This window comes from Paenibacillus paludis, assembly GCF_042610515.1.
Classification (GTDB): domain Bacteria; phylum Bacillota; class Bacilli; order Paenibacillales; family Paenibacillaceae; genus Paenibacillus_AQ.
The window spans coordinates 115,344-173,014 of sequence record NZ_JBGJZP010000012.1 but is presented as its reverse complement, the minus strand read 5'-3'; the positions used below and the strand labels follow the sequence as shown (position 1 = coordinate 173,014).

At 52.1% G+C, this 57,671-nt stretch carries 55 protein-coding genes and 1 riboswitch (2 of these 56 cut by a window edge); of the genes, 9 read left to right on the top strand and 46 right to left on the bottom strand.

Features of this window, described 5'->3' with window-relative positions; all coding sequences use genetic code 11:
* From ACAN56_RS22370 to fni, 39 genes are all read right to left on the bottom strand, one after another.
* Positions 1–158, bottom strand: the beginning of a protein-coding gene (locus ACAN56_RS22370; protein WP_038597378.1) for a DUF5693 family protein. 1,879 nt of this gene lie to the left of the window's left edge; 158 of the gene's 2,037 nt are visible here — the first part of the coding sequence; its start codon is at positions 156–158; its stop codon lies beyond the left edge, outside the window.
* A 161-nt stretch (positions 159–319) separates the two neighbouring features.
* On the bottom strand, positions 320–2,038 hold the full coding sequence (locus ACAN56_RS22365; RefSeq protein ID WP_379145782.1) for a phospho-sugar mutase: 1,719 nt from the start codon (positions 2,036–2,038) through the stop codon (positions 320–322).
* Positions 2,039–2,086: 48 nt separating this feature from the next.
* Complete coding sequence (gene fabZ / locus ACAN56_RS22360; protein WP_038597382.1) at positions 2,087–2,509, bottom strand: 3-hydroxyacyl-ACP dehydratase FabZ; 423 nt, start codon at positions 2,507–2,509, stop codon at positions 2,087–2,089.
* A gap of 293 nt (positions 2,510–2,802) precedes the next feature.
* A complete protein-coding gene (locus ACAN56_RS22355; RefSeq protein WP_038597385.1) occupies positions 2,803–3,033 on the bottom strand; it encodes a DNA-directed RNA polymerase subunit beta in 231 nt (76 codons plus the stop codon).
* An 8-nt stretch (positions 3,034–3,041) separates the two neighbouring features.
* Positions 3,042–3,863 carry a flagellar hook-basal body protein gene (locus ACAN56_RS22350; RefSeq protein ID WP_038597387.1) on the bottom strand — a complete coding sequence of 274 codons (822 nt, stop codon included), beginning with the start codon at positions 3,861–3,863 and terminating at the stop codon, positions 3,042–3,044.
* 14 nt (positions 3,864–3,877) lie between these two features.
* Positions 3,878–4,753, bottom strand: coding sequence for a flagellar hook-basal body protein (locus ACAN56_RS22345; protein ID WP_038597390.1), 876 nt, complete (start codon positions 4,751–4,753; stop codon positions 3,878–3,880).
* 50 nt (positions 4,754–4,803) lie between these two features.
* Complete coding sequence (locus ACAN56_RS22340; protein WP_038597393.1) at positions 4,804–5,802, bottom strand: rod shape-determining protein; 999 nt, start codon at positions 5,800–5,802, stop codon at positions 4,804–4,806.
* 128 nt (positions 5,803–5,930) lie between these two features.
* Positions 5,931–6,218, bottom strand: a complete 288-nt coding sequence (spoIIID, locus tag ACAN56_RS22335; RefSeq protein WP_038597396.1) for a sporulation transcriptional regulator SpoIIID — start codon at positions 6,216–6,218, stop codon at positions 5,931–5,933.
* Between the two features lie 225 nt (positions 6,219–6,443).
* On the bottom strand, positions 6,444–7,184 hold the full coding sequence (gene spoIIQ, locus ACAN56_RS22330) for a stage II sporulation protein SpoIIQ (RefSeq protein ID WP_038597399.1): 741 nt from the start codon (positions 7,182–7,184) through the stop codon (positions 6,444–6,446).
* Positions 7,185–7,245: 61 nt separating this feature from the next.
* On the bottom strand, positions 7,246–8,067 hold the full coding sequence (gene spoIID / locus ACAN56_RS22325; protein WP_379145781.1) for a stage II sporulation protein D: 822 nt from the start codon (positions 8,065–8,067) through the stop codon (positions 7,246–7,248).
* The gene (locus tag ACAN56_RS22320; RefSeq protein ID WP_379145779.1) at positions 7,992–8,510 is read right to left on the bottom strand and encodes a SpoIID/LytB domain-containing protein; all 519 of its coding nucleotides are present in this window, start codon (positions 8,508–8,510) and stop codon (positions 7,992–7,994) included. The genes spoIID and ACAN56_RS22320 overlap by 76 nt, the downstream gene beginning before the upstream one ends.
* Positions 8,511–8,692: 182 nt before the next feature.
* On the bottom strand, positions 8,693–10,069 hold the full coding sequence (murA, locus tag ACAN56_RS22315) for a UDP-N-acetylglucosamine 1-carboxyvinyltransferase (RefSeq protein ID WP_038597404.1): 1,377 nt from the start codon (positions 10,067–10,069) through the stop codon (positions 8,693–8,695).
* 196 nt (positions 10,070–10,265) lie between these two features.
* On the bottom strand, positions 10,266–10,523 hold the full coding sequence (locus ACAN56_RS22310) for a DUF1146 family protein (protein ID WP_038597407.1): 258 nt from the start codon (positions 10,521–10,523) through the stop codon (positions 10,266–10,268).
* Between the two features lie 194 nt (positions 10,524–10,717).
* Complete coding sequence (locus ACAN56_RS22305; protein ID WP_038597409.1) at positions 10,718–11,134, bottom strand: F0F1 ATP synthase subunit epsilon; 417 nt, start codon at positions 11,132–11,134, stop codon at positions 10,718–10,720.
* A 65-nt stretch (positions 11,135–11,199) separates the two neighbouring features.
* Positions 11,200–12,597, bottom strand: coding sequence for a F0F1 ATP synthase subunit beta (gene atpD, locus ACAN56_RS22300; protein WP_038597411.1), 1,398 nt, complete (start codon positions 12,595–12,597; stop codon positions 11,200–11,202).
* 120 nt (positions 12,598–12,717) lie between these two features.
* Positions 12,718–13,584: an ATP synthase F1 subunit gamma gene (gene atpG, locus ACAN56_RS22295; protein ID WP_038597413.1), complete on the bottom strand. Its 867-nt coding sequence runs from the start codon at positions 13,582–13,584 to the stop codon at positions 12,718–12,720.
* Between the two features lie 153 nt (positions 13,585–13,737).
* Positions 13,738–15,249 (bottom strand): F0F1 ATP synthase subunit alpha, encoded by a 1,512-nt coding sequence (atpA, locus tag ACAN56_RS22290; RefSeq protein ID WP_038597416.1) that lies wholly within the window; start codon positions 15,247–15,249, stop codon positions 13,738–13,740.
* A gap of 11 nt (positions 15,250–15,260) precedes the next feature.
* Positions 15,261–15,812, bottom strand: coding sequence for a F0F1 ATP synthase subunit delta (locus ACAN56_RS22285; protein WP_038597419.1), 552 nt, complete (start codon positions 15,810–15,812; stop codon positions 15,261–15,263).
* Positions 15,809–16,297, bottom strand: a complete 489-nt coding sequence (gene atpF, locus ACAN56_RS22280; protein WP_038597421.1) for a F0F1 ATP synthase subunit B — start codon at positions 16,295–16,297, stop codon at positions 15,809–15,811. The genes ACAN56_RS22285 and atpF overlap by 4 nt, the downstream gene beginning before the upstream one ends.
* A gap of 97 nt (positions 16,298–16,394) precedes the next feature.
* Positions 16,395–16,607 carry a F0F1 ATP synthase subunit C gene (gene atpE, locus ACAN56_RS22275; RefSeq protein ID WP_036699216.1) on the bottom strand — a complete coding sequence of 71 codons (213 nt, stop codon included), beginning with the start codon at positions 16,605–16,607 and terminating at the stop codon, positions 16,395–16,397.
* 107 nt (positions 16,608–16,714) lie between these two features.
* Positions 16,715–17,482: a F0F1 ATP synthase subunit A gene (gene atpB, locus ACAN56_RS22270; RefSeq protein ID WP_038597425.1), complete on the bottom strand. Its 768-nt coding sequence runs from the start codon at positions 17,480–17,482 to the stop codon at positions 16,715–16,717.
* Between the two features lie 29 nt (positions 17,483–17,511).
* A complete protein-coding gene (locus ACAN56_RS22265; protein ID WP_038597428.1) occupies positions 17,512–17,889 on the bottom strand; it encodes an ATP synthase subunit I in 378 nt (125 codons plus the stop codon).
* Positions 17,882–18,115 (bottom strand): AtpZ/AtpI family protein, encoded by a 234-nt coding sequence (locus tag ACAN56_RS22260; protein ID WP_052092354.1) that lies wholly within the window; start codon positions 18,113–18,115, stop codon positions 17,882–17,884. The genes ACAN56_RS22265 and ACAN56_RS22260 overlap by 8 nt, the downstream gene beginning before the upstream one ends.
* Before the next feature lie 179 nt (positions 18,116–18,294).
* Positions 18,295–19,455 (bottom strand): non-hydrolyzing UDP-N-acetylglucosamine 2-epimerase, encoded by a 1,161-nt coding sequence (gene wecB / locus ACAN56_RS22255; RefSeq protein ID WP_038597431.1) that lies wholly within the window; start codon positions 19,453–19,455, stop codon positions 18,295–18,297.
* Positions 19,456–19,521: 66 nt separating this feature from the next.
* Positions 19,522–20,151: a uracil phosphoribosyltransferase gene (upp, locus tag ACAN56_RS22250; protein WP_038597434.1), complete on the bottom strand. Its 630-nt coding sequence runs from the start codon at positions 20,149–20,151 to the stop codon at positions 19,522–19,524.
* Positions 20,152–20,611: 460 nt separating this feature from the next.
* On the bottom strand, positions 20,612–21,862 hold the full coding sequence (glyA, locus tag ACAN56_RS22245) for a serine hydroxymethyltransferase (protein ID WP_038597437.1): 1,251 nt from the start codon (positions 21,860–21,862) through the stop codon (positions 20,612–20,614).
* A gap of 87 nt (positions 21,863–21,949) precedes the next feature.
* Positions 21,950–22,603 carry a TIGR01440 family protein gene (locus ACAN56_RS22240; RefSeq protein ID WP_081966020.1) on the bottom strand — a complete coding sequence of 218 codons (654 nt, stop codon included), beginning with the start codon at positions 22,601–22,603 and terminating at the stop codon, positions 21,950–21,952.
* A gap of 171 nt (positions 22,604–22,774) precedes the next feature.
* Positions 22,775–22,857, bottom strand: a riboswitch (ZMP/ZTP riboswitch).
* 50 nt (positions 22,858–22,907) lie between these two features.
* The gene (locus ACAN56_RS22235; protein WP_038597440.1) at positions 22,908–23,495 is read right to left on the bottom strand and encodes a low molecular weight protein arginine phosphatase; all 588 of its coding nucleotides are present in this window, start codon (positions 23,493–23,495) and stop codon (positions 22,908–22,910) included.
* Between the two features lie 52 nt (positions 23,496–23,547).
* The gene (locus ACAN56_RS22230) at positions 23,548–24,120 is read right to left on the bottom strand and encodes a manganese efflux pump MntP (protein ID WP_038597443.1); all 573 of its coding nucleotides are present in this window, start codon (positions 24,118–24,120) and stop codon (positions 23,548–23,550) included.
* Between the two features lie 217 nt (positions 24,121–24,337).
* Positions 24,338–25,615 carry an L-threonylcarbamoyladenylate synthase gene (locus ACAN56_RS22225; RefSeq protein ID WP_379145777.1) on the bottom strand — a complete coding sequence of 426 codons (1,278 nt, stop codon included), beginning with the start codon at positions 25,613–25,615 and terminating at the stop codon, positions 24,338–24,340.
* 130 nt (positions 25,616–25,745) lie between these two features.
* A complete protein-coding gene (gene spoIIR, locus ACAN56_RS22220) occupies positions 25,746–26,495 on the bottom strand; it encodes a stage II sporulation protein R (RefSeq protein WP_379145776.1) in 750 nt (249 codons plus the stop codon).
* 317 nt (positions 26,496–26,812) lie between these two features.
* Positions 26,813–28,024, bottom strand: coding sequence for an FtsW/RodA/SpoVE family cell cycle protein (locus tag ACAN56_RS22215; RefSeq protein ID WP_379145774.1), 1,212 nt, complete (start codon positions 28,022–28,024; stop codon positions 26,813–26,815).
* A gap of 233 nt (positions 28,025–28,257) precedes the next feature.
* Positions 28,258–29,442 carry an FtsW/RodA/SpoVE family cell cycle protein gene (locus ACAN56_RS22210; protein WP_038597451.1) on the bottom strand — a complete coding sequence of 395 codons (1,185 nt, stop codon included), beginning with the start codon at positions 29,440–29,442 and terminating at the stop codon, positions 28,258–28,260.
* Between the two features lie 129 nt (positions 29,443–29,571).
* A complete protein-coding gene (locus ACAN56_RS22205; protein ID WP_379145793.1) occupies positions 29,572–30,591 on the bottom strand; it encodes a N5-glutamine methyltransferase family protein in 1,020 nt (339 codons plus the stop codon).
* A gap of 25 nt (positions 30,592–30,616) precedes the next feature.
* Positions 30,617–31,684 (bottom strand): peptide chain release factor 1, encoded by a 1,068-nt coding sequence (gene prfA, locus ACAN56_RS22200; protein ID WP_076109669.1) that lies wholly within the window; start codon positions 31,682–31,684, stop codon positions 30,617–30,619.
* A gap of 352 nt (positions 31,685–32,036) precedes the next feature.
* On the bottom strand, positions 32,037–33,137 hold the full coding sequence (gene ychF / locus ACAN56_RS22195) for a redox-regulated ATPase YchF (protein WP_038597457.1): 1,101 nt from the start codon (positions 33,135–33,137) through the stop codon (positions 32,037–32,039).
* Between the two features lie 145 nt (positions 33,138–33,282).
* Positions 33,283–34,623, bottom strand: a complete 1,341-nt coding sequence (locus ACAN56_RS22190) for a S41 family peptidase (RefSeq protein ID WP_379145773.1) — start codon at positions 34,621–34,623, stop codon at positions 33,283–33,285.
* 149 nt (positions 34,624–34,772) lie between these two features.
* Positions 34,773–35,243, bottom strand: coding sequence for a GNAT family N-acetyltransferase (locus tag ACAN56_RS22185; RefSeq protein WP_038597459.1), 471 nt, complete (start codon positions 35,241–35,243; stop codon positions 34,773–34,775).
* 40 nt (positions 35,244–35,283) lie between these two features.
* Positions 35,284–36,414, bottom strand: coding sequence for a type 2 isopentenyl-diphosphate Delta-isomerase (fni, locus tag ACAN56_RS22180; RefSeq protein WP_379145792.1), 1,131 nt, complete (start codon positions 36,412–36,414; stop codon positions 35,284–35,286).
* 258 nt (positions 36,415–36,672) lie between these two features.
* Between fni and ACAN56_RS22175 the strand changes: the two genes are divergently transcribed.
* Entirely contained in the window at positions 36,673–38,205 is a 1,533-nt protein-coding gene (locus ACAN56_RS22175) for a phospholipase D family protein (protein ID WP_379145772.1), read from the top strand.
* Between the two features lie 110 nt (positions 38,206–38,315).
* Here ACAN56_RS22175 and cls read toward each other — a convergent pair whose 3' ends face one another.
* Complete coding sequence (gene cls / locus ACAN56_RS22170) at positions 38,316–39,824, bottom strand: cardiolipin synthase (protein ID WP_038597465.1); 1,509 nt, start codon at positions 39,822–39,824, stop codon at positions 38,316–38,318.
* 227 nt (positions 39,825–40,051) lie between these two features.
* On the opposite strand from cls, the gene ACAN56_RS22165 reads away from it, so the two are divergent.
* Together ACAN56_RS22165 and ACAN56_RS22160 are read left to right on the top strand one after the other, a co-directional pair.
* Complete coding sequence (locus ACAN56_RS22165; RefSeq protein ID WP_379145771.1) at positions 40,052–40,966, top strand: TetR/AcrR family transcriptional regulator; 915 nt, start codon at positions 40,052–40,054, stop codon at positions 40,964–40,966.
* Positions 40,967–41,080: 114 nt separating this feature from the next.
* Positions 41,081–44,281 carry an efflux RND transporter permease subunit gene (locus tag ACAN56_RS22160; protein WP_379145769.1) on the top strand — a complete coding sequence of 1,067 codons (3,201 nt, stop codon included), beginning with the start codon at positions 41,081–41,083 and terminating at the stop codon, positions 44,279–44,281.
* Between the two features lie 133 nt (positions 44,282–44,414).
* On the opposite strand, the gene ACAN56_RS22155 is transcribed toward ACAN56_RS22160, so the two are convergent.
* Positions 44,415–45,092, bottom strand: a complete 678-nt coding sequence (locus ACAN56_RS22155; protein ID WP_038597471.1) for a TorD/DmsD family molecular chaperone — start codon at positions 45,090–45,092, stop codon at positions 44,415–44,417.
* 386 nt (positions 45,093–45,478) lie between these two features.
* On the opposite strand from ACAN56_RS22155, the gene moaA reads away from it, so the two are divergent.
* Positions 45,479–46,480 carry a GTP 3',8-cyclase MoaA gene (gene moaA, locus ACAN56_RS22150; protein ID WP_038597474.1) on the top strand — a complete coding sequence of 334 codons (1,002 nt, stop codon included), beginning with the start codon at positions 45,479–45,481 and terminating at the stop codon, positions 46,478–46,480.
* An 89-nt stretch (positions 46,481–46,569) separates the two neighbouring features.
* On the opposite strand, the gene ACAN56_RS22145 is transcribed toward moaA, so the two are convergent.
* Positions 46,570–47,181 (bottom strand): LysE/ArgO family amino acid transporter, encoded by a 612-nt coding sequence (locus ACAN56_RS22145; RefSeq protein WP_038597477.1) that lies wholly within the window; start codon positions 47,179–47,181, stop codon positions 46,570–46,572.
* Between the two features lie 228 nt (positions 47,182–47,409).
* On the opposite strand from ACAN56_RS22145, the gene ACAN56_RS22140 reads away from it, so the two are divergent.
* The 3 genes from ACAN56_RS22140 (at position 47,410) to ACAN56_RS22130 (ending at position 50,575) form a co-directional block, all read left to right on the top strand.
* The gene (locus ACAN56_RS22140; protein WP_379145768.1) at positions 47,410–48,990 is read left to right on the top strand and encodes an aminotransferase-like domain-containing protein; all 1,581 of its coding nucleotides are present in this window, start codon (positions 47,410–47,412) and stop codon (positions 48,988–48,990) included.
* A gap of 63 nt (positions 48,991–49,053) precedes the next feature.
* Positions 49,054–49,662 (top strand): TetR/AcrR family transcriptional regulator, encoded by a 609-nt coding sequence (locus ACAN56_RS22135; RefSeq protein WP_379145767.1) that lies wholly within the window; start codon positions 49,054–49,056, stop codon positions 49,660–49,662.
* A 169-nt stretch (positions 49,663–49,831) separates the two neighbouring features.
* Entirely contained in the window at positions 49,832–50,575 is a 744-nt protein-coding gene (locus tag ACAN56_RS22130) for an SDR family oxidoreductase (protein ID WP_038597483.1), read from the top strand.
* On the opposite strand, the gene ACAN56_RS22125 is transcribed toward ACAN56_RS22130, so the two are convergent.
* The 4 genes from ACAN56_RS22125 to mobA all read right to left on the bottom strand — a co-directional run bounded on the left by ACAN56_RS22125 (position 50,568) and on the right by mobA (position 54,868).
* Entirely contained in the window at positions 50,568–51,626 is a 1,059-nt protein-coding gene (locus tag ACAN56_RS22125; RefSeq protein WP_076109677.1) for a sensor histidine kinase, read from the bottom strand. The genes ACAN56_RS22130 and ACAN56_RS22125 overlap by 8 nt on opposite strands.
* Positions 51,623–52,303: a response regulator transcription factor gene (locus tag ACAN56_RS22120; protein WP_379145766.1), complete on the bottom strand. Its 681-nt coding sequence runs from the start codon at positions 52,301–52,303 to the stop codon at positions 51,623–51,625. The genes ACAN56_RS22125 and ACAN56_RS22120 overlap by 4 nt, the downstream gene beginning before the upstream one ends.
* A complete protein-coding gene (locus tag ACAN56_RS22115; RefSeq protein WP_038597492.1) occupies positions 52,233–54,098 on the bottom strand; it encodes an ABC transporter ATP-binding protein in 1,866 nt (621 codons plus the stop codon). Before ACAN56_RS22115 ends, ACAN56_RS22120 begins: the two co-directional genes overlap by 71 nt.
* Positions 54,099–54,214: 116 nt before the next feature.
* On the bottom strand, positions 54,215–54,868 hold the full coding sequence (gene mobA, locus ACAN56_RS22110; protein WP_052092357.1) for a molybdenum cofactor guanylyltransferase: 654 nt from the start codon (positions 54,866–54,868) through the stop codon (positions 54,215–54,217).
* 317 nt (positions 54,869–55,185) lie between these two features.
* Here mobA and ACAN56_RS22105 point away from each other — a divergent pair, with 317 nt between their 5' ends.
* Together ACAN56_RS22105 and ACAN56_RS22100 are read left to right on the top strand one after the other, a co-directional pair.
* Positions 55,186–56,982: a sensor histidine kinase gene (locus tag ACAN56_RS22105; protein ID WP_379145765.1), complete on the top strand. Its 1,797-nt coding sequence runs from the start codon at positions 55,186–55,188 to the stop codon at positions 56,980–56,982.
* A protein-coding gene (locus ACAN56_RS22100; protein ID WP_038597498.1) for a response regulator crosses the window boundary here: on the top strand, positions 56,982–57,671 show its 5' portion. 576 nt of this gene lie beyond the right edge of the window; only the first 690 of its 1,266 coding nucleotides appear in the window; it begins with the start codon at positions 56,982–56,984; its stop codon lies beyond the right edge, outside the window. Before ACAN56_RS22105 ends, ACAN56_RS22100 begins: the two co-directional genes overlap by 1 nt.

Genomic DNA, 57,671 nt, shown 5'->3' with positions numbered 1-57,671 from the left:
AGATCGCGGTAATCAAATACAAATTCAACCGTTTTGGATGATTTCTCCGTCTGCAGCCGGTCATAAACAACCGGGAGCGCAGCCAAGACACCAATTATTACGATAATCCACAACCACTTTCGCGAAGCTATATTCCATCGTTGCCATTTCTGCTGCACCAAAAGTACCTCCTCTTTCACTTTGAAGCCTAGTACCGTTTATAAAACAGTCTTCACTGCCAAGCTACATATTAATTAAAATCGCTCTAAACTCAAGCAGAAACGGATGTGCATCCGGTTAGGAGCAGTATCCGTTTCTGCAGGAAGTTAGCTATCTCGTATTATTTCCCGTCAACGCGGGCCATAACCTGCTGCGTAAGTGCAGCAACCTTATCCTTGGCATTCTGGAGCGATTCACCGCGAACCGCAAAGTACACCTTGATCTTCGGCTCTGTACCGGAAGGCCGCAGGCAGAACCATGAGCCGTCGGATAACAGATACTTCAGCACATTTTCCTTAGGCAGGCCATTCAGCCCCAGAGAGTAATCCAGAACCTCGCTTACAGAAGCACCTGCGATTTCCTGCGGGGGATTGCTGCGCCAGTCATTCATGATTGCCTGAATCTGGGCTACACCGTCTTTACCCTTCAACGTCCGTGATTCCAGACTTTCCAGGAAGAACCCAAACTTGCTGTACAGCTCCTGAAGCACATCATAAAGCGTCTTGCCTTGAGCTTTGTAATACGCCCCAGCTTCTGCAATCAGCATGGAAGCCAGAACGGCATCCTTGTCCCGGGCATAATTGCCGGCAAGATAACCATAACTCTCTTCGTAACCGAAGAGGTACGTGTATTCCCCGGACTGTTCGAACTGGGTCATTTTCTCCCCGATATATTTGAAGCCGGTCAGCGTATTGAATACAGTAGCGCCATAATGCTCGGCAACCGCTGCGCCCATTTCACTCGTCACGATGGTCTTGACAACAGCACCGTTCTTCGGCAGCTTGCCTTGTTCCTGCAAACGGCTCAGGTAGTAATGGATCATCAGGGCCCCGGACTGGTTACCAGATAAAACAACGAAGTTCCCTTCATTGTCCCGTACGACGGCCCCCATCCGGTCTGCATCAGGGTCGGTACCGATCAGCAGGTCGGCATTCAATTCTTCGCCAAGTTTTATAGCCAGGGTAAAGGCTTCCCGCTCCTCGGGATTCGGTGATTTCACCGTCGAGAACTCAGAATCCGGCTGCTCCTGCTCCGGCACCACATGGACCTGCGTAAAGCCGATCTTCTTCAGTACACTGCGGACCGGCAAATTGCCCGTTCCATGCAGCGGAGTGTACACAATCTTGAAATCTTTGCCAAGAGTAGAAGCGATCTCTTCACGGGCAACACTCACAGCAGCTACTGTATCTGTAAAAGCTTCGTCTTCTTTCTCTCCCAGCCAATGCAGCAAGCCTTGACTTTCTGCATCTTCACGGGAAATCCGCTTTACACCATTGAAGGAATCAACCTCCAATATGTAGGAAATGACTTTCTCCGCCTCGTCCGGCACCAGCTGTCCACCTTCAGCATTATAAACTTTATAGCCGTTGTATTCCGGCGGGTTATGGCTTGCTGTGATAACAACGCCACCTGACGCCTTCAAATGACGGACAGTAAAGGAAAGCTGCGGCGTCGAACGCAGGGATGGAAACAGATGCGCCTCAATACCGTTGCCGGCCAGCACAAGAGCTGCCTCCAGCGTAAATTCGGGTGAGAAGCGGCGGGAGTCATGCGCGATGACTACGGAAGGTCTGCCTTCTCCAGTATGCTGCTCCAGTATATAATTAGCGAAACCTTGAGTGGCCCGGCCTACTGTATATCGGTTGATCCGGTTGCTGCCTGCGCCGATAACCCCGCGCAATCCGCCTGTGCCGAACTCCAAATCTCTATAAAAGCGTTCTTCCAGTTCCTGTTTTTCATTCGCAAGAAGGTTAAGTTCTGCCTTCGTTTTCTCATCCACAGAAGGGTCCTGCAGCCAACGTGTCAATGTTTCTAGCGCTTTCGGGCTTAATTCAGTCATATGAATCTCTCCTTATCCATATTATGATATATGATTGTATAACAGGTGCTAGCTGAGCGCGAACATAATTTCGCCAGAGGCTACAATCTTGCCCTCCACCTTCGCGGTGGCTTGGCCTTTTCCGATGCTGCCTTTAAGCCGGGTAATCTCCACCTCAAGCGTTAGCGTATCTCCCGGTACTACCTGGCCACGGAAACGGAAACCGTCCAGTCCGGCCAGAAAACCGATTTTGCCCCGGTTGGCTTCAAGTCCCAGAATAGCTACGGCGCCTACCTGTGCAAGAGCTTCTGTAATCAGAACGCCGGGCATTACCGGATAACCCGGAAAGTGACCGGTGAAGAACGGTTCATTTACCGTCACATTTTTGATGCCGACAGCCCGTTTGCCCATTTCTATTTCTGTAATTTTGTCCACCAGCAGAAATGGAGGCCGATGGGGTATTATTTCTTGAATTTGATTGATATCCAGCATTGTCGCAAAGCTCCTTTCGGATGTAACCGCGTGTTTAAACAATCCGCTGGGCAGTACTTTGATTTTATTCTTTTACAAAGTCTGCATAAATATTGGCGGCTTCGGTAAAAACTATAATTATCCTTCACCACCTGCAGCAGTGGAGGTTAAGATAAGGGGCTTTCTCCACCGCACGCGGCAGCATGGCGGAGAGGGCCCTTTTTGGCGTTCCTTGGTCCCCAATCATTATACATTTTCCAGTATAAAAAAGAAAACTCCCTTAGACAACCAGGGAGCTTTAAAACACCTCATATTTAAGGTGCGAACACCAAATCATATACATGCTTCCAGGTACTCCACAGAAGCACATCACTGAATTCCTTTTTGCCTAGAACGACGTAACCGACCACAAGACCACTCGCAAGCGCAGCTACAAGCAGCAAGGGAATCATAATCCACTGGATAATGGCCCATATGGATACTCCACGCTTCTTCACCGGCTGCCGTTGATCTTCTTCCGGTTTCTTATTGTCCTGACGACTCATTCCTTCACCTACCCACGCATAGAATTGGCCAGGCCAAGCATCTGGTCACTGGAGGAAAGTGCCCGTGAGACAAGCTGATAGGTGCGCTGAATCTGCATCATTTCCGTTATTTCCTTGCTGAGGTCAACGTTGGACTGTTCCAGATATCCGGAACGCACTCCTACTGCTGAGGCTTCACCCGGTGCTCTTTGGAGGAAGGCTTGCTGCGCTGTGACTCCGTCAGCAAGCACGTAAAAATTACCGTCGACTGCCTGCATCGCACTCTTGCTTAGCGGTTCTACAATCATAATTGTACCCGCTACCCGGGCCGGCGCATTCTCGCTGGTCTTCGTGAGCACCCGGCCGCTCTCATCAATAGCGGCACTTACATTCGCAGGTACTGTTAAAGGGTTGCCGTCTGTATTCAATACAGGATTGCCTGTATTATCTACCAACATCATATTATCGGGGTTGGACACATCCGGTGTAAAATGAAAATCCCCTTGCCGTGTATAAGCGGTAGCTCCATTCACCTGAACCCCAAATAACCCGTTACCTTGCAGCGCCAGATCCGTCGGATTCCCTGTTTCTTGAAGCGGACCCTCTTCCCAGTTGGTCTTAACCCCAGGCACACGGACCCCAAAGCCGATATTGAAGCCAAGCGGCATGCTGCGGCCGGGCTGATCGTAGTCTTTGGACTGCTGCTGAACACGGGTCAGAACGTCCTCAAACGAACCTTCTTTGCTCTTATAGCCATTGGTACTCATATTAGCAAAGTTATCCGCGATAATATCCAGACGCTGCTGAAGGCTGGACATTGAGACAGAAGCGCTGATTGCCGAATTGTTCATGGATTAATCCCCCTCTATACTCTACCGACTTCATTGACGGTCTTCTGCAGACTGGTGTCGTAGAATTGAATGACCTTCTGGTTCGCCTCATACGCCCGGTATGCAGCATTCATATCCACGGTTACCTGGGTAGGGTCCACATTGGAATTCTCCAAATATCCCTGGCGCACCTGCAGGTTATCTCCTGCGTTAGCATAGCGGATTTCCGCAGCCTCAATATCATCGGCATGGAAGACACCGTTACCGTCGCGCACTAGTTCCTGCGGTCTCGTGATTACACTGACACCAATTTTGGTTCCGGAAGGAAGCCCTGTAGCCGTATTGATCAGATTGCCCTGCCCGTCCACTTTAAGATTATCCTGCGGGCCTGTCAAGACCAGCGGGTTGCCGTTAGCATCCAGAACATTAAATCCTCCGGCGCTGAGCACCTGTCCGGTCGCGCTAACGCTGAAGCTTCCGTTGCGTGTATATAAATTATTGCCTTCGTTATCTTGAACGGTAAAAAATGCCTGCGGCCGGTAGATAACCTCGCCTTCAGGAGTTACATATTTGCCCGACCCGTCAAAAGCTATGTTGTCTCCGGTAGCAGGGTCCGCGACCTGTAAGTCAGTAGACAAGGCAAAGTCAATCGACTTTCCGCTTTCAATCAGATCGCCCTGCAAATATTGGGAAACAGATTGTTCTGCAAAAACCCCTGTGTTGAGGCGGCCTACCGGCTTCGTGGTGCCGCCACTCATGGCTGAAATCAATACATCGGGAAAGGCATGGCTGACACTATCGACCTGCTTGTACCCCGTTGTATTCAGATTGGCAATGTTTTGCGTCGCCGTATCATGTCTGCGCTGCTGCGTGACCATCCCGGCAGCGGCCGTATATAATCCTCTAATCATGAGGGCAATTCCCCTTCCTGAATCTGCTATTATCCTTTATTATCGGCAGCTTAGAACTTTTTCTTAACGACCTTGTCCAAATGATCCAACATAATCCCCGTTCCCTTGACCACACAGTGCATCGGATCTTCAGCTACCCAGACAGGAACATGCAGCTGCTCCGAGAGCAGCTCGTCCAGCCCGTTAAGCAGTGCGCCGCCGCCGGTCAGTACAACCCCGCGGTCAATAATGTCGGCCGACAGCTCCGGCGGTGTACGCTCGAGCACTGATTTTGCCGCAGCGACAATAGAGGAAACCGGATCCCATAATGCTTCTTTAACCTCACCGGAGTTAATGGTCAGTGTTTGTGGAAGTCCGCTGACCATATCCCGGCCGCGAATATCCATTTCCGCCTGCATGCCGCCCGGCCGGACTGTTCCGATGGTCACTTTAATATCCTCAGCCGTGCGCTCACCGATGAGCAGTTTATATTTCTGTTTAATATATTTTAAAATGGCATCGTCGAACTTGTCCCCTGCAATTTTGATGGAGGAGGCGGTAACGACGTCGCCCATGGACAGGACAGCTACATCCGTCGTTCCGCCGCCGATATCGACGACCATATTTCCGCTTGGTTGATAAATATCCATACCCGCTCCAATTGCCGCGGCCTTGGGTTCTTCTTCCATATAAACATCCTTGGCCCCGCTGCGTTCCGCCGCTTCACGGATCGATTTCTGTTCAACTGATGTAATATTCGTGGGGGCACAGATCAAAATGCGGGGCTTAGCGTACCAGGTACGGCCGCCAACGCGGTCGATGAAATATTTCAACATCATTTCCGTAACGGCAAAATCAGCAATAACGCCATCCCTAAGAGGACGAATGGTTGTAATGTTTCCAGGTGTCCGTCCTACCATGCGACGCGCCTGTTCACCTACCGCAAGGACTTTCTTCGTATCACTTTCAAGTGTGACCACGGAGGGTTCATCCAGAACGACTCCCCTCCCTTTAACATGAATGAGCACATTGGCCGTACCGAGATCGATTCCGATATCCTTGCTAAGCATAATGAAAGAGCCCCCAAAGTGTTATTTTAAATGAGATTAGTTAGTGAGTACCAAATTTAAAAATACCATACTTTAGGGGATATACACAATGTAATAAACCTGAATTATTGCTTAAAATTCCGAAAATATCATGGCTTTGCGGCTACGGCAACCTCACGTTTTTTACCGGTCGTTTTCTTATATTTAATTTTTGTGGCTTCTCCCCCCCGCAAATGACGGATTGATTTGTGATATTCGAGAATGTGCTTCACCTGATCGGCTAAATCAGGGTTGATCTCCGGCAAACGCTCGGTTAAGTCTTTATGCACCGTGCTCTTTGAAACGCCAAATTCCTTGGCAATGGTCCGGACTGTATGCCTGGTTTCCACGATGCAGCGTCCGATTTTGATCGTACGTTCTTTGATGTAATCGTGCACGCTCCCGCCTCCCAACTGTGGATAGTTTGGTACATTATATGAGGGGCGGGCCTATATATTCGCGCTTTCAGGGGATGACAAGCCCTGGAAGGCTCATTTTATTTCCTGGACAACCGTAAGAAGGGCCCATTTCGGCGGAAAACAGCTTACTTCTGTCCTGCTATGCTCCGCAGAACACAGCAACAAAAAAACAGGAGGCATTCGCCTCCTGTCTAAAAGTTATGCTTAACGCTGTGGCAGCAGATCCGAAGGATTGACTACCTTGCCATCCTCGTACACTTCAAAGTGCACATGATTGCCAAGATTTTTCTCAATTTCACTGCGTCCGGCCGTTGCCAGCGTGTCGCCTTGCTTCACTTCATCGCCTTGCTTCACTTTGGTGTCGCCGAGGCTCTGATATACCGTCTTCAGATTGTTCGGATGGGTAATCTCTACAACCTTGCCGAACACTGCAACATCTTCAACCCGTGTTACTTCACCGCTAAGCGCTGCCTTGACATCAAACGTCTTGTTGTCCTCACGTGCGATGTCGATTCCGACATTCGGCACGAAGGTGTCATTGTACTGCACCATAGCCGCTACATGGTTCTCTTCCGTCCCATTCTCATCATAGAACGGTTTTACCACTTCCACTTCTCCGGGACTGGCTACAGGCCAGGTCAGAGTTTCTGCCGAAGCGACAACTTCCAAAGCCTCAGGGTCGTTTGCTGCACCGGCTTCTTTGCTGGGTTTAGCGGCATCCTGTGAAACGACTGCGTTGGTGTCGGAGTTCAGCGGCTTCTGGCCGGCATCCTGATAGACCCACACCAAGGTTAGTATAATAGCCGCTGCCGCCGTGTAGACTGCCGGGAATACCCACCGTTTGGAGAACAGCCTGTTCCATGAAGAAGGCTTAGCGCCTGAATCTCCCTGCTTGTTTTTGAGAGATTCATCATGGGTTGATTTGTTTTTTTCTTGTTCATTCATATGTTTATCACCTCAGTAACCAGTGTTACCGGGCGCTTCGCTTTTATACGTATCTTTCAAGTTATTTTTTCAGAAGAGTTGAGACTTGAACAAAAGAGATACCGCTGTAATAGTGTTTGAGAATTTGTGTCGCTGTGCTGCCTTCCTTGGCCATGCCGTTTGCCCCCCACTGGCTCATGCCGACTCCGTGTCCATTCCCGTAAGTTGTGATTATATACTCGCTGCCCTTTCGCTTCCAGGTAAACTGGCTGGAGCGCAGCCCCAGCTTCTCGCGCACCTCCCGTCCGGTAAATACGGTTCCTCCAATCGATATCTCCTTGACCCGGTGTCCCGCAGTCAGAGACAGTACTTTCACAGGCATCTGTGCAGAAGAAGAGGAGACCGGCTTCGCCCCTCCGGAAGCTGTAAGATCCTTGGAAGCAGGTAAAGCCTTGCCGCTTAACCCCAGCTTGCCTATCAGCTCTGAAATACTAAAGGTATAGGTTACCGCGAGATTCGGTGTAATCTCCTGCTCCCAGGGGCTGGCTACACTGCGCAAATAAGGCACGGCGGCATTCCAGTAGTCTTCCGAATTTTCCGTATAGCCTCCACTGGAGGCGAAAAAGGAGGCGGTGATCGGCTGCCCCTTATAGGTCATAATGACGCCGCGCGTTTCGCGGACCGCGCGGCGGAGTTTGGCCAACCCGGCGCTTTTGCCGCCGCGCACCCAATCCCGTTCCAGCGCCGCCTGCGAGACGTAAGCCTGATGGCTTACCGTATCGGTCACATCCGCGCCCGGAACGGGCACGCCACTGCTGTCGCCGGCCACTAGGCGGCGCATAATGAACGTGCGGGCGGCCACGGCCTGCGCTTTGAGCGCTTCGAGCTCAAAGTCCGCCGGCATCTCGGCCNCACGCCACTGCTGTCGCCGGCCACTAGGCGGCGCATAATGAACGTGCGGGCGGCCACGGCCTGCGCTTTGAGCGCTTCGAGCTCAAAGTCCGCCGGCATCTCGGCCGCCAGCACGCCGCTGACGTACTCCTCCAGCGGCAGGGTCTCTATTTGTCCGCTCTGCGACAAATAGACATGCACTTCCGGCTGCGGGGCCTCCCCCGCAGCCGCCTCAGGCGCCACAGGCCGTTCCGTAGCCTGTGGCACGGCCTTGGGCACCGGATGCGGATGCCCGCCTCCGCGCAGCGGGACAATCGCCAGCGGCAGCAGCAGCGCCGCCAGCAGCGGCGCTGCGAGCCAGGCGGCCGGGGCCAGCCGCTGGATACGGGGCGCTCCGCGCCGGGTGCGTGCGTAACGGCGTTTGAATTTGCGCCGCAGGTAGTGGAAATCTTTCATCTCTATGGCTCCTTCCGTAAGTCACCGGTGATTCTTATAGATATGAGTTTTCCACAACTGCTAGAACGCTATTCTGAGAGTGAGAGAATCAAATTGCCGTGAAGTTAGCAAAATTCTCAATCGGCATAAAAAAGACCGCACCGCAAATGCGGAGCAGCCTATTTCATTTATATTATTTACGATTATACCCAGGTTGGCTGAATCTGAAAGCGCGGCTTCAGCTCATCGCTTTTGTATGATTCGCTTTTGGTAGCTTCCGGTTTGGCAATTTCTTCTTTAGATGCCGCTACAGCCGGCTCTTCCATGGAAATCCGCCAAATGTCTGCACCAAGTCCCGACAGCTTCTCGGCCAGATTCACATACCCGCGGTCAATGTGATGCGTACCGCTCACTTCCGTAGTCCCTTCGGCAACAAGTCCCGCCAAAATAAGCGCAGCGCCTGCACGCAGGTCCGTAGCGCACACTTTAGCGCCGACAAGCTGAGCATTGCCGGTCACAATCGCCGAACGGCCCTCAATCTTGATCTCGGCGTTCATGTTGTGGAACTCATCCACATGCATAAACCGGTTCTCGAAAACGGTCTCCGTTACGACACTTGTACCTACGGAGCGAAGCAGCAGCGCCATCATTTGCGACTGCATATCGGTAGGGAAACCCGGATACGGCAAAGTCTTCAGATCAACAGCCTTCAGTGGCTTGTCGCTGATGACGCGCACGCCATTCTCATCAGGAATGATCGTAACGCCCATTTCCTCCATCTTGGCAATAACAGGTCCGAGATGATCGGCAATCGCGCCTTCAACGTATACATCCCCGCCTGTGATCGCTGCAGCTGCCATGTAGGTACCTGCTTCAATCCGGTCAGGAATCACATGATGTTTTACGCCGTGAAGCCGTTCTACGCCCTCAATACGAATGACGCCGGTCCCAGCTCCACGTACAATGCCGCCCATTCCGTTCAGATAGTTGGCCAAATCGACAATTTCCGGCTCTTTCGCGGCATTCTCAATCACAGTTACGCCTTCAGCGAGTGCTGCGGCCATCATTATATTTTCAGTCGCACCCACGCTGGCCACATCCAGATACACCTTGGCTCCACGCAGTCGACCGTTTGATTTCGCTTCAATGTAGCCTTGGCCCAAGCTAATCTCGGCACCAAGCGCTTCAAATCCCTTCAAATGCTGGTCAATCGGCCTTGTACCGATGGCACAGCCGCCGGGCAGAGAAATGCGTGTATGACCCATACGGGACAATAAAGGGCCCATCACCAAAAAAGAAGCCCGCATTTTCCGCACCCATTCATAAGGTGCTTCACAGGAAGTGATGTTTCTAGCATCAACCTCGATGATATCGTTCTGGTATGTAACACCTGCACCCAGAGATTCCAGCACTTTGCTGATGGTCATTACATCGTCTAGCGGAGGTGCGTCCACAATGACGCTAACTCCTTCTTCTGCCAATAGAGAGGCGGCTATGATCGGTAGTACGGAATTTTTTGCGCCGCTTACTTTCACGCTCCCGGTCAATCTGTTGCCACCGCGGACGATAAATTTGCTCATTTCGGTTTCCCTCCGCGTCCATATTTCTGAAATAATTTTGAATTTAAGATTCATTTGTTAAATATCGGATATTCCGTCTGTGCGCCCGATGTGCGGGCACGTTCCTTAAACTTCAGTGTTGACATAATAAAACCTTATTATTCGACACCTTTTTCGCATCCATAGACCTATACAGATATAACCAAACTCACTTGCATTAAAACACATTGCGGAGCAGCCCGCTCCAGCCCAGGTAATCCAGCAGAAACCCCGCCACGAAATGACCGAGGACGATAGCCAGTAACAGATGGAGCAGTCTTCCTTGAGGGCTCTTGGGATATCTTATGACCAAATCGAGCTTAAGGTTCTGAAGTGCCCACCAAGATAATACGACACAGAGCAAAGAAACGATCATTGAAACCAAACCGCTGGTACCGATCGCGCTGGATAAATCATCGTAGATCATTTGTTCCATGTTACCTCCCGTGTGAATGTTACTTGGAAATCGACTCTTATATCATACTTGCGCAGATGAAAAGAATCCAGTACTTTTACGAATTTTTAAACATTTCGCCCATTAAGCCCCAGGTTCATGACAATATGTTCATTTTTTACAGGTTTTTTATTCCAAAAAAAATGCAGCCAAGCTAGGCTTGACTGCATTTCGTGCTACTGCTGTCCTTTTCCGGTGGACACTTTAATCCGTGTAACGGCGCGTTGCAGCGCCAGCTCCGCACGGCGGTGATCAATCTCATCCTGTTTGCTGCGGGTCTGAAGACGGCGTTGTGCCCGTTCTTTAGCCGCTTCGGCGCGTTCAACATCGATATCCTTAGGCAGCTCGGCACTTTCAGCCAGAACTGTCACCTTGTCTTTATGCACTTCTACGAACCCGCCATGAACGGCGATAGTGACGGAAACACCGTCCGATTTTACAGTGAGCGGAGCAACCTGAAGTGGAGTCACAAGCGGAATGTGTCCCGGCAAAATGCCCAGCTCGCCATTGACTCCCCGTACTGTCAGGCTATTAACCTGCTTGGAGTAGACAAGACGCTCCGGCGTGACAATTTCCAACAAAAAGGTATTCACTTCCATTCCTCCTCAAAGCTTTACCCAGTAAAGCTCGCATCGAAAGCATGATCTAAAGCTCAGAATTACATGGATTTCGCTTTTTCGACCGCTTCTTCAATCGTACCTACAAACAGGAAAGCTGCTTCCGGAAGATCATCGTGCTTGCCTTCCAGAATCTCTTTGAAACTGCGAACTGTTTCTTTGATCGGCACATATTTGCCTTTAAAGCCGGTAAACTGCTCTGCCACATGGAAAGGCTGGGACAGGAAACGTTCAACTTTACGGGCACGGGCTACAATAACCTTGTCTTCTTCACTCAGCTCATCCATCCCCAGAATGGCAATGATGTCCTGAAGCTCGGTGTAGCGCTGCAGCAATTGCTTAACGCCTTGTGCGACGTTGTAATGCTCTTCGCCGACAATTTCGGGAGCCAGCATACGCGAACTGGAAGCTAGTGGATCCACCGCAGGGAAAATCCCCTTCTCGGAGATTTTACGCTCCAGGTTGGTCGTTGCATCCAAGTGGGCAAATGCCGTTGCCGGAGCCGGGTCAGTGTAATCGTCCGCCGGTACGTAGATCGCTTGAATGGAGGTAACGGAGCCTTTTTTGGTGGAAGTGATGCGCTCCTGCAATTGGCCCATTTCTGTTGCCAGCGTTGGCTGGTAACCTACCGCTGAAGGCATACGGCCGAGCAGGGCCGATACTTCGGAACCTGCTTGGGTAAAGCGGAATATATTATCGATAAAGAGCAGCGTATCGCGGCCTTCCACATCACGGAAATACTCCGCCATGGTCAGACCGGTCAAGGCTACACGAAGACGTGCACCCGGCGGCTCATTCATTTGTCCAAACACCATGGCCGTCTTCTTGATAACGCCAGAGTCGGTCATTTCATGATAAAGGTCATTACCTTCACGGGTCCGTTCACCAACACCGGCGAATACGGAAATACCGCCGTGCTCTTGAGCGATGTTGTTGATCAGTTCCTGGATAGTTACCGTTTTACCTACACCGGCACCGCCGAAGAGGCCGATTTTACCGCCTTTGGCGTATGGGGCCAGCAGGTCGATAACCTTGATCCCGGTTTCCAGAATTTCCGCTTGGGTCGACAATTCATCATAAGTCGGGGCAAGACGGTGAATCGGATTCTTCTCTGCGACAACCTCAGCACCGTTATCAATAGGGTTGCCAAGTACATTAAATACCCGGCCGAGTGTAGCTGCGCCAACGGGAACCGAAATCGGTCCACCCTGGTCAATCGCGTCCAATCCGCGAACCAGACCATCCGTGGACGACATGGCGATACAACGGACCAGATTGTCACCCAGGTGATTGGAAACTTCAAGCGTCAGATCAATAATGCGGCCGTTCTCCAAGCTGGTTTCAATCTTGATAGCGTTGAAAATCTCGGGCAACTGGCCGCGTTCGAATTCAATATCAACAACCGGACCCATAATGCTTACAACGCGTCCTTTGTTCATCTTCATTTCCCTCCTCGAAAGCTGTTACATTGAGAAGAAACGGCAGTGCTGTCTTCAGGAGTCTATGCCCCTGAAGCGAGCGGTACGTTGTATCGCTCTACGGCACCCGTTTCTTGTAGATCAAGACTGCGCATTTGCTCCGGCAACGATCTCAGTAATTTCCTGCGTAATCGCCGCCTGACGGGCACGGTTGTACGTAAGTCTAAGGTCTCCGATCATTTTCGACGCGTTCTTAGTGGCACTGCCCATCGCTGTCATCTTCGCACCCAGCTCACTGGCTTTGCCGTCCAGAATTGCGCTATAAATCAAAGTTTCGGCATATTTCGGAAGCAGTACTTGCAGTACGCCTTCCGGTGATGGTTCGTATTCATAGGCTGCACTTGCGCCTGTGTGCTCCTCACCCACTGCATCCATTGGGAGCAGACGGTCAACGGTTGGCACTTGGCTGATGGCATTCACAAACCGGTTATAGCAGATATAAAGCTCATCATATACACCTGTCTCAAACTGCTGAACCGCCGAGTAAGCGATCGACTTAATATCAGAGAATTTCGGTGTATCGGACAGCTCGGTAACTTCCTCTACAATCGGGTATTCACGGCGCCGCAAGAAATCACGGCCCTTACGGCCGATGACGAAGAGCGCATATTCGTCCTTGGAACTATGCCGCTCTGCCAGAAGCATCGTTACTTTACGCAGGATATTGGCATTGTATCCACCCGCTAGACCTCTATCGGAAGTAACAATAATATAGGCGGTCTTCTTCACGGGACGGCTGACCAGCATCGGATGCTGCAAGTCCTGTGTACCGGCAGCAATACTCGATACGACCTCTTTCAGCTTCTGTGAGTACGGACGGGCAGCTTCCGCTTTCTCCTGCGCTTTGCGCAGCTTGGAGGCGGCTACCATCTCCATTGCTTTAGTGATCTGTCTGGTGTTTTGAACGCTCTTGATTTGACGTTTAATATCACGCATACTTCTTGCCATGATTTCACCACCTTAAAGCTTTGACGAAGTCAAAGCTGACCTCGTAAGCATAAACTGAGCTTTGAAGAAGTCAAAGCTAACTTCGTAAGCATATATCAGAGCTTCGGCAGAGCCAAAGCCCGTTTCAAAGCATGGGTAGACAGTTATTTGCGATTAGCTGGTCGCGAAGCCTCTTTTGAACTTCTCGATCGCTTCTTTCAGTGCTGTCTCGTTGTCTGCCGTCAAATCCTTTGTATCAGTGATGGATTTGATAATGCCGGCAGCGCTGCTGTCGATGAACGCCAGGAATTCCTTCTCGAAGCGTTTTACGTCTTTGACAGGAATATCATCCAGGTGGCCTTTAACAGCGGTATACAAGCTGAGCACCTGATGCTCAACAGACAACGGCTGGTTTACGCCCTGTTTCAGAACCTCCATCATACGGGCACCGCGGTTCAGACGGGCTTGCGTAGACTTATCGAGATCGGAACCAAACTGGGAAAATGCCTGGAGTTCGCGGTATTGGGCCAGATCCAGACGGAGTGAGCCGGCAACCTTCTTCATAGCTTTGATCTGCGCTGATCCCCCTACACGGGATACAGAGATACCGACGTTGATCGCCGGACGCTGACCGGAGTTGAACAGGTCGGATTCAAGGAAGATTTGGCCGTCTGTAATCGAAATTACATTCGTAGGAATGTAGGCCGAAACGTCAGAGGCTTGGGTTTCAATGAAAGGCAGTGCGGTTAATGAACCACCACCCAGCTCATCGCTGAGCTTAGCCGCACGTTCCAAAAGACGAGAGTGCAGATAGAAAACGTCACCCGGGAATGCTTCGCGGCCTGGTGGACGACGGAGCAGCAGGGACAATTCGCGGTAAGCGGAGGCTTGCTTCGAAAGGTCATCATAAATGACAAGGACATGCTCGCCTTTGTACATGAAGTACTCGCCCATTGCACAACCTGAGTATGGAGCGATATAAAGCAGTGGGGACGGCTCGGAGGCCGACGCGGTTACAATAATTGTATACTCCAAAGCACCATGGCGGCGGAGTGTTTCTACAACCTGCGCCACTGTGGATTGTTTTTGACCAATGGCAACATAGATACATTTCATGCCGTTGCCCTTTTGGTTGATGATCGCATCAATTGCGATAGCTGTTTTACCGGTTTGACGGTCACCAATGATGAGCTCGCGTTGTCCGCGGCCAATCGGCACCATCGCGTCAATCGCTTTAAGACCGGTCTGCATCGGCTCATGAACCGATTTACGGTCGATAACACCCGGTGCATTGTTCTCTACCGGACGGAATTCTGTCGTATCAATCGGACCTTTGCCGTCCAGCGGCTGGCCGAGGGCATTCACTACACGTCCCAGCAGGGCTTCGCCCACCGGTACCTGCATAATTTGTCCCGTACGTTTAACTTGATCGCCTTCACGAATCGCCGTATACTCACCCAGAATAACAACACCGACGTTGCTTTCTTCCAGATTGAGCGCCATGCCCACTACTCCGTTGGAGAACTCCAGCAACTCGCCTGCCATTGCGTTTTCCAGACCGTAGACACGGGCGATACCGTCTCCGACTTGAATGACGGTGCCAATTTCGGCCACTTCGATATCGGCTTTATATTGCTCAATTTGACTTTTGATCAAAGTGCTGATCTCTTCAGGTCTGATGCCCAATATCCTCACCCCTATCTTCTATGCTTATCGTTAAAAGATTTCTCGAGACGCTCCAGTTTGCCGGACAAACTGCCGTCATACAGCGTATCGCCGATTACGACCTTAAGTCCGCCCAGCAGGCTCTTATCCACGAGATTCGTAACACGAATCTTGCGTTTAGTAAGCTCGCTGAATTCTGCGGCCACAGTATCCTGCTCTTCTTGACTAAGCGCATAAGCAGAGTACACAGTAGCATCGCCGATACCGAGGGCGTCTCCTTCAATTTTGATGTATGTTTCCAGCAGCTCAGCAAAAATATCGGTTCTGCCCCGCTCAACCAGCAATTCCACCATGTTCATCACCGTTGGAGAGAGCTTATCCTGAAATGCTGTGCGAAGCACCTTCAGCTTGTCGGACTTGGAGATGCGCGGTGCATGAATGAACCGTTTCACCTCTTGATCGAGATGCAGTACCTCGACTACTGTCTTCAGCTGTTCTTCCACTTCAAGCGTAATGCCTTTCTCCACCGCTGCACCGTACAATGCTCTGGCGTAGCGCCCAGCAACTACCGTATCGCGGCTCATGAGCGGCCTCCTACCTCTTTGAGGTATTGATCGACAAGCTGTTCCTGCTCGCCGTCAGCCTTGACTTCTTTTTCAAGCAGCTTGGAAGCAATGCGGACCGAAGCCGTTCCAAGCTCGCTGCGCAGGGCTTCCACAGCCTTGTTCTTTTCGTTGGAAATATCGCGGACAGCCTCGTCCTTAAGACGTGCAGCCTCAGCTTTAGCTTGATCCATAAGCCGGTCTGCCTGATTGCTGCTTGTTGCCTGGGATTGTTGAATGATCTGTTGTGCCTCTTGACGCGCCTGCTGCAGAGCCTGCTTCTGTTCTTCTACATAAGCGACCGCCTGCTCTCTGGTCTTAGCTGCTTCATCCATCTGCTGCATCACCAGTTCACGGCGTTTCTCCATAACTGCGAATAATTTGCTGAATGCAAATTTGCTGAGCAGGAAGTAGAGAATTACAAATGCGGCAATTGAAAAAACTATATTCGTCCAAACTATAGTCACTGTGGTCACTCCTTTCCGTTACCGCGGTGTGCGGACATATACAAAAGTAAGGCGCGGATGGCACTTGCCCTCCCCGCCAAACCGTAAGAACGGTTTATTAAGTAAACATGATCAGGAATGCAATAACTGTTGCGGCCAACGGAATTACTTCGACGATACCTACACCGATAAACATTGTTGTCTGCAGTGCGTTACGTGCTTCCGGTTGACGAGCGATGGATTCTACCGTTTTGCTGACGATCATACCGTTACCAAGACCTGCACCGAGTGCGCCCAAACCAACCGCGATTGCTGCTGCCAAAAATTCCATTTGTAAATATCCTCCTTTAATTTTGAATCATTTAGTATTTGTTTAATGATATAAAAATCTCCCGCGAAGAGTATTCCGGCGGCTGCCGCTTTCCTCACGGCAGTTCATTAATGTGCTTCTTCCTCGTGGATCGTCATCTGCGCGATGTACACCATCGTCAGAATCGTAAAGATAAATGCCTGAAGCGCTCCTACAAAGATACTGAAGCCTTGCCAGATTGCCAAGAATGGAATACTGAGGAATCCCAGCTTCAGAATAACCGTGATCAAAACCTCGCCGGCAAAAATGTTGGCAAATAGACGGATGGCAAGCGCCACCGGCTTCGCCAAGTTCTCAATAATGTTCAGCGGCAAGAAAATTGGAAACGGCTCAATGTAGTGTTTGAAATAATGTTTACCATTCAGCTTAACGCCGAGGTAGTTCATCAATACAAACACGATGATCGCCAGCCCTGCGGTGACATTGATATCGGCAGTCGGCGATTTATACCACAAGATCTCCGCATGCTCGCCATGCGCCAAGTTTTTGGTCGCTTCGATTACATGTCCGAAGATGTACACCGGTTTATCAGCTTCAGTGATGAAGGAAAACGGCAGACCCAGGAGATTGGAGACAAAGATAAACAATATCAGCGTCAATCCCAGTGAAATGTAAGGTTTCCCTTTCTTCAGGTCCATGGCACTGCTGATGACTCCCTGTACAAATTCCACCACCCACTCCATAAAGTTCTGAAGTTTGGACGGATTCTCAACGGACAGGTTGCGGACAGACATCATTACCAATATGAACACTACCAGCGAACTGATTAAAAGCATCAGAACAGCGGATAAATCAATCGGTATTCCGCCGAAATAGATTAATGGCATTTCATGCATAGTATCATCCCCCTTTCTCTTTAATCTGGCTACAACTTATTCCTAATACCTAAATATATCCCCACAGGAATAGAGAGAAGCTGGGGAATGAACAGGCCGGCAATGGTTGCCTCCAGCGAGAAATGCTCGATCTTGACCGAGAACATGGTGACCAGAATCGCAAAACAGATCCGTGTAAGAAAACCAAGGCTGAATGCCTTCCCCTCGTGGTTTGCAGCCGACTTTGTTACCCGCCTTACTTTGGCGGCAAGATAACGAAAGTTGACCAATCCCGCTAACAAGCCAAGCGCCATTCCCAGTGTCACGGTACGGGTCTCATGATGAAGTGCCCATCCCATTAACAATCCGGACATCACAACGAGAGTAATCCTGGTAACGGAATTGATCATGGGAGTCATATTATCCATTTTGCTCCCCCAGAAATTTTTTGATTAGCAGGACGACGTTAACGATCCCGAGAAGCATCCCGGTGATTGTACCGATGGCCAGCCAGGATTTGGGGCCGTCCATCTGGTTCTGCAGCCATCTTGCCGCAAAAAAACCTATAATAATGTAAGCGGCAAGCAAAGTGCCTGCACTTCCGATGACTAAAGCGGTCCGTCCCAGTCCGGCTTCGTCCTTTTGTTCCTTCATAGGCTACAATCCCAACTAATTTTACTGAATATCCAGACTCTTTGTCAATTCATTGAAAATTGCTCAAAAGTGCTTGAAAACATGAAAATAATCACAGCAAAGCCTACCAAAACCATATAAACCGTACAGTTTCACTGTATGCTGTTTTTATTCACTTTAGTATATTAGTCGTTGTGCCTTCAATTATTAGTTGTGAACATTCTGTGAAATTCCTCAGGACGCTCTTCAACGGCTCCAAAATGGTGCAAAATCGCATTGACAATTCTCTCGGAGGCTTTGCCGTCTCCATACGGGTTGGCGGCCCGGCTCATCGACTGATACAGATTCTGATCGGTCAAAAGAGCATGTGTCCGTTGATACACCTTCTCCTCGTCCGTTCCCACAAGCTCCAATGTTCCGGCTTCGATCCCTTCCGGGCGCTCGGTTGTATCACGCAGCACAAGCACAGGAACTCCAAAGGAGGGAGCTTCCTCCTGCAGGCCGCCGGAGTCGGTCAAAATCAGGTGGGTATGCGGATAAAAATTATGCAGATCAACGACATCCAGCGGATCAATCAGCTTAATTCTCGGGTGTCCGCCCAGTATCTCATGTGCCGGTTCCTTGACTGCCGGACTCGGATGCACAGGATAAACAATGGCTACATCTTCAAATTCATCAGCGATTCTTTTGACAGCACGGAAAATATGACGGTGCGGTTCGCCTTGAGATTCTCTGCGGTGCGCCGTCATTAAAATTAGTCTTTTTCCTGAAGCAAAATCCAGTACAGGATGCCGGTAGTCCGGCTGTACGGTATATTGAAACACATCGGTAACTGTATTGCCTGTGATATAAATGCTTGACTCTTTTTTGTTCTCGTGTCTCAAATTTCCTGCCGACAAATCTGTCGGAGCAAAGTGCAGATCCGCGAGGACTCCCGTAAGCTGGCGGTTCATTTCCTCAGGATACGGGGACAATTTATTCCAGGTCCGAAGTCCCGCCTCAACATGTCCTACTTGAATTTGCTGCAGGAAAGAGGCATAACTGGCCAAGAAAGTCGTCAATGTATCTCCATGCACCAGCACGAGATCAGGTTTGGCCTCACGCAGTACAGGTTCAAGCCCTTCCAGTACCCGAATGGTGATTTCATTCAACGTCTGGCGGTCCTTCATCACATCCAGATCGTAGTCAGGAGTGATTTTAAAGACCTCGAGCACCTGATCCAGCAGCTCACGGTGCTGCGCGGTCACACATACAACAGATTCGATGTGCTCGGGATGCCTGTTCAGTTCCAGGACCAGAGGCGCCATCTTGATCGCCTCGGGGCGCACTCCGAAAATCGTCATTACTTTAATTTTGGACATAACCCCCACCCTCTCTTCTAAAATAGATGCTTGTTCTACGTTTATTCTATATTACTTATCTAGAGATTATTTGGTTCCATATAACCGGTCTCCGGCATCGCCAAGCCCCGGAATGATATACCCGTGTTCATTCAGATGGTCATCCAGTGCTGCCACATAGATATCCACATCAGGATGGGCTGCTTGTACAGCGGCGACACCTTCAGGGGCGGCAATCAGATTCATCATCTTAATTTGGGTACAGCCGCGGTTCTTCAAAGAAGTGATTGCTGCAATTGCAGAGCCGCCTGTTGCCAGCATCGGGTCGATAACGATCAATTCCCGTTCCTGCACATCCGTAGGAAGCTTAATGTAATATTCGACAGGCTGAAGGGTTTCCGGATCACGGAACAAGCCGACATGTCCTACTTTAGCTGCCGGAAGCAGCTTCAGAACGCCTTCAAGCATTCCCAGCCCGGCCCGCAGGATCGGTACCAAGCCCAGCATTCTTCCTGAGATAACCTTGCCCTGTGTTTCGGCCACCGGCGTCTGCACAGTAATTGTCTCCAGCGGAATATCCCGCGTGATTTCGTAAGCCATCAGTGTAGCAACTTCATCGACATGCTCTCTGAATTCTTTCGTGTTGGTCCGCACATCGCGAATAAATGTTAGTTTGTGCTGAATCAAAGGATGATCGCAAATCACCAATTTTCCCATTTCTGTCCCTCCGGTAATTGTGAGTCTTGTTCGCCATAGAAAGCGCTTTTGCTTCTTCCATGGCTAAATCCTGTCTATTATATCATCACCGGAGGCTCTTTTCACCTACGATGACTGAGCCCTTTTCATGGAAGCATAAACAAAGGCAAGCTATTCTTTCCAGTACAGTCAGGAAAATACGGAGTACTTTGGAAATAGAGTGCGCTTTAGTTTGTTCTATTTGCTGCATTTAATACTATTCACATTTTTTTCACTTATTTTAATGAAAACTCCATGAACTTTCATGAATATTTCATGACAACATCAGTCTGTTTTCAATTCTAATATGTGAACATTATGTCACATGAAGATTTCGCTTCTTTATGTTATCTTCCAAAAAAACCCCCGAAGCAGCCGGGATACCGGCGCAACGGAGGCGAAAGATTTTAAGCTCGGAATAGTCTGGCCGCAAAGTGGATATTTAGTACTGGAGACCCGGATAAATCGGGTATTGATCCGTAAGCTGGGCGACCTCACGGGCCGCTTCAGTCAATTTAGCTTCATCCTTCGGATTCTTCAGCACGTTTGCGATAATGCGGCCGATTGTTACCATAGCCTGCTCGTCCATGCCGCGCGAAGTAACCGCAGGTGTTCCGATCCGGATGCCGCTGGTTACAAATGGGCTGGTAGGATCAAACGGGATTGCATTTTTGTTCACGGTAATACCGATGGAATCCAGTACTTTCTCCGCATCTTTTCCGGTAATGCTCAGATTGCGGGTATCCAGCAGCATCAGATGGTTGTCCGTACCGCCGGAAACGATGTTAACTCCTTCTCCGATCAGCGTCTCCGCAAGTACTTTAGCGTTCTTCACCACATTCTCGGCATAGGTCTTGAAGGATGGCTGCAATGCTTCGCCGAAGGAAACCGCTTTGGAGGCAATCACATGCATCAGCGGTCCGCCTTGGGAACCAGGGAATACAGCTTTATCAATGGCTGCGGCCCATGGCTGTCTGCAGAGAATCATGCCTCCGCGCGGACCACGCAAGGTTTTGTGCGTTGTTGTAGTAACGAAGTGGGCATGCGGAACCGGACTCGGATGAACACCCGCAGCAACCAGCCCGGCGATATGAGCCATATCGACCATGAACAGTGCACCTACGTCATTCGCAATGGAACCGAGTGCTGCAAAATCAATCGTCCGCGGATACGCACTTGCACCGGCTACAATCAATTTAGGACGGTGTTTGAAGGCGGCTTTGCGCACTTCATCATAATCGATCAGGAACGTGTCTTCCTGCACACCATAAGCAACAAAGTTATAAAGCAAGCCGGAGGCATTCACAGGACTGCCGTGTGTCAAATGGCCGCCATGCGCCAGGTTCATCCCCAGTACAGTATCGCCAGGATTCAGCGCGGCAAGATAAACCGCCATATTAGCTTGAGCGCCGGAATGCGGCTGCACATTGACATGTTCGGCGCCAAACAGCTGTTTGGCACGGTCGCGGGCCAGATTCTCCACGATATCTACATCTTCACAACCGCCATAGTAACGTTTGCCAGGATAACCTTCGGCGTATTTATTCGTCAGTACGGAGCCCATGGCCTCCATTACTGCTTCACTGACGATATTTTCCGAAGCGATAAGCTCAATGTTGGCACGCTGACGGCTTAGTTCCAGTCCCATGGCTTCCAGTACTGCAGGGTCACTCTTACGCAATTGTTCCATAATTTTTAATTTCCTCCCTAGTGCTTTAGTTTATGTTGTACTTATTTAATCCCTGATTGTTAATGTATTGCCTAAAAGCTGCTGCCCTGCTTAATCGCAGAGCTGTGCACCACTGGTTTCCGGTGTACGGTATACCGCACGTTCGCCGCCGATAAGAGGCGGTCTGCTCCAGGCCGCATTGACTCTGGCCGAACCGATATAGCGCAAACTCGGGCGAAACGGAACCGCTACCCGGCGCAGATGCATGCCGATCAGCGTCTCACCGATGTCAATCCCGGCATGGGCTTCCACCGTTTCAGCCAAAACAGGGTCGGACATCGAGCGGTACGCCGCGGCAGCCATTGAACCGCCGGCTCCCGGTATCGGCACCGCCGAAACCTCCCTCAGTCCGAGCGACTCCAGCAAAGAACGCTCCATGACAAGCGAACGGTTCAAATGCTCACAGCATTGGTATACGGGATGAAACCCCCGTTTATCAGCAACCTGGCGAACACCCTGCAGCAGTTGCTCTGCCACTTCAAGCGCCCCGCCGGTTCCAATCCGGACGCCGGCTACTTCGCTTGTACTGACTCCGACGACCAGGATTTTTCCCGGCCCCAGCTTGCCGGCTTCCGCCAGTTCGCCTACGACTGCTGCGGTGGCAGCAGCCAAGGAAAGCTCAGTCCCCGCCGGTTCCACCCCTTCCCCGGCTGGCCTGCCGGGAGCGCGTTCTTCCCAAGAGTCCTGCTTCATGACTTCATCCATCACTTCTGCCTCCTCAACGTTGACTGCAACTCATTTCAAGCCAAAACCGTGTTTTTACTGCAGAGGTACCGCTGCGCCACAGCAGGGAATGAACGCTGAAAGATGGAGCGCAGCTTAATCTTACATATATTTTAAACAAAAAAGAGCAGTCCGCAGGAAGCTGCGGATGTGCTCTTTTGCCCAGGCGACCGGCCGTTTATTCCAGTGCTCCATCGTGGTTTGATCCACATTTGTCGCCAGTTACACCGGAACCGGATAATATTTATTTCATCTTAAAGGAAAGGCTGCGAAAAATCAACCTTCTTTACAAATGGCGTAAGGATTCCAATTTATCGAGCAGATTGTAAAGAGCGGTACGGATTTCCGCCGCTGCCAGCTCATAATCCTCACGGGAACCGCCATAAGGGTCGGTAATATCAAAGCTTGGAATACGCTGGCGGATCTCGATTATCCGCTGCAAATCGGTCGCCTTCGGCTCACCGCCCAATGCTATGCTTAGTTCCGCATCTGCATACAAGCTGTCCAGCTCCTGAATATCACTATTAACCGCCTCTTCATCATGGACATATTCTTTCAAGGTATACGTCTTCGTAACCGCGCTAGGAAAATATTGCAGCAAATGCCGTTTATGCCCGCCTGTCAGGGTCAGCACCAGATCCGCCCAGGACACCATCTCTGCGTTCAGCTGTGAGGAGATAATCTGATCATTAATGCCCTCTTCCCGCAAGATTGCTCCAGCGTGTCTGGATATGGAAGTGCCGGAAATGGCGGATACGCCTGCAGACCGCACTTCCAGCTCGATTCCGCGTTCCTTCGCAAGTTTCCGCAGAAGCCCTTCAGCCATAGGACTGCGGCATGTATTCCCGGTGCAGACGAATAAAATATGCAGCATGCTTTCCACCTCCAAATAAAATATAAAATAAATTTCTTTTGCCGTTATTGTATCAGAAGATGAACAGCAATCCAAACGCCAGCAGGATCGCTCCGCCCAGCGCCTCCCCGTAATCGCCCAGTCCACGGCTGACCCGCCTGCCCAGCAGCAGACCGGTAATCGCCATGAGTCCCCCGCAGGCGCCAAAAGCCAGAACAGTTAAAACTATGCTATTCACAAACATGCCAAGCGATACCCCGACAGAAAAAGAGTCCACGCTTACACTCAGTGAGATAAGCAGCATGCCCCAGAAGGTCTGGTGATCCATAGACCGCGTTCCAACATGACCGGCCCGGAAAGAGTTGAACACCATATGTCCGCCGAGCAGAATTAACAACCCCCCGGCTGCGAAAGTTGTTACCTGGCCAAGCAGATGTCCCACATAGCTGCCGGTAAACAAGCCAAGCAGCGGCATCAGCACATGAAAAAAAGCAATAAGCAGGCTGAGATGCAGCACATGCAAAAGACGGATGCCTTTCATCCCGATTCCTACACCGAGCGAAAATGCGTCCATCCCGAGTGCGATTGCCATAATGGCAATCGTTACAAGCTGGCCCCAGCCAGCATATTCCCCTGCTATGCCCATGCCTATACCCCCAAAGTCCGATAGTCTTGTACAACAACGATATGCGGACAAGACGGCAATCATGACTGAGCGGGAGAGGCCGGAGGCGGGAAAGCCGCTAGGTGAAAGGATTCCGGTTAAAAATCAGGCGGCCGGGAGGGACTCGACCGGCATTGCACCGGACCGGGGTGCCCCTGCGGGACTTCAACGCAGGGCACTGTGTGAGCGGAGCCGGAAATTATCCGGCGTCGATCACGGATCCACCGGCTGCTTTCATCAGCCGGTTCATGATGGCTGCGCCGAGACCGGCCTCCGGGCAAGCCTCGGCCAGGATGTAGGTCGCTCCCGCTTCATCGAAGCGCCGCAACGCGGCATACAGGGAGCGCGCCCCTTCCTCCGGCGAGTCCAGCGAGCCGAGGGAGACGACGCAGGCGGCCGAAACGGCGGGATACAGGGCCCGGTGCTCCTCGAAGAGGAGCAGGCCCGTCACTTCGCCGTTCCGCTGCGCCGCCTGCAGCAGATCTGCGGCGGTTTCCGCCACGCGCTGCGGGGAAACGCCGCGCACTACGCCCAGCCAGCCGCGCGGGGCGTAGTGCGTGTACTTCATGCCCGGCGCGCGCGGCGCCGGGCTGCTGTTACCGGCGGCCTGCGCCGCGCCGGCAGGCTGGCCGGAGGCGGAGCCGGTACCGGCGTCCGCTTCGGCCCGGGCCGTGGACGGGCCGGCTGCAGTGCCGGCAAAGTCCACGGCAGCAGCCGGGGCGGTGTCCACAGCCCCGGCACCCGCAACCGCCGCCAGCTGCTCGGCGGTAATGCCGCCGGGACGGAGCACAGCGACCGTCCCGTCCGGCTGCACCTGCACGACGGTCGACTCCAGGCCGACCCCGGCGGCACCGCCGTCCAGAACCCCGCCGATGTAACCGGCGAGGTCTTCCATCACATGGGCGGCCAGTGTCGGACTTGGCCGCCCGGAACGGTTGGCGCTGGGCGCGGCAACCGGGCAGCCGGCTGCGCTCAGCAGCGCGAGCGCAAGCGGGTGGTCAGGCATACGCACGCCGACCGTATCAAGCCCGGCCGTCACCAGCGGAGACAACACGCCGGGCCGAACCGGGAGTACGAGCGTCAGCGGACCGGGCCAAAATGCGTCGATCAATGCCGCGCCCACCGGATGCACTTCCGTCACAAGGCCATCCAGATCCGCCCGCTGCGCAATATGCACGATAAGAGGATTGTCGGAAGGGCGTCCTTTGGCCGCAAAAACCGCCTCTACTGCAGAGGTATTCCGGGCATCCGCGCCAAGCCCGTACACCGTTTCGGTCGGAAATGCGACCGTGCCGCCTTCGCGCAGCATGGCTGCAGCCGCCGTGATCGCCCGCTCATCCGCCTCACTCCGCAGCACCGGAGCCGCAGCCGGGTGATTTCCAGTTTCCTTTACGGAATCCAGTTCCCAGTAAATCGTATTCTTTATGTTTCCGCTCCGGCGCTGGGCCGCGAACGGGTAATCTTTCTGCTCTGTCATTTTTCATCACCTTATCATCTCTTTAAATCTCAAAAACGGCCCCACCAGGTGGGGCCGCAGCAAATCCGCTCAAGTTCATCCTATATCGTAACATATCTCGCAACCACGAGCCAGAAAGACTAATATCTGCTCAAGACCATAATCCGCTGATCCAGCTCCAGAGATTGTGCAGCAGCTCCCAGATAAAGAACCGCACTTTTGGGGCCGAAGCTTGTTCATCCCCATTGCCATTCTCAGCCGAAACGGTTGTCACCTTACCCGCTTCTGTAGCCTTCACCTTGGCTCCATCCTCAGCTCCCGCAGCGGAAACGGTCTTTGCTCCTTTGGAGGAGGCAGCCGCATCTCCCGAGCCTGCATCAATGAAGCATAACGGCGGAAACAGTACGCACCACCAGTTCTGCCCTTTCCCTGCACCGAGCGTAACCCGTACCGCTTCATATTCCCCGGCCGGATACACCGTACCACCGTACATTTTGGTCGGGAAAGGAACCACACCCAGTTCCACCTTATAGGTGTACTCAATCCCCCGCTTTTCCAGTTCGTCCGCGACAAGCGCATTCAGTTCCGGCAGATGGCCCCGGATCAATGTCCGCGCCTGCTCCAGGCTCTGGGGATCTTCCAGTTCCGCTACCCACTGGTTCATTTGTTCAACAATGGAGTCCCGGATCTGGCGTTTGACCAGCTGATCGCCCGTCATATCCGAATTCGCCAGAATGCGCAAACGGATCGAATCCTGAGGAATGGTAACCTCCGCTATCGCCGCATCACTTTTTTGCCCTTCCCAGGCCATCATCAGGATCATAAAAAAACAAACTAAAATGGCAGTATACTTAACGGTTACGCGCAAGGAATCCTGTATTCCCGGTTTATTGACATCCATCTCCAGCAGCCCCTCTCCCTATGAATCTCTTATGTCCCTAGTATGCCCGGGGAAGAGAGGCTGCAAACCTAGCAATCTATTAATTTATAATTATATAGAGTGAACTTAATAACTACCCAAAAGGGCAAAAGTAGCGGAGGGGAAATTTGGAACTGTAGGAGCGTCAGCGACCGCCTTTGTCTCCGGATTTCAACCGCATAGGTTAAATCAAGAAATCCGGGGACAACAGCGGCCGGAAGTCCAAATATTCACCGTAGATACGTCCTCGCCTCAATGGGGAAATCTTTAATTCAATCTATATAGCAGTTCGATACCCGCTATTTCACGAATGGAATCATGCTGCTTAATTTGCCGGCAGGGGCTGAGGGAGCGGCAAGCATCGGCAGATCCTCTTCCATATCCTGTCCGTATAAAAGCACACTCATGGCAATGCCCATGCTGGCCATATTAATCAGAATCGAGGTTCCTCCATAGCTGATGAAGGGCAGGGTAATTCCCGTCAGCGGCATTAAACCGATATAAGCCCCGATATTCTCCAGAATCTGATACAGCAGCATGGCTACAATCCCTACGATGAGAAACGGCCCTGCCCGGTCCCTGCTGACAAGGGCTATCAGAATCAACCGGTGAATCAGGATAAAATAGAGCAGCAGCAGTACAGCCGATCCAACAAATCCAAATTCCTCCGCGATCTGCACAAAAATCGATTCCGAATACAAATAAGGCACCATATTGTTCTGCACGGAGCTTCCCTCAAGGTACCCCTCTCCGTTCATCCCTCCGGAAGCAATGGCAATCTTGGCATTCCGGGTCTGATAACTCGCATCCTTGCTAGCCACATCGGGAACGAGCCAAGGATCGAAGCGTCTGATAAAATGATCGCGCCCCAGGGTTTCTTTAATAAAAACTACTGCTTGATCATGATAGTTAATATAGGTCAAAATAAAACCGGTCGCCGAGCCTCCGATAATAAGCAGCCCAATCAGGGCATGTGAAAATTTAATATGGCCAATCCACAGGACGCCTAACAGAATTATGAGATAGCTCAGCGCATTGCCAAGGTCGTTCTGGCTGATGACGAGAAGAAAGGGGACCAGTGCGATCAGACTGAGCGGCACGACATCCCGCCAGAACTGCAGCTGATTTTTATTTTTGCGTACCAACACGGCAGCCAGAAAAATAATCAGAATCAGCTTGAACAGCTCGGCCGGCTGAAAGCTTAATTCACCGACTCCGATCCACCCCTGGCCCCCGTTCTTCACCTTGCCAAAGAAGCTGACCATCAGCAGGATTCCAATGCCTATAATATAAATAAACAGCGCATATTTAACGAGCAGGCGGTAATCAAATATCATCAGCACGGCAAAGCCAACAAAACCCACCCCATAATATTTGATCATTCGAATATGCATTCCGCCCATGCCTTCTCTTCCCTGGGTGACACTATATATAGAAAAGATACTGATACACATCAGCAAGAGCAGAATAACAATGATGACGCCGTCAATTTTTTTGAGCCTTTGCAGCATAGGACGAACTCCTTAAGTTATCCGGATTTTGGACTTATGTACAACACAACCACACAGTATAGCAGCCACTTATTACCATTGTAAAACATTTTACAGCTTGGATACAATTTTATAGTTTAGGCCCATAATCTTCCTGATCACTCACGCTCCCATTTCAAAGCTAATCATAGAAAAAAACCGCCGGAGTTCATCTGCATAGATGTTCTCCAGCGGTTTGTTATTTAGCATTGAAACTATCCCTGCTTGGCAGGGGGAGGGTATAAAGTAGATGTCGGCAAATCCTCCTCAACATCCTGTCCATGCAGCCGCACGCTCATAACGAGGCCAATACTGGCCATATTAATCATAAGCGAGGTCCCTCCGTAGCTGACGAACGGCAATGTGATACCGGTAAGCGGCATTAAACCAATAAAAGCCCCGATATTCTCGAAGATTTGATACAGCATCATTGCGACAATCCCTACAATCAGGAAAGGCCCGCCCCGGTCTTTGCACTCCAGCGCAATCAGGATCATCCGGTGAATCAGAATAAAATAAAGCAGCAGCAGCAGCGCCGAGCCGACAAAGCCGAATTCCTCGGCAATCGCGACAAAGATAGAGTCGGAATAGGTGTACGGCACACGGTCCGTCTGTACGGAAGTCCCCTTCATATACCCTTCGCCGCTCATACCGCCCGAGGCAATTGCCAATTTGGCGTTTTTGGTATGATAACTCGCTTTGGCCGTTGCTTTATCGGGCACAAGCCAAGGATCAAACCGTTCAATCCAGTGTGAACGCCCAATATCGTCAAGGAACCCTTTAATCTCATCGTGATAGTGAATATAGCTCATAATCCCTGCGGTAGCAGCGCTGGCTATTACGAGCAGTCCAATAAGCGCATGTGAGAATTTGATATTGCCGATCCATAGCAGCCCCACCAGAATCACAAGATAAGAGAGCGCGTTACCCAGGTCATTCTGGCTGATGACGATCATAAACGGCAGCAAAGTAAGCAGGCCCAATGGTACGACATCACTCCAGAAGCGGAGTTTGTTTCTGTTCTTGCGGACAAGCACGGCTGCTAGAAAAAGAATCAGGATCAGTTTGAACAGCTCCGCGGGCTGTAGACTGAATCCTCCGAACTTAATCCAGCCCTGGGCGCCATTCTGCTCTGCGCCCACAAAGCTGACCAGAACCAGAATTCCGATCCCTGTAATATAAATATACAAAGCGTATTTAACGAGTATCCGGTAATCCACAAACGTCAGTCCGACAAAAGCAATAATGCCGAGCACATAAAATTTGATCATCCGGAGATGTGCACCGTCCAGTTTTTCCCTTCCATGCGTGACGCTGTATATGGAAAAAATGCTGACGACCATCAACAGCACTAGAATCATTACGATGACGCCGTCAATCTTTTTAATCTTCTGAAGCATATTCTGTCTCCTTACTCTGTACTGGTTCTTCCAGATTCATGCCTGCAGGGAAGTTCCGTCAAAATCTATTGTAAAGGAAGGGGCAGCAAAAATAAAATTCCATCTTCTAACACTTAACTTTCCTGCTTCCTATCGTGCGATGCCCAGCACATGGCGCGGAATTCCGGCGAGATCGTCAACGGTCACGATCTCGTTCCAGTGGCCCGCCGCCTCAAGCAGCGCGGCCACCTGCCCGGCCTGGCCTTGGCCGAGCTCAAAACCGACCAGCCGCGGCGGGGCCGGGAGCAGCGGCAGCTGCTCCATCATGCGGCGGTAAGGGTCAAGCCCGTCATCGCCGCCATCCAGCGCGGTGCGCGGCTCATGGTCGCGCACTTCGCGCTGCAGCCCGGCGATGTCGCCGCCGGGAATATACGGCGGGTTGGAGACGAGAATATCCGTCTCCATCCCCGCAAACGGCTCGAGCAGATCGCCGAGCCGCAGGTCCACCGCCGCGCCGTGCCGCACCGCGTTGCGCGCGGCCACCGCCAGTGCGCCCGGCGAGATATCGCCGGCGCAGACCACCCACGCCGGCGCTTCCGCCGCCAGCGTGACGGAGATCGCTCCGCTGCCGGCGCCGATATCGACGGCGGTCAGCGGACGGGCGGCGCGAGCGTCCCCTGCGCCGCTGCCGGGGCTGGCTTCTTTGCCGCCTGCCTCTGTGCTGGGTGCAGCCGCTTCAGCTCCGGCTGCACCGCCTGCATGCACGGAGCTGTCAGCAGCTTCCCGCGTTTCTCCCGCTCCTGCATTCACCATCCCGTCCGGCCACAGCTCCGCAGCGTAACGCAGGATGGCTTCGACGAGCAGCTCCGTCTCCGGCCGGGGGATCAGCACATCGGGCGTCACCTCAAAGGCCCGTCCGTAAAATTCCTGCTCGCCAATAATATACTGCACCGGTTCCCCCGCCGCGCGGCGGGTAATTCCGGCTTCCCAGGCATCCTTCACCGCTGCCGGAAAAGGATCAGCCAGCGCCATATAATACGCCGCCCCGGTCAGGCCCAGCACATGCTCCAGCAGAAGCTGCGCACTGCGCTGCGGCTCAACGCATCCATGTCCGGCCAAAAAAGAAGAAGCCTCCGCAAAGGCTTCCCGGATGCTTTGCACGTAAGGCATGACATAAGAGTCGTGTTTCAAAGCATTATTCTCCTTTTTCCATCAATTCCGCTTGTTCCGCAATAGACAGTGCTGAGATAATCTCGGTAATATCTCCGTTCATTACTTGTTCCAGACGGTGCAGCGTAAGTCCGATCCGGTGATCGGTAACCCGGCTCTGCGGGAAGTTGTACGTACGGATACGCTCACTGCGGTCACCTGTGCCGACCTTGCTCTTCCGCTCGCCGGAATATTTAGCTTCCTCTTCCTGGCGTTTCAGATCTGAGATCCGGGCACGCAACACTTGCAGCGCTTTTTCCTTATTGGAGTTCTGCGATTTACCATCCTGACAGGTAGCCACGATGCCAGTAGGCACATGGGTTACGCGTACGGCAGACTTGGTAGTATTAACGGACTGTCCGCCCGCACCACTGGAGCAGAAGGTGTCGACACGGATGTCTTTATCATGAATCTCGATCTCAAATTCTTCAGCTTCAGGCATAACTGCAACGGTAGAAGTAGACGTATGGATACGTCCCCCTGATTCCGTCGTAGGAATACGCTGCACACGGTGTGCTCCGCTTTCGAATTTCATTTTGCTGTAGGCACCACGGCCGTTAATAAGGAAGATGACCTCCTTGAAGCCGCCCAGGTCATTTGTATTCACATCCATCAGCTCTACGCGCCAGCCTTGTGCGTCTGCATAACGGGTATACATGCGGTAGAGATCAGAGGCAAACAGAGCCGCTTCGTCTCCGCCGGCAGCGCCGCGGATTTCCACAATTACGTTCTTCTCATCATTAGGATCTTTAGGCAGCAGCAGAAGGCGGATCTTCTCCTCCAGCACGGTCTGGCGTGAGGACAGGTCGTCGATTTCCATCTTGACCATTTCCTTCATTTCATCATCGAGCTTCTCAGCCTGCATCATCTTTGCCGCTTCCAGCTCTTCCATTACATTCTTATATTCGGTATAAGCCTCAAAAGCAGGCTGCAAATCAGATTGTTCTTTGGAATAGTCCCTCAGTTTCTTACTGTCGTTTGCAACATCCGGGTCACAAAGCAGTTCACTGAGTTTCTCATAGCGGTCCGCCAGGGATTGCAATCGGTCCAACAAGGGAATTCACCTCTCCTGATTCAATTTCATATTCAATAAATAATGTTTACATTATTAGATACAATAAAAATAGATATACGACTTTATATTATACCACCGATTATGCCAATTGGCTACAGTGCCCCGTATAGATTTGAGGGATTTTTTAACACGGAGCTTCCGCACCTTATTATGCAGAACCTGCGGTGAGGTTATTCTGCCGTTCCAGCGAGAAATAGAAGGATAATTTATAGCTTGAAGCATATAAACACTTCTATTTTTTATAAAAAGGAGCCATCCGAAGGTGAACATTCACCCCGAAATGGCTCCCCTTCTTGACGTTAAAACGCAAAGCAAAGACTGTTTATACGTGTTATACGTTGAAACGGAAATGCATGACATCGCCGTCCTGTACCAGATATTCCTTACCTTCCAGACGCAGCTGTCCGCGTTCCTTGGCACCGTTCATCGAACCTGCGGCTACCAGATCAGCATACGCTACAACTTCCGCCCGGATGAAACCGCGCTCGAAGTCGGTATGAATGACACCGGCTGCGCCAGGTGCTTTTGTTCCGCGGCGGATGGTCCAGGCACGAACCTCTTGCACGCCGGCTGTGAAATACGTATACAATCCCAGCAGCTTGTAGGCTGCTTTGATCAGGCGGTTCAGGCCGGATTCCTGCAGGCCCAGCTCTTCAAGGAACATCGCCTTGTCTTCACCTTCCAGCTCGGCAATTTCCGCTTCCACTTTGGCGCTGATAGGCACAACCTCTGCATTCTCGGCAGCGGCAAACTCACGGACCTGTTGGACATACGGGTTATTGTCGGCACTGGACACTTCATCTTCGCCCACATTCGCCGCATACAGCACCGGCTTCAAGGTCAACAGATGCAGATCGCGCACGATCAGGAGCTCATCATCGGACAATTCTACACTGCGTGCTGGTTTATCTTCGTACAAGGCTTCCTTGATCCGTTCCAGCAGTTCAACTTCCTGAGCATATTTCTTGTCGCCGCCCTTGATATTTTTGCGGGACCGCTCAATCCGTTTCTCAAGGCTTTCCAGATCTGCCAGAATCAGCTCCAGGTTAATCGTCTGGATATCGCTGATCGGGTTCACTTTGCCGTCTACATGCGTTACATTCTCATCCACAAAGCAGCGTACGACATGAACAATGGCATCCACTTCACGGATGTGGGCCAGAAACTTGTTGCCAAGACCTTCGCCTTTACTCGCACCGCGCACAAGTCCGGCAATATCCACAAATTCAAAAGCAGTCGGAACTGTCTTGTTCGGCTGCACCAGCTCGGTCAGCTTATCCAGACGTTCATCCGGCACTTCTACAACACCGACGTTAGGGTCAATTGTACAGAAAGGATAGTTAGCGGATTCTGCTCCCGCTTGCGTAATTGCATTAAATAAAGTGGATTTACCAACGTTTGGAAGTCCAACAATTCCAGCTTTCAAAGCCATTTATATGACAACTCCTATTTTCGGTTGTATTGATCGCCCGCATAATTACTGACTTGATCTAAACCATTATATATTAGAAAAAAATCTCCAGCAACAGCGGATGTCCGGGGGATGTGTCAGATAAAGGGCGGAGGCGGCAGGCTTTTTACTTGGAAGCAGCCAGCTCCAGTGCCTTCTGGATCGCTTCGTCTTTGTGCCATTCTCTGTTTTTTTCGGCATTCACAACAGCATCGGGCATGGTCTTGAATTCATCATTAGCGGATCCATCTGCAGTCAGACCGAGCACCACCGGAAAGTTGAGCACAAATCCGCTATTAGGCAGAGCAGCGATAAGCGGTGTGGCCCCGATCCCGTCCCCGCCCGTTTTCTCGCCCACCAGGGTAGCAAACCCCGTGCTTTTGGCAAAGGTCGCAAAGCTCTCCGATGAGGAGTAAACATTCCTGTCAACGAGCAAATAGATCTCGCCTTTAAACCCTACCGGGTCGGGAGTAATATCATAGGTATTCACAAAATAAGATTTGAAATCCGTCATAGCTTCAGGTGGAAGCTTCGGCAGCTTTTCCTGCTCCAGTCCCTTAACGGGCACCTCCCCAAACCCTCTGCTTGCCAGAAACGGCTGCTCGTAATCCCCGCCTCTGAAGAGCAAATATTCTTTATACGGGAGTTTTTTATCCGTAAGCTTTGCTACAATATTGCTCATCCAGTACCACTGATCTCCACCACCGTTGCCCCGTATGTCGAGGATAAGCGTTGGATAGTCCTTGATCTCGCTTAAAAAATCCGCAATGGCCGGCCCATCCTGTTCTGTGTATTCCGTCCCGAAACTTTCCACCTGCAAATAAGCCGATTTCCCGGGTTCAAGGATTCGGTGGAGAAGGTTTAAGGATTGTGTGAGTTCAGCCTGACTTCCACGGCTGCTCTCCCCAGGTGTGGCCGCAGCTTCGACAGCTCCGTAACGATCCTTTACCTGTTTCTGCTCCAAGATATCGCTCCATGGTTTATAGACAGGATTGCCATCAAAGATCTGCCGGTAATACTGGTACATTTCTCTTTCCAGCATATAGGTATGTCCATTGTGCAAATCCGCGAGGATTTCATTTAATGCCCCATAGAACTGAAGGTCCGTCGGAGTTTCTTCAACTTTCTCCAAATACTTATCTTTGTCCGCCAGCCAATCTACACCATTTGCCCGCTTGTTCACTTCAAAAAACGGATAGTTTTCCTGCAGAATCTTGTACATGTATTCAAAATCCTCATGCTTCTGCTCCCTGGTCAAGGTGGATTCGGCCGAAAGTGCGGTTGCCGGAACTGCAGAAGGTGCAGCCGCAACCTCTGCCGCAGCGGTCCCGGAACCGGATCCTGAATCAGGATACGCGGCAGCACCATCCGGATTGCCCGAATTCCCGCCATTACAGCCGGTCAAGGCCAATAAGAGAATAAGGCTTGAACATACCGTTGCTCTGTTAGAATGAATTGTCTTTTGCATAGTTTATCTCTCCTTAATAAAGACAATCATATTTTCCTTTTCATCCGAATTAAATCAGATAAGTCACATTTTTCTAATCCAAAGCGTTCTGGAGAACGCCAAAAAGACCCCTTTACGAGGTCTCTGTGTGCTGCGATGAGCCGGGCTTCTTAAAGCGTTTTGGACATGGTGATGTCCGTAACGAGGTAGCCCATCTTTTTGTACAACTCGAAAGCGCGGTTGTTCTGTCCGAAGACATGCAGGCCGATTTTGGAAACACCCAACTCCCGGGCGGACTCATCAAGCGCAAGCAGGGCCTGTTTGCCATAACCTTTGCCCTGATACGGCTCAAAAATATAAATATCATAGATGAAAGCTTCCCGTCCCGTGCGTGCTTCCGTTACATTAAACCAGATATAACCGGCCTGAGTATTACTTTCTGTTTCCATAACAGAATACAGGTAGGCCCCGTCGGTGTGAAGTCCTTTGGGCAGGAAACGCACCATCTCTTCCTGAGACTGCCTGAGCGCAGTCTCGGCATCCCATGCCCCCGCTTTGATCTTATCCTCCGCATAATCACGGGTCGATTGACTCCAGAAAAATTGAAAAGCAATTTCGTCCATTTGGACTAATTTAATCATGATTTGTAATCCTTCCTTACTCCATAATCTTCGCTCGCCCCTACTTGCGTATCAGGCGCGGGTTACCGCGCAGAGCTGCAAGATCCGGCGCGCCAATACCGAACATCGCCGTCCTTAGCTCCAGCTCCACCTGTGCCAGCGCATGGTCCAGCGCTTCCTCAGACTGTACTGCCGGGCCCAGCAGATTCCGGCCGAAGCCGGCCAGATCAGCGCCAAGCGCCAGCGCCTTCGCCGCATCTACTCCATGCCTCAGCCCGCCGCTGCCGATAAGCGCGCCCTGCGGTGAAGCCGCCCGCACCTCGGCAATGCATTCGGCGGTAGGAATTCCCCAGTCGGCAAAGGCCTCCGCTGCCGCGCGCCGCACCGGATCGCTGCTGCGGAACTTCTCGACCTGGCTCCAGGAGGTGCCGCCTGCACCGGCCACATCGATAAAAGCCGCTCCGGCATTGTACAGCCTGACCGCTGTCTCGCCGTCGATGCCCCAGCCGACTTCTTTCACGCCTACCGGCACCTCAAGCGTCCGGCATACCTTCTCGATCTCTTGAAGCAGTGCAGCAAAACCCGTGTTGCCTTCCGGCTGAAACACCTCCTGCAGCCCGTTCAAGTGCAGCACCAGCCAGTCGGCGCCGGCAATCTCCACCGCCCGGCGGCATTCTTCCACGCCAAAGCCATAGCTTAGCTGCACAGCGCCAATATTGGCAATGACCGGAATTCCCGGGGCCATGCTGCGCACATGAAAGGTCTCGGCCAGCTCGGAGCGTTCCACAGCCGCACGCACCGAACCTACACCAAGCGCCCACCCCCGGCGCTCGGCTGCTTCCGCCAGCCGGGCATTGATTGCCCCGGTAGCCTTGCTCCCGCCGGTCATGGAGCTGATCAGCAGCGGTGTGCGCAGCTCCCTCCCCAAGAAGGTCGTACGCAGCGCGATATCGTCAAAGTTCAGCTCCGGAAGCGCATTATGCCGGAACCGGTAATGCTCGAACCCGCTCGTTATCCCGGTGCCGCCGACCTCCTCGTTCAGGCAGAGGCGTACATGCTCAATTTTGCGCTCACCCGTTGTGGATGAAGGCAGCAGAGATGTATGCCCTGCACTGTCTGCAGTCTGCGGATCTCCGCCAGGCTCCGGGCTGAAACATTCCTTTACTTGCCGGTGCCCTTCATCCTGCGGCATATGATTCATCCTGACTCCCTCCATTTCCATAGCATGCTTCATTATAGCATCGCCGCAGAGCAATTTACAGAAAGGGGGCTCCCTTGTATCACGTCAGGACAATGGCATAAGGTATCAGAGGTTCAGCCAAACTATAGATTGGTCGATTTCGCAGCTGCTGCTTCACTTCTCCCCCACGGGCGTTAATAGGTTGTTACAATGCCAACGCAGGCTACAAGAACTGGCTTGACACTGCGGCACACTCAGGAGGATTAACCCATGAATCGACGCAAACATCCCATTATGCCCGGAACCCTTCAATCTACTTATAATATGGAACTGGACTCATCCTTTGCTGCAAAAAAACGCCTCTTCCCACGCCGCCGCTTATGGCTGCTTGCTGCTGTGCTAGTGTTATGGTTAGCCGGTGTAATGATTTACCAGACCCATAAACCGTTGCCTCCGGGCCTTTCTTCTGAAAGCCCGGTGTACAAGGTTCAAAATGTGCACTTTTGGCATGATTTGACTTACCAGGGCGACAACGGGTCGCAGCACCGGGAAGAGCAGATCCTGCCGAGGATGCTGCAAATTATCGAAGAGTCGCGGGAGTTTCTGGTCGTTGACTTATTTCTGTTCAATGGGTATACCCATAAGGATCAGCAGTTTCCTGCGGTCAGCCGGGAGCTTTCCGATAAGCTTATCGCGCAGAAAATAGCGTACCCCGCTATGGATGTTGTCTTTATCACCGATGAGGTCAACACTAATTACGGCTCTGCCCCCAATCCTCTGCTGGAAGAGATGAAAGCCGCGGGAATCAAAGTCATTCTGACTGATGTAGACGCGCTGCGCGACTCCACTCCTGCCTACTCTGCCGTATGGCGGACCTTTATCCAGTGGTTTGGGCAGACCGGTACAGGCTGGATTCCTAATCTTATGGCCAGCGGAGGGCCTGATATCACAGCCCGCTCATATATGAAGCTGCTGAATGTAAAGGCCAATCACCGAAAAGTTGTAGTCAGCGAGAATACAGCTCTGGTATCCTCCGGCAATGTCCATGATGCCAGTGCTTATCATTCCAATATCGCACTGGAGGTAAGCGGTCCCGTTATCGCTGATATCCTGAAGACTGAGCAGGCCGCAGCAGACCTGTCCGGAGCAGGTCCGCTGCTTGGCAAAGACCCCATACTCACGGGGAGAGAAACTGCTGCAGGCGGTCCGCTGGAGGTACGATATTTAACCGAGGGCAAGGTAAACAAATACGCCCTTGAAGGAATCCGTGCGGCCCAGAAGGGCGACATCCTCTGGATGGGCATGTTCTATCTTGCCGACGACACCATTATTGATGCACTGCAGGAAGCATCCGCACGCGGCGCAGAGGTGCGCCTCCTGCTGGACCCGAACCAAAACGCCTTCGGCCGTGATAAAATCGGCATCCCGAACCGTCCGGTGGCCTGGGAACTGAACCGGCGTTCGGATGGCAACATTGCCATCCGCTGGTACAATACGGGCAAGGAGCAGTATCATACCAAACTCTTGTTCATTGCCAAAGCGACCGGCAACTCAATCGTCCTGGGCGGCTCCACCAACTTCACGGCCCGCAACCTGGACGACTACAATCTGGAGAATAATCTCTGGGTATCCGTGCCGCAGGATCAGCCGCTCTATGCGGAGATGGAGAGCTACTTCAACACACTTTGGAACAACGAGGGGGCGGAATACAGCCTGCCCTTGGAGGATTACCAAAGCGAGGTGACCTGGCTCAAATATATTATTTACCGTATGCAGACCCGCTTGGGTCTGACAACATTCTGATCTACAGAAACATCAAGCAGTTCCTGTTTCTTATATTTTCAAAAAAACGCCGGAAAGCTGCACTCAGCTTCTTCCGGCGTTTTTTTTACTTGTCCGTGATCATTCCGTACTCAGAGCAGCGGCGACATCAGCCGGGCTGCAGATTCCAGCATCCGCTCAAGGAGACGTTTATTCATGAAGGTCTCATGCACAATCTGGCGGGTAGACAGCAGATCCCGTTCAAAATCAGCAACGATCCGGGAGACGCTCTCTGTCTGCAGCAGCAGCGCATTGACCTCGAAGTTCAAGTGAAAGCTGCGCATGTCCATGTTTGCAGTACCAATTGTGGCTATCTCGCCATCGGTAATCAGCAGCTTGGAGTGAATGAAGCCCTTCTCGTATTCGTAGATCTTCACACCCGATTCCAGCAAGGCCGGGAAGTAGGAATGCGACGCCAGAAACGGCAGCCATTTATCCGGTTTGGCGGGGAACAGCAGCCGCACATCAAGTCCGGACATTGCCGCTACACGCAGTGCGGTCAAGATATCCTCATCCGGAATAAAGTACGGGCTGGCAATCCAGACCGATTTCTCGGCGGAGGTAATCATGGAGAAAAAGATATTCTTCAGCGCACGCCGTTCGTTATCCGGTCCGCTGGCAATAATCTGCACAGCTCCATCCCCGGCTGTGAACCGCAGCTGTGGCGAGAGATAGTCCTGCTCCAGTATTTTCTCACCCGTTGTATGCATCCAGTCCTGCAGGAAGATAATCTGCATCGTACGTACTGCCTCACCTCTAAGCAGCATGTGGGTATCGCGCCAGAAGCCGTACGTCTTGCTGCGGCTTAAGTATTCATCACCAACATTAAGCCCGCCCATAAATCCGACATCGCCGTCTATGACAACAATTTTGCGGTGATTCCGGTAATTAACCCTGCTGGAGAAAAAAGAGGTGGAATTGCCGTATGAGGCAACCTGTACTCCTGCATCGCTTAATTCCTTAAGAAACGCTTTGGAAAGCTGAATACTTCCTACGGCGTCGTACATAAATCTGACCGTAACCCCCGCACGGGCCTTCTCGATCAGAATCTGCTGAATACGGGTGCCGATATGGTCGGCCCGAAAAATATAATATTCCATATGAATATGATGCTGAGCCTGCCGCAGCTCCAGCAGCAGGGTGCCGAAGGTTTCTTCCCCATTGGTAAGAATCCGCGTTTCTGAATTAAAAGAAACCGGCGTCCGAGCGAGCCTTTGTGATAATCCCAGCAGCTTCTGGTGGGCAGGATCAAAGACCGACCAGTCCTGGTGCATGCGCAGGGCATCATTTTCAATCCGTTCATAAGCCATGAGGTCCCGCTGGGCCTTCTTATCATATTTACGCCGTTTGAACACATTTTGTCCGAACAGGAAATAAAAGACGAGTCCCACTACCGGAATCAGCGCAAGCAGCAGAATCCAGGCCATCGTTGTGGAGGGGTTGCGATTCTCCATAAAAATCCCTAGCCCGATCGAGATGACGGTCAACGTGGAGAAAATACTGATGATCGTACCGGCGGTACTTCCAAGTAAACCAAAACCAAAATAATAAAATGCCAGCAAAGCCCCGATAATGATTATCGCCTGCAATCCTCTTCTCATATGCAACCTACCTTCTCTTTCTTCCGTACATCACTAAAATGACACATTTATATATTACATGAATAATCTCTTTCTTCCTACTGGAATCGTCTGCAAAACACAAATTACAATAATAAGCTAGACTCTCCATACAGAAATTTGTATTACCGCAAAATATATAATATAATCGGCTTGACCTTTGAGTCATTTACAGAACCCAATAGTCAGGAAAGGAGTTATACCTCTTTGTGATTGACAAAAACGCAAACAAAAAAGAACAGATTATCAAAACAGCCATGCAGCTATTCGCTGTAAAAGGCTCATCCTCCACCTCCATGCAGGAAATTGCTGAACTATGCGGAATCTCCAAGGGCAGCCTGTACCTGGTGTTCAAGTCCAAGGAAGAGCTGGAACGCAGCATTTACATATATTGCTTCCGCATGATTCGTGATCCCCTGCAGCGCGAGGAATTGGAGAGCCGGAGAAGCCCACGGGAGAAGCTGCGCAACCAGGTCGAGATCCTGCTTAATCATGTATACGAGCTTCGCGAGTTTTTGCAGCGTCAAATTCAGGAATTTGCCGGAAAAGACGTAATGGAAGTGCCGGAATGGCTGCGCAAGAGCAACGCTCCCCTGCTGACCTGGTTCCAGAATAAACTGGAAACCCTGTACGGTCCCGATATTCTGGCTTACACAGGAGACCTAAGCCTGCTTGGGAGCGGGATGATCCACTCCTATATCCGGGTTATTTTCAATCAAGGGTCACCTGTATCAATCGCACGTATGGCCGACCATCTAGTGGATCTGCTGGACATCGTCGTCTCGGGCCTGCTCGCTGATAAGCCTGATCCACTGATCTCCTCTGCCTACCTCACACAGTGGCTCGAGGAACATGGGGACACCCCGCGCAAAAGTCCGCTGCAGCTGATTAAAGAAATGAAGGTCTTGCTAAGCGCTACTCCCGCCGTAGATACGCAAAGTCTGGAAGAAGGGCTTGAATCTCTGGGGATTCTGGAAAGTGAGATTCTCATGCCACATCCACGTAAGGCAATTGTCCGGGGAATGCTGGCCAACCTGCAGAGCTACCCTGCACTGGACAAGGAACTGCAGGATTTGAATAAGCTGATTTCTCCTTACATGCAGAACACATGCGGTTTATATTAGCCCTTAAGACCAAAGGAAGTGGAAACAGAGAGAGGAAGTCCGGATAGGCAGTACCAGTAAATTATAAATAGAGGCTTTCCATAGGAAAGTCCGAGAGGAGCAGAAACACTACTTATGAAAAACTTAATTAATTTCTCGCTTAAGAACAAATTCGCGATATGGCTGCTAACCATTATTATCGTATTCGCCGGTTTGTACAGCGGCCTGACCATGAAGCAGGAAACCCTGCCTAATATCAGTATTCCTTATCTCAGTGTAACAACGATTTATCCAGGTGCGGCACCGGAGGGTGTTGTGAATGATGTCAGCAAGCCGCTGGAGCAGAAACTCCGCAATGTGGATGGCGTCAAGATGATCACTTCCACCTCGCTCGAGAATGCTTCCAACATCCAAATCGAGTTTGATTACGGTGCGAATCTGGATAATGCCACAGCTGCCGTTCGTGAAGCCCTGAACGATGTCGCTCTGCCGGATGATGCCCAGAAGCCGACCATTTCCCGCTTCAGCCTTAGCTCATTGCCGGTTATCTCGCTCAGTCTGTCCGATGACAAATCCGGGGATCTGGAAGAGCTGACCCGCATCGCGGAGAACGATATCCGTCCTGCCCTGGAAGATATCGAAGGTGTTGCTTCCGTGCAGATTTCCGGACAATACGTCAAGGAAGTCTCCCTGAAATTCAACCAGGACAAACTGAAGCAATACGGGCTGACAGAGGATACCATTAAAGGCCTCGTTCAAGCCTCCTCTCTGCGTGTTCCGCTGGGACTATTCGAAATGGAGAAATCACAAAAGGCCGTTGTTGTAGACGGCAATATTACCACAGTAGACGATCTTAAGAATTTGACAATTCCGCTTGTGCCTTCAGCTGCGGGCGCACAAGCAGGTGCTGGTGGTGCTGCTAGTGCCGGCGGTGGTGCTGTTGCCGGTGGTGCTGGTGCAGCCAGTACTGGTACTGCTGGTACTGGTGCCGCTGGAACAGGCGCGGGCGCAGGTGCTGCAGTACCAACAGGCCTGCCGACGGTGAAGCTGGGTGAGCTTGCCTCCATTGAGGTTATCGGCAAGTCCGAATCCATCTCCCGTACCAACGGCAAAGAATCTATCGGGATTCAAATTGTTAAGTCCAATGACGCCAACACCGTTGAAGTTGTAAACAGCGTTAAAGATACAACGAAAGAATTGAAGCAACAGTATAAATCTATGGATCTTACGGTTCTGCTCGACCAAGGCAAGCCGATTGAGGATTCCGTAAACACTATGCTGTCCAAGGCAGTCTTTGGCGCTTTGTTCGCCGTACTGATCATTCTGCTGTTCCTGCGGAATATCCGTTCAACTATCATCTCGATCATTTCTATTCCCTTGTCGCTGCTTATCGCTGTTCTATGCCTGCGTCAAATGGATATCACGCTCAACATGATGACGCTAGGCGCGATGACCGTCGCCATCGGGCGGGTTGTCGATGACTCGATTGTCGTCATTGAGAATATATACCGGCGTATGACGTTGTCGGGTGAGAAGCTGCGCGGCCGGGAGCTGATAAGCGCGGCTACAAGCGAAATGTTCGTGCCGATTATGTCTTCTACAATTGTAACGATCGCCGTATTCCTTCCGCTTGCTTTTGTCAGCGGCATGGTGGGCGAACTGTTCCTGCCGTTTGCACTGACCATGGTATTCTCCCTGCTCGCTTCTCTGGTTGTGGCGATTACACTTGTGCCGGCACTGGCGCATACGCTGTTCCGTAACGGACTGAAGAAAGGCAAGAAAAACCATGAAGAGAAACCGGGCAAAATGGCTCTGGGTTATCAGAAGATTCTGAACTGGTGCCTTTCCCATAAGCTGGTTACTTTCGGGGTCGCGGTTCTGTTGCTGGTTGGCAGCTTGTTCCTGATCAAACCAATCGGGGTAAGCTTCATGCCTTCACAGGAAGATAAGAGTGTCATCATGACCTATGCACCTAAAGCCGGACAAACCGCTGAAGATGTCCAGGAACAAGGACTGAAGGCTGAGAAGTACATTCTGACCCAAGAGCATATCGACAACATGCAATACTCCATCGGTGGCGGTGGATTTATGGGAATGGGCTCCAGCAATTCAGGTCTCTTCTATATTACCTATGACAGTGATACTCCAGATTTCGACACAGTTAAGGAAAATCTGATTGAAGGGCTGACCAAAGAGGTGCCGGAAGGCGTGTGGGGCGATATGTCCGGCATGATGGGCGGAGGCCTTGGCGGCAATACGCTGACCGTGAATATTTTTGGCGACACCCTGGATCAGTTGGAACCGGTAGCCGATGAGATAGCAGGCATCGTGAATGCAGATACCGCTAATTTCAAGGATGGGGAAACCAGCCTTGCTGAAGGTTACGAACAATACACCGTGGTTGCCGATCAAGCGAAGCTAAGTTCGCTTGGCCTCACTGCCGGACAGATTGCCATGAAGCTGAGTCCGGTTAATGCCCGCCCTGTAATGACAGAGGTGGAAGTGGATGGCAAAAACTATAATGTCTATATTGAAGCCGACACTCATACGTACAGCAGTATTCAGGAAATGGAAGAGGCTACGCTAACCTCACCGCTGGGCTTTACAGTGCCGATCGGCGAAGTAGCGAAGATTGAGAACGGTACATCGCCGGACTCGATTACCCGCATTGACGGTAAAATGAGCGTTAATGTGACCGCTGAAATCATTGCTACCGATGTAAACAGCGCTTCAAATGACGTGAAGGAAAAGATCGAAGCCCTGGAGCTGCCTGACGGAGTTACCATCTCCTTCGGCGGCGTTACCGAACAAATCAATGAAACCTTCGGCCAGCTCGGACTTGCGATGGCGGCCGCTATTGCCATTGTATATTTTGTGCTTGTTGTTACTTTCGGCGGCGGTCTGGCACCGTTCGCGATCCTGTTCTCACTGCCATTCACTGTGATCGGAGCACTCGTCGCTCTGTTGCTGGCAGGAGAAACCCTGAACGTCTCTTCACTGATGGGGGCACTGATGCTGATCGGTATCGTCGTAACGAATGCGATCGTACTGATTGACCGGGTTATTCACAAGGAAAAAGAAGGAATGTCTACCCGTCAGGCACTGCTTGAAGCCGGAGGCACCCGCTTGCGTCCAATTCTAATGACGGCACTCGCCACGATCGGCGCTCTGCTGCCGCTGGTTACAGGACTTGAGAACAGTGCCGGCATTATCTCTAAAGGACTTGGTGTGACCGTTATTGGCGGTCTGATCAGCTCCACCCTGCTGACACTGGTCGTTGTACCTGTAGTCTATGAATTCCTGATGAAATTCCGCAGCAAAAAGGTTATTGAATAGAACTTAAGAACACTAACCAAAAGTTCATAAATAAGGCGCCTTTCCACAATTGGAAAGGCGCCTTTTGTTTGTGCTTAATATGAAAGTAAACATAGTCTATAGATAGCGGCCGGTTACCGTTACTTGGTCCAGGCTAAACCATGGCTGCCGCGCTGCTCTCCAGCGAAGACTTCCAGGCGCGCAGCATCTGCAGATCCTGCGGCAGAAATTCCTCCAGCATATGGCTGAGTCCCAGATATAAAGGACTGTCTGTAGCTGCATTCAGTCTTTCGCAGAATTGTGGTGTCCATCTCAGTAAGTGCTCTTCCAGGAAGTTCTCCTGGATTTCCAGCAATTCCATGGCACTTCTCACCGAGAAGCTGTTATACAGCATCCGTTCATGCAGCACGGCCATAAATTCCAGCTCAATAGCGATATGGTCATCGGCTTCGCCGCCGCATTTCTTGAACACTATCCCCGCCGAAGCGTACACATCGGAGAGCACGTTGCAGAATTCCTGCTCACGGCCCAACTGGGCAGCTTCACGCGGCAGTTCGTTCATCAGCCGCTTGTATTCGCGGTTCTCCTTCTCGCAGATCAGCGGAAGCTGGGCAGGCTCCTGGCTGCACAGATAACGCTTCAGCTCTCTTCCGCCCTCCGTCATTTCCGCCGCTACGCTCATTTGGCGGTTGCGGCTCCACTGGGCAACCAGCGAAAGCGTTGGTTTTCTCCCGTAAAAATCAACTAAAATCTGATATATTAATCCCCGGCTCTCCAGCCAGCGGCTAAATGCCTCCGGCACGACAAGTGATGGAACTGTTGTTATCGTCATTTTGCAAATCCTCCCTACTTGGTTTGACCGGATGCTGCACCCGTTGTTATTACCACGTGCATGCCCCGGTATCATAGCTGTGAGCTGCGCAAAAGTGAACATAGAATAGAGATGAATCTTTCACACCTAAATTATATCGAAATTGTAAAGCGCTTTCAGTGAGCATTTTATGACCATTCCCCGTAATTGTCGTACTATTGTCAAATTTAGACTTTGCCGTTCCTCTTTTGTCCCCTATTATTTAGGTTGTCCTTTTTGCCTGCCGTACAGCAGTTACTCCCCCGCAGAGCGTACGGAGAGAGAGCTAACAACGTATAGCACCATTGACGGCAGCGAAAGCAATCTTTAAAATTTAAATAAGATACACCAATGAAGGGAGCAACGCTATGGAACCGCTGACGGACCCTTTTGGACGTTTACATGACTATATCCGCATTTCGGTTACAGACCGCTGCAACCTGCGCTGCATTTATTGTATGCCGGCGGAAGGAATGCAATTCCAACCGCAGGACGAGATTATGAGCTATGAAGAAATTACCGCTGTGGTGGAGGCGCTGGCGCCCCTGGGTCTGAGTAAAGTCCGGCTGACCGGGGGAGAACCGCTGGTCCGCAAGGATCTGGAGAAGCTTGTCTCCATGATTTCCGCCATACCGGGTATTAAAGATATATCATTAACCACGAATGGTCTCATGCTGCCGGCTAAAGCTGCCCTGCTAAAACAGGCAGGCTTGTCGCGGGTGAATATCAGCCTCGATTCGCTCAAACAGGAGCGCTTCGCGATGATTACCCGCGGCGGAGATGTCGCCAAGGTGCTGAAGGGAATAGAAGCCGCTGAAGCGGCGGGGCTCTCCCCGATCAAGCTGAATGTTGTGCTGATGAAAGGCATCAATGATGATGAAATTAAGGATTTCATCTCGCTGACCCTGCACAGCCCGCTGAATGTGCGGTTCATCGAATATATGCCGATCGGCAGCGCAAGCGATTCCTGGCGCCAGACTTATTTGCCGCTGGAGACGGTCGTAGAAGCCTGTACCGAAGCAGGCTGGGCAACCGAGGAAGCGGAGTTGCCCTCGGGCAACGGCCCTTCGCAGAACCGGCGGGTGGTCGGAGCGCAGGGAACCTTCGGACTGATCCACCCGGTCAGCGAGCATTTCTGCGATAACTGCAACCGGCTGCGGCTCACTGCGGACGGTCATATCAAAGCCTGCCTGTATTGGGCGGATGAGTATAACGTACGGCCCCTGACCGCTGATCCGGCGGCGGTGCAAGCCCTGTTCCGCCAGGCGCTCGGCAACAAGCCGCATAACCATGAGATGGCGCTGGCGCTGGAGAAAAAGGCGCAGAGCCATACTCCGACGGTTCGCCGCATGTCGCAAATCGGCGGCTAGCCTTTATGATTGCAAGTCAAAACGGATACCCTGCAGGCAGCAGGGTATCCGTTTTTTCAGGAAAACAACTTACAGCAGCAGATTTGGAGCTAAAAGCTTACCCACAATTGAAAGCCCATATAGAGGGCAATTCCCCAGATCAGCACCGCCGAAGCCTTGTTCATCAGCCTGACCGCCTTGCCGGAGGAGTCGGCTTTCCCGAGCATTCTCCCTGCTGCCGCTAGTCCGATGAACCATACCCAGGATACCCCTGCGGCAGCTGCCGCGAACACCCAGCGTTCACTCCCGGCATATTGCAGTGCATTGGTGCCGATAACACCAACCGTGTCCATCAGAGCATGCGGATTCAGCAGGGATACCGACAAAGCATAACCCACCTGCCCTTTCAGCGATAGCCGTTTTGCTTCTCCTTTTGCCGGAGCGGCGGCCCATATTTTCCAGCCCATAAAACAAAGAAATAAGGTGCCCGCCCCCAAGACGACCGGCGTCAGCCAATCCAGTGAGAGCAGAACCAGCGACACCCCGCCGACAGCAGCAGCAATAAGCAGACTATCGCACAGGGCAGCCGTCAGAATAACGGGCAGGGCACCGCGAAACTGCGGATGCAGCGCCCCTTGGTTAAAGACGAATATATTTTGTACCCCCAGCGGTAAAATAAGCCCAAATGCCAATATTATTCCATGCACTATTGCTTCCGTCATCATCCGGCTCCTTCCAGCCTGCTGTCTATATCAAATCAACGTATGGCAGCAGCATACACGTCCTTCGCTGCACTATTGATCCTACTCCCCCTAACGGTTCAGGTAACCCTCCAAGTCCAGAGGATACTACCCAACCAAATTAAGAAGCCCGGACGAAGCGTGGTATACTCCAATTAACAAATCTCTTATTCCATCAGCATTTACACCCTATAAAAAGGAGCTAGTCCTTTGACGCGCCAACGCCGATCAGACCATCCACTTATAGCCTCACCCTCGGCAGTTCCCCCTGTCCAATCCGCTTCCCTTGATGATTCTGCAAGTTTAAGCGGCCATTGGAAGCCGGATCCCTCTTCACCGCTGCCGCTGCACAGACAAATCTCAGCCTATTTCATCAGCAAAATCTCCAGCGGCGCCTGGCCTCCCGGCATGCGGCTTATCCCGCAGCGCGAGCTATGCCGTCAGCTTGGCGTCAACCGCAGCACGGTTGTCACCGCGCTCGGGCAGCTCGCTGCACTCGGCTTGATCGAAGGCAGTCGGGGCGGAGGAACCCGGGTTGCCGCTTCAAGCAGGGCTGGAGCCTCCGGGCCGGATGCAGCGGCCCGCTCCACTGGAGCTGCGGGCCAGTTTGGCGGCAACTGGAATGACTACGTGGAGGAAGGCATCCACTACCCTAACCTGCCTGCGGTACAAGCCATCAACAGGCTTGAATATGAAGCGGGGCTGATCCGTCTCGGCACCGGTGAGCCTGCGCCCGGGCTGCTGCCCGGCGAGTCGATGCGCCAGGTGCTGCTCGAGCTGGCACAGAACCCGCTTCCGCCGCTCTCTTACGAGGAGCCGCTTGGCAGCCTTAGTCTTCGCAGAGCGGTCAGCCAGGAGCTGTCGAAGAACGGAATAGCGGCCGATCCGTCTTCCATCCTCATTACCTCGGGCGCGCTGCAGGGTCTGCAGCTCATTGCGCTGGGCCTGCTTCCGCGGGGCTCGACGGTGCTGCTGGAGAAGCCCTCCTACCTGTATTCCATCCACGCCTTCCAGTCGGCGGGGGTGAAATTCAGCGGCCTGCCAATGGACAAAGATGGCCTCTTACCGGATCAGCTGGCAACCGCAGCCATCCGTAGCAAGGCGGCCATGCTCTACACCATCCCTAGCTTCCATAATCCCACCGGAATTCTAATGGATGCGGGACGGCGGGACGCCTTAATGGACATTGCAGGCGGACTTGGACTGCCCATTCTCGAGGATGGGGCTTATCAGGATCTATGGCTGGATGATCGCCCGCCCAACCCCCTGAAAGCCCGGGACCGCGAGGGAAGAGTGCTCCACCTGGGCACGCTGTCGAAGGCGGCGAGCCCAGGCCTGCGCATCGGCTGGATTGTCGGCCCGGAGCCGGTAGTCCGCCGGCTGGCCGATATCAAGATGCAGACCGATTACGGCGCAAGCTCCCTGTCGCAGCTCGCCGCCGCGCGCTGGCTGGAAGGCGGTTATCATGAGCAGCATCTCATCCTGTTACGCGGAAAACTGCGGCGGCGGCGCGATTTCATGCTGCAGCTGCTTGATATCCATTTTGCGGGGCTGGCTTCCTGGAGCATTCCTTCCGGAGGTTTCTACATCTGGCTCTCCCTGAATGGAACTCTTTCGCTGCGCCGGCTCTTCAAGGCTGCACTACAGGCTGGAGTACTCCTGAATACAGGGGATCTGTATGACCGCAGCGACAGCAGACATCTCCGCCTGTCCTTCGCCTATGCCTCTGAGGATGAGATGGAGCACGGAATAGCAGCCTTGGCAAATATCACAATTAATCAAATGACATAAATTTAAATTTGTCATTTGTCATCTACCATGTTAAGCTGTACCTACTGAAGGGAGAATCCACCCGTGAACAAACCAAGCGCTTTTTTAAGCAAGACGGAAATATTGGACGCCGCTGAACAGACCTTGCGCAGGTTCGGCCCTGACAAAACCTCAGTGACCGATGTAGCCAAGCTGCTGGGCGTCAGCCATGGTACCTTGTACCGGCATTTTCCCAGCAAAGCGGCATTGCGGGAGGCTGTAACGGAAAGATGGCTGGACGAGTTGATTCTTGCCCCTCTGACAGAGATCGCGGCAGCTGCAGCAACCGGAAATGCTCTGGAGCAGCTAAGGAAATATGTCGCGAAGCTGATCGAGCTTAAACATCACTACGCCGAGCAGGACAGCGAAATGTTCAAGATGTATGCATCTGTTACGGAAGAAGCCTCCGAGCTCATTGACACTCATATTCAGCGGATTATCAGCCAGATGGGCAGTGTAATCGACAAAGGCATTCAGGAAGGCACGATTACGCCAACCGCCGTTACGGAGACGATTGCCCGTTCAATTTTTTACGCAACGGCCCGGTTCCACCATCCTTCCCATGCCTATGAATGGCATAGCGGGAGCATCGGACAGGAATTCGAACAGCTCTGGACAATACTTGCCAGAGGCCTCACGGCTGTCACCAGTTAAACCCGGTATCTTATACAAAACTAAGCAAATGCTTCCGAAGCCAGTTTTGTCCGGAGCAGAACCTTATGATGTGATGCTAACAAAACTAAGAAAATGCTTCCGAATCCAGTTTTGTCCGAAGCAGATTCTTATGAAGTAACGCTAACAAAACTTTAAGGAGGAACAATTCATGAATCAAAACCTGCAGGGTAAGGTAGCTATCATTACGGGGTCCTCTAGAGGGATCGGACGGAGCGTTGCGGAGAGATTGGCGGAGCAAGGGGCCGCTGTAATCATTAACTATTCCAGCAGTCCTAAACAAGCTGAGGCTGTGGTGCAGGGTATCCAGGAAAAAGGCGGAAAGGCAGCCGCCCTTCAGGCCGACATCAGCAAACCCGCGCAGATTGAGCAGTTGTTCAAGGATACCAAGGAGCTGTTCGGCAAGATTGATATCGTGGTCAACAACGCCGGAATCATGATAAACAGCCTCATCGGCGCAGCTACTGAGGAGGAATTCGACAAGCAGTTTGCCATCAATGTCAAAGGGACCTACTTCTCCTGCCAGCAGGCTTTCTTCCATCTGGAAGAGGGCGGCCGGGTCATTAATTTCTCCACCTCGGTCAATGGCCAAATGTTCCCGGCTTACAGCATCTATGCCGGAACGAAAGGTGCAGTAGAACAATTCACCCGCCAGCTCGCCAAGGAATTCGGGGCCAAAGGCATTACGATCAACGCAGTTGCGCCAGGGCCGGTTGCCACGGATTTATTCCTCGAAGGCAAATCCGAGGCACAGCTTGAAGGGCTGAAGAAAGCCAACGCTTTTGGCCGCCTGGGCCAGCCTGAGGATATTGCCGGAGCCGTCAGCTTCCTCGCCGGGGAAGAGTCCAAGTGGATTACCGGACAAACGCTGCGCGTAAACGGCGGATTTATTTAAGCCGCAATGGCAGGCTCACCGTACAAGCCGTCCCCTCACCGGGACGGCTTGTTACGTTTATCGTCCCGTTATGCAAATCTACGATTTTCTTCACCAGTGACAATCCCAGTCCGCTCCCGCCTCCGCTGGCGCTTCTCGCTTTATCGGCCTTGTAGAATCGTTCAAAGATGCGGGGCAGCTCCTCCTCGGCGATGCCTATGCCGCTGTCCCTGATTTCCACAATGGCTTGACCCTCTGCGTGATGCACGCGTATAGTGATATGCCCGCCCTCAGGGGTAAATTTGATACTGTTATGCAGCAGATTGGTCCATACCTGGCTCATCAGATCCTGCACAGCGTCCACCGAAACCTCCTCCAGCTCGGCTTCCAACTCAATCTCTTTATCCAGCCACTGCGGCTCCGAGGCCAGAATCATATCTTGCAGCTGTTTGTCCAGCCGGTATGACTTCACTTCAAACGGAAAGCTGCCCGCCTCCAATGCCGACAGCTTCAGCAGATTGTCGCTGAGCCCGGAGAGCCGGCTGCCCTCTGCTTCGATGATGTCCAGATAATGTCTCCGGTTGTCTGCACTAAGGCCCTCTTCCCGCAGCGCACGGGCGAACCCGCGAATCGAGGTCAGCGGCGACTGGATCTCATGTGAGACGTTGGAGATGAAATCCTGGCGCATAATCTCCATCCGGCCCAGCTCGCTGGCCATTTCATTAATCCCCTCCACGATTCCGCCAAACTGCCCGTAACGCTTGCTGTTTTCCAGCTCCACCTTGAAATTGCCTTTGGAAATTTGCCGCATTGCTGTCAGGATGGGAATATAGAAAGCTCTCTCATCCCCCCTGGCATGTCCGATAAGAGCTACGATACCGCCCACAACGAAAAAAATGAGAAACTGCAGCGCCATAACAAGCAGCCCCGATCCATAAGGGGACAGAGACCATTCAAAATGTCCCGACAGCAGCTTTACTCCGTAATATCCTCCATTCCAGGAAACATAGAGGGCAGCCATCAGTATCCCCATTCCAAGGATTTCTCTCACAATCCTGCCAATTCTTCTCATCCATTAACCACCTCCAGACGGTAGCCCAGCCCACGGATGGTACGGATATTGAAGCCATATTTTTCCCGGGGGAAACGTTCGCGCAGACGGCCCACATGCACATCCAGCGTCCGTTCATTGCCCCCAAAATCATAACCCCAGATTTCTTCAATCAGCCTGTCGCGCGTCAATGTCTGCCCGGGATAGCTTGCCAGCTTGAACAGCAGCTCGAATTCCTTCAGCGGCAGCGTGATTTCTCCAAACTCCGAGGAGGCTTCATAAGTCTTGCGGTTCATCCGCAAATTTCCGACGTTTACACTCTGTGCGGAGGAAATCTGGTACCGCTTCAGCAACGCTTTAACTCTGGCGATCAGCACCAGCGGTTCAAACGGCTTCACCAGATAATCGTCCGTACCCAGCTCGAATCCTTTAACAATTTGTGAGGTTTCCCCTTTGGCTGTCAACATCAGAATGGGAAAATCATAGCTTTCCCGCAGCGCGCGGCACAGCTCCCAGCCATCCATCTTGGGCATCATCACATCGATGATCGCCAGATCCACGCTGTTGTCCTCAAGCAGCCGCAGCGCCTCCACCCCATCGGAAGCGTCGTAGACCTCATCCATCCCCTCAGCTCTCAGAAACAGCTCCACCAATTCGCGGATGTGCGGATCGTCGTCCACTACCAGTATTTTGGCCATATTCTGCTGTAGCCTCCTCTTTGCCGCCCTCCAAAAGCTGCGGTGTGTTCATTTGCAGCTGCTGTTCCGCGAATTCCCGGTACAACTCGTGACTGCGCAGCAGCTCTTCGTGCGTTCCTTTGCCGGTGATCCGGCCTTTCTCTATAAAGATAATCTGATCCGCATTCACCACGGTTGCCAGTCTGTGGGCAATCACAATCGTGGTCCGGCCTTGCATAAGGTTCGATAACGCACTCTGCACCACTGCTTCGGATTGACTGTCGAGACTGGAGGTAGCTTCGTCCAGCATCAGAATCTTCGGATCACGCAGCAGCGCCCTCGCGATGGCAATCCGCTGGCGCTGTCCGCCGGACAGCTTCACGCCCCGTTCCCCCACATCCGTCTGATAGCCGTCAGGAAGCTCACGGATAAAGCCGTCGGCATAGGCCATGGCTGCAGCACGGCGCATCTCCTCCTCGCTGATCTTCCGGTCAAGCCCATAGCCGAGATTATCGGCAATCGTGCCGGAGAGCAGCGGGCTTTCCTGCGAGACATACCCGATCAGCTTGCGCCAGGAACGCAGGGAAAACACCGACACTGGCTTCCCGCCCAGCTTGATGACGCCATGCTGCGGTTCATAGAACCGTTCCAGCATTGAGAATAACGTCGTTTTGCCGCCTCCGCTTGGTCCGACAATCGCCGTAACCTGACCCGGCAGCATGGAGAAGCTGACCTTGTCCAGCACCTGCTCACCTGTTTTATAGCCAAAGCTTAAATCCTCTATTGCAATCGGTCCCTGCAATCCATCCGCTTCCTCTGCCCCTTCGTAAATCTCCTCTTGCGCAGCCAGTGTTTCAATGATCCGTTCCGAGGCACCTTTGGCCTTCTGCACCTGGGTGAAGAATTGGGTCAGCTGGGTGAGCGGCATCACGATCTGGATCAAATACAGAATAAAGGCTACCAATTCACCTGCAGTCAAGGCACCCGAGGACACCTGCATGCCGCCATAGCCGATAATGACGACCAGCAGCATCATGAACACAAACGAGACTAGCGGACTGATCATCGCACTGATTTTGCCCTCCCGGATGCCGAAGGACAGCAGATTCATAATTCCGGTCCGTCCGGCTTCATATTCCCTTTGCTCCGCGCCCGATGATTTCACCAGCCGGATTTCGGACAGCACACCGCTCAGTGTAGCGGTAAAGGACGCTGTTTCATCCTGAGTGCCCTTGGAGATTTTGTACATCTGCCGGCCCAGCGGCACCAGAATGAGTGCGGACAGCGGAAGCACCGTGAACAGCACCAGCGTCATTTTCCAGTTCAGATACAGCAGCACCGATATCGAACCGACGATGGAGATTACCCCGGTAAACAAGCTGGCTAAATGCTCGGAGATCAGCGTCTTGAGAATTCCGGTATCGTTCGTCATCCGGCTGACGCTTTCACCTGTGCGGTTATCATTGTAGTAGGCCACCGGCAGCACAAGAAATTTGCGCCACAGCCGGTCGCGCAGTCCCGCAACAATCTTCTGCCCTACGTAGTTCAGCAAATAAATGGAGACGCCTCCGGCAATCGTCTGGGCTACAAAAGCTCCGGCAATCCCCGCAATCTGCAGCTTGCTGATGGAGGCCAGCGAGAAGCCGTCCACCAGATTCTTGGTGAACATAGGAATGACCAGGCCCACCAGCGTCGATATCATACTAAGCCCTACCGCCAGAGCAAGCAGCCCGTAGGAGGGTTTCGTCTCATGCAGCAGCTTCAGAAACGGCTTCAAGGCCGCTCCCTGCTTCCGTGAAGATTTGGATTTATTCATAGAACTTCCTCTTTTCTGACGGATAGATCTCGGAGCTGTCCCGCTCCTGTCCGTCTTCCTCTCCACATTAACGCCGCTTTGTAAACTGAAGTTAAACGAAGGAAAAATTAGTGCTCTCAGCAAGGACCCTTGAACTGTGGCAGCAGCTTGACAGCAGCCAAATAATCATCCGTTGTATTCATATTGTACAAAGGGGAGGGCGCCGGCTGGCTAGGCGTAAAGCCGGATTCTGGAACATATAGAACGTCCAGCTTCTCCAGGCACTCCATGACTTTGAACCTTCCACCGCTCAGCGCTGCTTCCAGCGCCGGAAGTGTCCGCTTATGGTACAGCCCTAGCAGGGGCTGCGTCCGGCCGGAGGCGGACACCGGAACAGCGGCAGACGCGCCGAAACCGGCTCTATGACTCACTGTCTCGGGATACGCTGCCGCATGGCAGCTGAGTATGTACTGCAGAAATAACGCCGAAGCAAACGGCAGATCGCAAGCCGCCACCAGATTCCATTCCGTTGATGAATGGCTGAGCGCCGCATGAAGACCGGCCAGAGGGCCGCAGCCTTGATAATGGTCCGTAATCTGGGGAAGCTGCAAGAAGTCGTACTCCCTGCGCTCCCGGGGACCGCAGGCAATGACCGTACTTTCGGCGAGCTTGGCCAACTCGTCCGCCAGCCGGGCAATCACAGGTTCTCCGGCAAGTGTAAGCAGCGCTTTATCGCTGCCCATCCGCCTCGAAGCCCCCCCTGTCAGAATAATTCCCGTGTATTGTGTCATTTTTTCCTCCCGCTGAAATCTCCTGTTCTCTATGGGTATCGTATCAAACTTTACAGCGCGAAAACAGCAAGGCTGGCGTGTTATCACTTCAAATATTCTTTGCTGCAGGAAAGAAATGAAATTTATTACGCGGGCGAACTTTTTCAAAATTCGAAAAAATATAGACACTGGTTGATTTTGCGGAGGTCTGTGCTAGACTCTAAATTCAAGGCCTCCTAAGCGCCGGTTCCGGCAGCTGCCTAAGGATAAGCGAGGCTCATTCCATAAATGTTCACGTAAACATTGTGGAGATCTTATCTGCAAAAAGGAGTTATTCCATGAAACGTTACCTCGTAGACAGGCCGATCCAATCGAAGCTGTTAATCTGCTTTTTGCCCATTTTGGTCTTATCCGTCGTGCTGACCGGATTCTTCTCTTATCTTTCGTCCAGTCGGCAATTAAAAGAAAACGCTTTCTACGCCCTCGCCGACACCACTCATCAGACAGCCCTGTTCATGAACGACAAATTTCTCACAATCTTCGAACAGCTGGTGCGCCTGGAGGATAATGATGCCCTGCAGAGCATCCTTTCGGGAGAAGGCCAGGAGGCCGACCAGAACCGGTATGACGATCTCATAAAGCTGCACGACCAGCTTGACGATGTGTACCATTCCTATTTCCAGATGATCGATTCCATCTTCGTCGCGTTCAATAACGGAAGATCCTTCAACCTGCAGCAGGAATATGTCCCCCGGCAGGTCCATATTGATCTGAACGATTGGCTCAGACGCTATAATACCTCGCAGAAAGGCTACTATTGGCTGAACAGCCATAAGGATACGATCTTTGAGACGGTGGAGCAGCGGAGAGTTATGAGCAGCTTCAAAATGATCGGCACCGAACATTCCCCGGCCAGCGGCATTGTCCTTATTAATTTACGTGAAAGCTATTTTCTCGAGATTATGGAGAATGTAAAGATCAGTCCGGGCGGGACACTGATGCTGATCAGCCCGGAAGGCGAGCTGTACTCCAAGACCTTGGATGCCGAATATGAACTCAGCGGGGAAACCATTAACGCACTAAGAAACGGATCACAGGACAGCGGCAGCCTGACAGCCGACAGCAAGGCGGGCCGGAAAATGGCCATTGCCTACAATACCCTGCCGCTCAATCATTGGGTGCTTGCAGCGGTTGTGCCGGAGAAGGATATTCTGGAGGGAGCAACCCGCATCAAATACATCTCCCTGGTTCTGATCTTGTTTATCCTAATTGTGTTCATCGTGGCTGCCGCGGTTGTCGCCCGCAACCTCAGCAACCCGCTCCGCTACCTGTCCAAGCAGGTCAAACGCTTCGAGCGGGGAGACCTCGGCGTCAGCTTTGAGCTGGACCAGCATAATGAAATTGGCGTGTTGGCCCGCGGGCTCTCCGGCCTGGTGGCTTCGGTAGCCCAGCTGCTCGAGACAGTACGCAGTGAGCAGGAGAAGAAACGCCAGATCGAGCTGCAGGCTATGCAGGCCCAGATCCAGCCCCATTTTCTCTACAACACGCTAAGCTCCATCAAACATCTGATTGATATGAATGAGCGGCAGCGCGCTTCCACCATGGTCAGTGCATTGACCTCCTATTTCCGGATCAGCATCAGCAAAGGCCGTGAGATTATTCCGGTCCGTGAGGAGATGGAGCATGTGCGCAGCTATCTGATGATACTCAACATCCGGTACAGCCAGGAATTTGACTTCGAGATTAAAGTCGAAGACGAGCTGCTTGAGCTTCCCATTCTCAAGCTTACGCTGCAGCCGCTGGTGGAGAATGCCATTTACCATGGAATCAAAAATAAGCACGGCCACGGCTTCCTCTCCATTTCCGGCCGCCGTGAGGGGGATTATGCTGTCTTTAAAGTGTATGACAACGGGCACGGGATCAGCCGGGACAAGCTCTCCCAGCTCCGCGCCTCGCTGGAATCAGAGACGGTAGGACATGAAGCCATCACCTACGGGCTGTGGAACGCCCACCGCAGGATTGTCCTGCATTTCGGCAGCCGCTATGGATTAAAGCTCGACAGCGAAGAGGGCCTGTACACACAGGTAAAGGTGTACCTCCCTTATACAGGCGATACGAAAGGAGAACGATTATAATGCTGAAACTGCTGATTGTGGATGATGATAAATGGATCCGGGAAGGCATACGGGCCAATGTGAAATGGAGTACTGAAGACATCGAGGTGACCGGAACCGCCGCGAACGGGGAAGAGGGCTGGCTGCTTGTTCAGCAGCTCCGTCCGGATATCCTGCTGACCGATATTCAGATGCCCCTGCTGGACGGGCTCCAGCTGGCGGAGATGGTGAACAGGGCGTATCCGCTGACCCGGATTATTTTCCTGACCGGCTATGATGATTTCTCCTATGCCAAGAAAGCTCTCCACCTGCAGGCTTCCGACTACATTCTGAAATACGAGGACAATGATACCATCCTGAAGTCCGTGGCTGCAGCCGGGCGCAGTCTGCTGCAGGAGCTGCGGGAATCTGAGAAGGCTCAAAAAAGCCAAACCCTGATTGAAAACAAGTTCTTCTCCGATCTGCTGTCCGGTGTTCCCAGCATCGACTGGGCACGCCGCGAAATGGATCTCCTCGGCATCCGCTGGGAGGGGAACTACTTCCGGGTCGCGGTGATCCAGCCCGAAGATCTGCGGCGCTTCTCCCGGCCCGGCATTGAGGAGAACGCCGAGCTGCTGCTGTTCTCCATCCGCAATATAGGCGTTGAACAGTTCAGCGGCCGGGCTCCAAAGCCTTTTTTCGTCCATTACAATCACAGAATCAATATTCTC

Bases quoted from the DNA above. Each gene is read 5' to 3' on its own strand.
- ACAN56_RS22115 (WP_038597492.1), bottom strand. From the start codon at position 54,098: ATGAATAAATCCAAATCTTCACGGAAGCAGGGAGCGGCCTTGAAGCCG.
- ACAN56_RS22340 (WP_038597393.1), bottom strand. From the start codon at position 5,802: ATGCTTAGCAAGGATATCGGAATCGATCTCGGTACGGCCAATGTGCTC.
- ACAN56_RS22175 (WP_379145772.1), top strand. From the start codon at position 36,673: ATGAATCGACGCAAACATCCCATTATGCCCGGAACCCTTCAATCTACT.
- atpE (WP_036699216.1), bottom strand. From the start codon at position 16,607: ATGGAATTTTTGGCAGCAGCAATCGCGGTTGGTTTGGGCGCACTCGGT.
- upp (WP_038597434.1), bottom strand. From the start codon at position 20,151: ATGGGAAAATTGGTGATTTGCGATCATCCTTTGATTCAGCACAAACTA.
- wecB (WP_038597431.1), bottom strand. From the start codon at position 19,455: ATGTCCAAAATTAAAGTAATGACGATTTTCGGAGTGCGCCCCGAGGCG.
- cls (WP_038597465.1), bottom strand. From the start codon at position 39,824: ATGAGAAGAGGATTGCAGGCGATAATCATTATCGGGGCTTTGCTGGCA.
- spoIIQ (WP_038597399.1), bottom strand. From the start codon at position 7,184: ATGAATGAACAAGAAAAAAACAAATCAACCCATGATGAATCTCTCAAA.
- ACAN56_RS22205 (WP_379145793.1), bottom strand. From the start codon at position 30,591: ATGCCTTACGTGCAAAGCATCCGGGAAGCCTTTGCGGAGGCTTCTTCT.
- mobA (WP_052092357.1), bottom strand. From the start codon at position 54,868: ATGACACAATACACGGGAATTATTCTGACAGGGGGGGCTTCGAGGCGG.
- ACAN56_RS22120 (WP_379145766.1), bottom strand. From the start codon at position 52,303: ATGGCCAAAATACTGGTAGTGGACGACGATCCGCACATCCGCGAATTG.
- ACAN56_RS22265 (WP_038597428.1), bottom strand. From the start codon at position 17,889: ATGGATAATATGACTCCCATGATCAATTCCGTTACCAGGATTACTCTC.
- ACAN56_RS22105 (WP_379145765.1), top strand. From the start codon at position 55,186: ATGAAACGTTACCTCGTAGACAGGCCGATCCAATCGAAGCTGTTAATC.
- ACAN56_RS22355 (WP_038597385.1), bottom strand. From the start codon at position 3,033: ATGAGTCGTCAGGACAATAAGAAACCGGAAGAAGATCAACGGCAGCCG.
- ACAN56_RS22125 (WP_076109677.1), bottom strand. From the start codon at position 51,626: ATGAGAAGAATTGGCAGGATTGTGAGAGAAATCCTTGGAATGGGGATA.
- ACAN56_RS22260 (WP_052092354.1), bottom strand. From the start codon at position 18,115: ATGAAGGAACAAAAGGACGAAGCCGGACTGGGACGGACCGCTTTAGTC.
- ACAN56_RS22310 (WP_038597407.1), bottom strand. From the start codon at position 10,523: ATGGAACAAATGATCTACGATGATTTATCCAGCGCGATCGGTACCAGC.
- ychF (WP_038597457.1), bottom strand. From the start codon at position 33,137: ATGGCTTTGAAAGCTGGAATTGTTGGACTTCCAAACGTTGGTAAATCC.
- ACAN56_RS22285 (WP_038597419.1), bottom strand. From the start codon at position 15,812: ATGAGCCGCGATACGGTAGTTGCTGGGCGCTACGCCAGAGCATTGTAC.
- ACAN56_RS22240 (WP_081966020.1), bottom strand. From the start codon at position 22,603: ATGGATGAAGTCATGAAGCAGGACTCTTGGGAAGAACGCGCTCCCGGC.
- atpD (WP_038597411.1), bottom strand. From the start codon at position 12,597: ATGAACAAAGGACGCGTTGTAAGCATTATGGGTCCGGTTGTTGATATT.
- ACAN56_RS22365 (WP_379145782.1), bottom strand. From the start codon at position 2,038: ATGACTGAATTAAGCCCGAAAGCGCTAGAAACATTGACACGTTGGCTG.
- fabZ (WP_038597382.1), bottom strand. From the start codon at position 2,509: ATGCTGGATATCAATCAAATTCAAGAAATAATACCCCATCGGCCTCCA.
- ACAN56_RS22345 (WP_038597390.1), bottom strand. From the start codon at position 4,753: ATGATTAGAGGATTATATACGGCCGCTGCCGGGATGGTCACGCAGCAG.
- ACAN56_RS22350 (WP_038597387.1), bottom strand. From the start codon at position 3,863: ATGAACAATTCGGCAATCAGCGCTTCTGTCTCAATGTCCAGCCTTCAG.
- spoIIR (WP_379145776.1), bottom strand. From the start codon at position 26,495: ATGGATGTCAATAAACCGGGAATACAGGATTCCTTGCGCGTAACCGTT.
- atpB (WP_038597425.1), bottom strand. From the start codon at position 17,482: ATGCATGAAATGCCATTAATCTATTTCGGCGGAATACCGATTGATTTA.
- ACAN56_RS22185 (WP_038597459.1), bottom strand. From the start codon at position 35,243: ATGATTAAATTAGTCCAAATGGACGAAATTGCTTTTCAATTTTTCTGG.
- moaA (WP_038597474.1), top strand. From the start codon at position 45,479: ATGGAACCGCTGACGGACCCTTTTGGACGTTTACATGACTATATCCGC.
- fni (WP_379145792.1), bottom strand. From the start codon at position 36,414: ATGCCGCAGGATGAAGGGCACCGGCAAGTAAAGGAATGTTTCAGCCCG.
- ACAN56_RS22225 (WP_379145777.1), bottom strand. From the start codon at position 25,615: ATGACAGAGCAGAAAGATTACCCGTTCGCGGCCCAGCGCCGGAGCGGA.
- ACAN56_RS22210 (WP_038597451.1), bottom strand. From the start codon at position 29,442: ATGCTTCAGAAGATTAAAAAGATTGACGGCGTCATCGTAATGATTCTA.
- ACAN56_RS22155 (WP_038597471.1), bottom strand. From the start codon at position 45,092: ATGACGATAACAACAGTTCCATCACTTGTCGTGCCGGAGGCATTTAGC.
- spoIID (WP_379145781.1), bottom strand. From the start codon at position 8,067: ATGCCGGCGGACTTTGAGCTCGAAGCGCTCAAAGCGCAGGCCGTGGCC.
- murA (WP_038597404.1), bottom strand. From the start codon at position 10,069: ATGAGCAAATTTATCGTCCGCGGTGGCAACAGATTGACCGGGAGCGTG.
- ACAN56_RS22145 (WP_038597477.1), bottom strand. From the start codon at position 47,181: ATGACGGAAGCAATAGTGCATGGAATAATATTGGCATTTGGGCTTATT.
- ACAN56_RS22215 (WP_379145774.1), bottom strand. From the start codon at position 28,024: ATGCTGCAAAGGCTCAAAAAAATTGACGGCGTCATCATTGTTATTCTG.
- ACAN56_RS22230 (WP_038597443.1), bottom strand. From the start codon at position 24,120: ATGGGCATAGCAGGGGAATATGCTGGCTGGGGCCAGCTTGTAACGATT.
- ACAN56_RS22160 (WP_379145769.1), top strand. From the start codon at position 41,081: ATGAAAAACTTAATTAATTTCTCGCTTAAGAACAAATTCGCGATATGG.
- ACAN56_RS22130 (WP_038597483.1), top strand. From the start codon at position 49,832: ATGAATCAAAACCTGCAGGGTAAGGTAGCTATCATTACGGGGTCCTCT.
- atpG (WP_038597413.1), bottom strand. From the start codon at position 13,584: ATGGCAAGAAGTATGCGTGATATTAAACGTCAAATCAAGAGCGTTCAA.
- ACAN56_RS22235 (WP_038597440.1), bottom strand. From the start codon at position 23,495: ATGCTGCATATTTTATTCGTCTGCACCGGGAATACATGCCGCAGTCCT.
- ACAN56_RS22190 (WP_379145773.1), bottom strand. From the start codon at position 34,623: ATGCAAAAGACAATTCATTCTAACAGAGCAACGGTATGTTCAAGCCTT.